Consider the following 41,926-nt stretch of genomic DNA (forward strand, 5'->3'; position numbering starts at 1 on the left):
GTACATCGGCGCCCTGCTGGTCTGGCTGTTCGCCTACCTGCAGTACGCCGGGTTCAACATCTTCAACACGGTGCTGGGCGCCCAGGCGCTGAGCACGACCATCCACGGCAGCCCGAAGCTGTGGATCGTGATCGTGACCGCGGTGGCCTTCGTCATCGCGCTCGTGGGCTACGACCTGATCCACCGCTTCGAGCGCTACCTCGCCTACGGCTTCCTGCTGATCTTCGGGATCTTCACGATCGGCGCCCTGGTGACCCTGGACTTCCCGGCCGGGGCCTTCTCCCTCGGCGGCTTCTCCTGGACGCCGTTCCTCGCGCAGTTCGGCGTGGTCGCCGGCTACCAGATCAGCTGGGCCATCTACGTGTCGGACTACTCCCGCTACCTCCCGCCGGACGTCACGGTGCGCAAGACGTTCCTGTGGACCTACTGGGGCTCGGCGCTGGGCGCGATCTGGCTGATGTGCCTGGGCACGGTGCTGGCGGCGGCGGTCTCCAGCGGCGAGGCCTTCGACACGATTACGGCCATCAACGACGCCGGGGACCGGGTGTTCACCGGCTTCGGCGCGATCGTGCTCATCTTCTCCACCCTGGGTCTCATCTCGGTCACCGCGCTGAACATGTACGGCGGGTCGCTGACGCTGATCAGCGCCATTGACTCCTTCCGCAAGGTGCGCCCGACGCTGGCCGTCCGCATCGTCACCATCGCCGTCACTGCCGGGCTGTCGCTGATCGGTGCCCTGGGCGCGTCGGAGGACTTCCTCGGCAACTTCGAGAGCTTCCTGCTCCTTGTGCTCTACCTGTTCATCCCGTGGACGGCGGTGAACCTCGTCGACTACTTCATCGTCCGGCGCGGGCACTACGCGATCGCGGAAATTTTCAACCCGCGCGGCATGTACGGCCGCTGGGGCTGGCGCGGCATCGGGTCCTACCTCGTCGGGTTCGCGGTGATGGTGCCGTTCTTCAGCACCGGGGAATTCACCGGCTTCATCGCGCAGGCGTTGGGCGGCGCGGACCTGTCGCTGTTCGTCGGCCTGCCGGTCGCCGGCGTCCTCTACTACGTGCTGGGGAAGTCGATCGACGTGGCGGCGGAGACCCGGGTGGCCGAGGCGGAGGCGGCCGAGCTGGAGGCCGCCGCCGGCCGGCACGAGGCCCTCGGCTCGTGATCGGTCTGCTCGCGCAGCAGCTGCGCGACCGGGAGGTCTCCGCGCGGGAGCTCGTCGAGCGGTCCCTGGCGCTCATCGAGGCCGGCAACGGCCGGATAAGGGCGGTTGTCGCGCTGCGCGCGGAGCGGGCCCTCGCCGAGGCGGCTGACGCCGACCGGGCGCGGGCGGCGGGGGAGACCCTCGGCCCGCTGGCCGGGCTGCCGGTCCTGGTCAAGGACCTCGAGGACGTCGCGGGCATGACGACCACCCGGGGCTCGCTGCTGCACGCCGACGACGCACCGGCCGCGGCCGACGGCCTGGTGCCCGGCCGGCTGCGCGCGGCCGGGGCGATCGTCGTGGGCAAGACCAATCTGCCCGAGGCCGCGTTCGAGGCCTACACGGCCAACCGGCTCTTCGGCGTCACCCGCAACCCGTGGGATCTCGACTGGTCGCCCGGCGGGTCCAGCGGCGGGTCGGCCGCCGCACTGTCGGCCGGGATGGTGCCGATCGCCACCGCGACCGACGGGGGCGGTTCGGCGCGCATCCCGGCGGCGTTCTGCGGGCTGGTCGGGCTGAAGCCGACCAACGGCATCGTCGGCCGGGGACTGCTGCCGTCCTGGATCGACCTGTCCACCGACGGCCCGATGGGCCACTCGGTCGCCGACGTGGCCGGCCTCCTCGACGTCATCAAGGGGCCGGTGGCCGGTGACCCGAGCGCCCTCCCGCGGTGGGAGCCGGGTCCGCTGCCCGCCCGGGTGCGGCTGCTGGCCGCCCCGCGCACCGTCGACTGGGGCCCGCTGGACCCCGACCTGCAGCGCGCCTTCGACGACGCGCTGGCCGTGCTGGACCGGGAGCTCGGGCTGCCCGTGGAACTCGTCGAGCCCGCCGCGGTGACGCCGGCGGGCAACGCCGACGAGGACTGGTTCACGATCTGCTGCACCGAGCAGGCCCACGAGGTGGGGCGTGCCCGGCTGGCGGAGCAGGCCGACCGGTTCGACCCGGTGTTCCTCGACCACATGCGCGCCGGCCTGGAGGTCTCGATCGACGAGTACCTCGCCGTCCGGCGGCGGCGCTTCGACCACACCCGCGCCCTGGATCGGCTGCTCGGGGACGACGGCGTCCTGGTCACCCCCACGCTGGCCATGACCGCGCAGCACGCGGACGGCCGGATGGTGGGTGCGGCTGAGCCCGGCACCCCGGCCGACGCGCTCAACACCTGCCTGCAGAACATCACCGGCGCCCCGGCGCTCTCCCTGCCGGCCGGCCGGCTGCCGGGCGGGCTGCCGTTCGGGGTGCAGCTCACCGGCCCCCGCTTCCGCGACGACCTGCTGCTCTCCCTGGGTGCCCGGTGGGAGCAGGTGCGGCCGTGGCCGTGGTACGCGCCGGGCTTCGAACCGCTGGCCGCTCAGCCGTGACCGGGCCGGGTGCCCGCCGGGCCCCGGCTGCCATCCCCTCACACGGGCGGGCCATCGTGGTACCCGACCGCCGCCACCGACCCCATCAGGAGGGCAACGCATGACCGACGAGCTGCCCCGCGTCACCGTCGACGGGCGCGTCGGCCCGGTCGACGCCAGCCTCGTCCCGCGCTTCGTCGGCCCGGCGACCTTCGCCCGGCTGCCGCGGCTGGACCAGGTGTCCGACGTCGACGTGGCCATCGTCGGCGTCCCGTTCGACGCCGGGGTCAGCTACCGGCCCGGCGCCCGGTTCGGCCCGGCGCACGTGCGCGAGTCCTCCCGGCTGCTGCGCCCCTACAACCCCGCGTTGGACGTGGCGCCGTTCGGGCTGCAGCAGGTCGCCGACGCCGGTGACCTCGCGGTGAACCCGTTCTCCATCGACGAGGCGGTCGCGCAGGTGGAGCGCGGCGCCGACGCGTTGCTGGAGCGCGCCGGCCGGCTGCTGACCATCGGCGGCGACCACACGATCGCCCTGCCGCTGCTGCGCTCGGTGGTGCGCCGGCACGGCCCGGTCGCCGTGGTGCACTTCGACGCGCACCTGGACACCTGGGACACCTACTTCGGCGCGGCCTACACCCACGGGACCCCGTTCCGGCGGGCGTCGGAGGAAGGCCTCATCGACCGCGAGGCGAGCATGCACGTCGGCATCCGCGGCCCGCTGTACGCGGCCAGCGACCTGTCCGACGACACCGCCCTCGGCTTTTCGGTGGTGCACGCCCGGGAACTGGAGGACCTCGGCTCGCGCGGCGTGATCGAGCGGATCCGGGCCCGGGTGCTGGACCGGCCGGTGTACGTCTCGGTCGACATCGACGTCCTGGACCCGGCGTTCGCCCCGGGCACCGGCACCCCTGAGTCCGGTGGCCTGCTCAGCCGCGAGCTGCTCGCGGTCCTGCGGGGCTTCGGCTCGATGCGGCTCGTCGGGGCCGACATCGTCGAGGTCGCGCCGGCCTACGACCACGCCGAGATCACCGGTATCGCCGCCTCGCACGTCGCCTACGAGCTGCTGTCGGCCATGGCGCTGACGGGTGGACGGCCTGCCTGACCTCCGCCATCCCGGTCGCCGCCCACGAGTCGGGCGAGGAGCGGGCCCCGTTGACCACCGCCGACGACGACCACCTGAGCATCGTGGGCGCGAGCCAGCAGGTGCCGGTGGGGCTGTGGCACCGGGCGTCGGAGCGGCCGGCGCACTGGCCGGAGGGGACGACGCTGGCCGCGCTGCACCCCGGCGGGCAGCCGTTCCCGGCGGTGACCCGGCTGCACCGCACAGCGCCGAACAACGTGTCGGTCACCGACGCGAGCGGAGCGATCCGGACCTACCGCGCCGCGGTCTTCACCGCGCAGAGTTGCATGCTGCTGTCCCGGATCTCCTGCGACGAGGACCTCTTCCCGATCGACCACTGAACGGCGATCGAGCAAATCCACTACATGGGCTCGGCGAAGCTGTTCTGCCTGGTCGACCGACCGTTCTGGAAGGACGTCGACCCGCAGACCGGCCGGCACCGGATGAGCATGACGCTGTCGGACCGGATGACCCGGGGCACGTACCTGCTCGACCGGGGCGAGGGCCGCCCGGGGCCGATCTGCCTGTCCTACACCTGGGCCGACGACTCGCTGAAGTGGCTGCCGCTGTACGGCGAGGAGCGGACGGAGGTCATGCTCGCGTCGCTGCGGGAAATCTACCCGGACGTGGACCGGTGGCTCCACATCATCGCCTCACCGGTGACGGTGTCCTGGGAGGCCGAACGCGACTTCATGGGCGCGTTCGAGGCCAACCTCCCCGGCCGCCACCGGTACCAGCGGCGGCTGTCCACCCACTTCGTGCAGGAGGACCTGCCGGAACGGTTTCACGGGCTGTTCCGGGCCGGGGACGACGTGTCCTGGACCACCGGCTGGGCCGACGGCGCGGTGCAGACGGCGCTCAATGCGGTCTGGGGGGGTGGTCCACCACCTCGGGGGTGCCAGTTACCCGGACAACCCAGGCCCGGGTGACCTGTTCGACCAGCTCGCGCCCGTGCGGCCGCCGGAGGACTGAGTAGCCGCCCCGCGCGCCGGCAGGCATCGAACCTGCGACCGAGTGCTCAGCAGCGGACGGCGACTGGCGCTGTGCCCGCCGGCGTCCTGTCGGATCGCTCACCCGCTGCTTCAAGCGTTCTGACCACAGTTGTCCGGTCACTGCCCACTGGGCCGGAGCGGCGCCGAGCCCGCCCCGGGATGAGTCGGAGGGCCACGCCGGGCTGCCTGCTGGGACCGACGGACGTCCCTCGGACGGCGTCGCCTCTCTCTCGGGGAGGGCTGACACGGGCCGTGCCCAATATTGACAATTCGCTATAGTTCCGGGGATGCCGGTCATCGACGCCGCAGGCAGCCTGGTGCGGGAGGCGCGCCGCCGCGCGGCATGACCCAGGCCCAGCTCGCTGACCGCGCTGGCATCACGCAGAGCGTAGTCATTGCCTATGAATCCAGCCGCCGGGAGCCTGCGCTGCCGTCCTGCTCGCGCTGATCGCCGCCACCGGCCATGCCCTCGAAGGGACGTTGGTGGCGGCCGACCCGGCGGTCCCGGTGCCCCTGTCGGGCCCGTTGGGGCGGCGGGTGAGTCGGCACCGCCAGCGGATCAAGGCCATCGCCGCCTCCTACGGCGCCGGCCCCGTGCGGGTCTTCGGCAGTGTCGCGCGGGGGAGCGAGCGCGCCGACAGTGACATCGACCTGCTGCTGGACCTGCCCGAGCGCAAGGGGACGACACCGGGCGAGGCCGGGCAAGCATCGGCTCCCGAAGGTGTCAGTCCGCGGGGCCGCTGGCGAGGGTAACGGTCGCCGAGTACGCCGTGCCCGCGCTGTCGGTCCAGGAGACGGCGACCTGGTCGCCGGGGTCGAGGTCGGCCAACGCGGTGGTCACGGCGTCCGCCGAGGTGACCGCCGTCCCGCCGATCGTGGCGAGCACGTCACCAGCCGTCAGCCCGGCCTCGTCGGCCGGGCCGCCGGGAACCACGCCAGCGACCGTCGAACCGCCGGTACCCCCGAGCAGCGAGACCCCGAGGAACGCCGGGTAGCCCTGGTGGACGGTCCCGTCGTCGACCCCGGCCCCGATCTGACCGGTGATCTCCAGGGCGGTCGTGATCGGCACGGCGTAGGCCTGCCCTCCGGTGCTGGACGCGGCGGTGTCCATGCCGATGACCTCACCGTCGGCGTCGAACAGGGGGCCACCGGAGTCGCCGGCCACAACGTCGGCGGCGATCTGGATCAGGCCGGTCAGCTGCTCGGCGTTGCTGCCGGTCTCGTCGGTGGCGGTGATCGACTGGTCGAGTGCGGTCACCGAGCCGGCCGCGGCGCTGGTGGAGTCCACGTCGCCGCCGGCGTTGCCGACCGCCGTGACCTCGTCGCCGATGGCCGCGGCGTCCCTGCTGACCGGCACGGTGTCCAGCCCGAACGCGTCGGTCAGCTGGAGGACGGCGACGTCGTCGGTCGGGTCGGTGCCGACGACGGTGGCGTCGTAGGTGGCCCCGGTGCTGAGGACCGTCACGGTGATGCTCGTGGCGCCTTGGACGACGTGGTTGTTGGTGAGCACCTCGCCGTCGGAGGTCAGCACCATGCCGGTGCCGGCGGCCGACGCGTTCTGGTAGCCCAGGCCGGTGGTGATGTCGACGACGCCGACCACCTGGTCCGACGTCGCCGTCGCCGCGGCGGTAACCGCGGAGCCGCTCGAGGTGGAGCCGCCGTAGGCGCCCACGCTCCCGGAGCCGTCGCCGCCCAAACGGCCACCCAAGCCGCCGAACCCGGCGCCGGGGCCGAATGCGGTCACGGCCGGCTCGGCTACCACCGACGACGCGGCAGTCGACGTGCTGCTGCCTTGGGCCGCCTGGAGGCCGAGGACGGTGCTGGCGGCGATGCCGACCATGCCGAGCGTGCCGACCGCGACGACCCGGGTGCGCCGGCGCTGCTGAGTGGGGATGGGCGCGGCTGCTGTCTCTGTCACGCCCCCAGGAGACGACGCCGATCCCAGCGCAAGCTGTGCGCTTCCTCCGAGATCGCTGCGAGCGCTGGCCGTCGTCCACAGCGGAAAGCCCCGTCCACAGATCAGCCACGACCGTGGTCCCGGGCTCGCGCGCCGAGCACCGTGGGGACATCCCGGCAGGCCGCCGGGCGCGCCGACCCGGCGTCCGACCTTCCTGAGGAGCACCGTGAACGACACCCACATCACCGTCGTTGGCAACGTCGTCGACACTCCGCGCCGCAACCGGCTGAGCACCGGCTCGGTGACCAACTTCCGGCTGGCCTCCACGGCCCGGCGCTTCGACGGCGAGGCGAAGGACTTCGTCGACGGCGCCACCCTCTGGATCGACGTCGCCTGCTGGGGCGAGCTCGGCGGCAACGTCGCGCACAGCGTCAGCAAGGGCGATCCGGTCATCGTCCAGGGCACGATCGCGACCGACAGCTGGGAGACCGACGCCGGCCGCCGCAGTGCGGCGAAGATCAAGGCCACCTCGGTGGGGCTGAACCTGGCGCGCGGGTGGGCGGAGTTCCACCGGCCGAGCCGGAACACCTCGCCGGCGGAGCTCGTCCCGCCCGAGGTCGGCGAGCCCGGCGACCCGGGGGAGTCGCCCCTCGGCGACCTGGCCAACCGGTCGACGGATTACCAGGACGACTCCGCGACGTTGCACGGCGAGAGCGCCGACGACCTCGCCGCCGCGCAGGCACTCGAGCCCGCTCGGTGACGTGAGCCTCCACGACTGGGAGGATCGGCGCTGAGAACGCAGGGGGCGGGGCTCGAGACTCGGACGCAGCCCGGCCCCGCCCCCACTCGCGACGCGACGGAAGGCTCCATACCCAGTGGCCCAGTACATCTACTCGATGGTGCATGCGCGCAAGGCGCACGGCGACAAGGTGATCCTCGACGACGTCACCCTGGCGTTCCTGCCCGGCGCCAAGATCGGCGTCGTCGGACCCAACGGCGCCGGCAAGTCGACGGTCCTCAAGATCATGGCCGGCATGGAGCATGCCTCCAACGGCGAGGCCATCCTCAGCCCCGGCTACTCCGTGGGCATGCTCCAGCAGGAGCCCCCGCTGAACGAGGACCTCGACGTGCGCGGCAATGTCGAAGAGGCGGTGAAGGACCTGCGCGCGGCGCTGAACCGCTTCGAGAAGGTCAACGAGGGGATGGGCGAGCCGGACGCTGACCTCGACGCGCTGATGGCCGAGCAGGGCGAGCTCATGGAGGTCATCGAGAACGGCGACGGCTGGGAGCTCGACAATCGCATCGAGCAGGCCATGGACGCGCTGCGCTGCCCGCCCGGCGACGTCGACGTCCGGGTCCTGTCCGGTGGTGAGCGACGCCGGGTGGCGCTGTGCAAGCTGCTGCTGGAGGCCCCCGACCTGTTGCTCCTCGACGAGCCCACCAACCACCTCGACGCCGAGAGCGTGGCGTGGCTGGAGGCGCACCTGGAGAAGTACGCCGGCACCGTCGTGGCCGTCACCCACGACCGGTACTTCCTGGACAACGTGGCCGAGTGGATCCTCGAGCTCGACCGCGGCCGGGCCTACCCCTACGAGGGCAACTACTCCACCTACCTCGAGACCAAGGCCGGCCGGCTCAAGGTCGAGGGCGCCAAGGACGCCAAGCGCGCCAAGCGCCTCAGGGACGAGCTGGAGTGGGTGCGTTCGGGCGCGAAGGCGCGGCAGGCCAAGAGCAAGGCGCGCCTCGCCCGGTACGAGGAGATGGCGGCGGAGGCCGACAAGTTCCGCAAGCTCGACTTCGAGGAGATCCAGATCCCGCCGGGCCCCCGGCTGGGCAGCATCGTCATCGAGACCAAGGACCTCACCAAGGGCTTCGGCGACCGGGTTCTGATCGATGACCTGTCCTTCACCCTGCCGCGCAACGGCATCGTCGGGGTCGTCGGCCCCAACGGCGTCGGCAAGACCACTTTGTTCAAGATGCTGGTCGGGGAGGACAAGCCCGACGACGGCGACATCAAGATCGGCGAGACGGTCAAGGTTGCCTACGTCGCCCAGGACCGCAGTGGCATCGACCCGGCCAAGTCGCTGTGGGAGGTCGTCTCCGACGGGCTGGACCACATCAAGGTCGGCAACGTGGAGATGCCCTCGCGGGCCTACGTGTCGGCGTTCGGCTTCAAGGGCCCGGACCAGCAGAAGAAGGCCGGCGTGCTCTCCGGCGGTGAGCGCAACCGGCTGAACCTGGCCCTGACGCTCAAGCAGGGCGGGAACCTGCTGCTGCTCGACGAGCCCACCAACGACCTGGACACCGAGACGCTCACCAGCCTGGAGAGCGCGCTGCTGGAGTTCCCCGGCTGTGCGGTGGTCGTCAGCCACGACCGCTGGTTCCTCGACCGGGTGGCGACGCACATCCTGGCCTACGAGGGCGACTCGAAATGGTTCTGGTTCGAGGGCAACTTCGACGACTACGAGAAGAACAAGGTCGAGCGGCTCGGCGCGGACGCAGCCCGCCCGCACCGCGCCACCTACCGCAAGCTCAGTCGCGACTGAGGAAGGACCCCCTCCTCCCCACCCCTCGCACGCTCAGGGCGGTGCCCGGGAGGGGGCCTGCGACGGCCGGCCGTGCCTCTGGGCCTCGGCCGGCCGTCGTCGTCGTCTCCGGGCCTCATCGAGTCGGCGGGAACCGGGCAACGAACGCCCGCTGCCCGGGGGGTCTCGACCGCCCGGCTCCGGTAGTGGTCGCGCACGTAGGCCACCGCGCGGTCGGCGGCCAGCCCGTCGAGCACCGCCAGGCAGGCCAGCGCGGTGCCCGTCCGGCCGTGCCCGCCCCGGCAGGCCACCTCCACCCGCTGGCTGTCGGCGCGCCCGAGCACGTCGGCCAGCGCCGCCCACAGGTCGCCGGGGTCCCATGGCAGCCGGAAATCCGGCCAGGTCACCCAGCGGCTTTCCCACGGCTGCACTGCCGGCCGGCGGCCCAGCAGGTAGACGCCGAACTCCGGCTCCGGGCCTGCCGGCAGCGGACTGCCCACGCCCCGGCCGCGCACCAGCCGTCCCGACGGGAGCGTCAGCACCCCCGCTGCAGCGGCGTCCCACGCCACGGGCGCACGGCCCGGCCGTCCGCCGGACCGGCCGGGATCCCGGCCGCTGGGCTGCCGAGTGCCGTCGATGGCGCCGCCCACCTGTCGATACTTGCATGTGGGCATGCATCGGATCCTGCTGCGCGAAGTGGTGATCGACGCGCCGCGGGACACGTTCCCCGCCACCCGCGACTTCTGGGCTGCTGCGTTGCTGGCCGACGCGCATCAGGTGCCGGCACACCCGGAGTTCACCGCGCTGCTGGAGCCCGCCGCACGGTCATGGGTCGGGCTCCAGGAGATCTGCGGCGGGCCCGCGCGGTATCACCTGGACATCGAGACCGACGACGTGGCGGCCGAGGTGGCGCGGCTGGTCGGGTTAGGCGCGGAGCAGGTGGCCGAAGGGCGGACCTGGGTCGTCCTGCGCGACCCGTCGGGTCTGCTCTTCGACGACGTCCCCGCGGAGTCGCCGTGGTTTGCGGAGCGGGCCCGCGAGGTCGGGTAGCGGCGGCCGACCGTGCGCCCGCGGTCTGCCCCGGCCGTCGGTGACCCGGCAGCGGGGCGCCGCGCGTCATGCGGCAGGGTTGGCCCGGTGAGGCACACCGTCGCCGTCCTGATGCGCTGGTCGGACATGGACGCCTACCAGCACATCAACAACGTCGCCTTTCTCGGCTACTTCGAGACGGCCCGCGTCGACCTGTTCTTCGACCACCCCACCCACGATGAGAGGACCGGCCTGCGCCGGGGCATCGTCGTGGCCTCCCACGAGGTCGCCTACAAGCGCTCGGTCGTCTACGACGCCGAGCCGCTGGAGGTGCAGATCTGGGTTTCCGGCATCCGCGCGGCCGCCTTCACCTGCCACTACGAACTGTTCGACCACGGGCGACTCGCCGTCACCGGCAGCTCCCTGCTGGTGACGGTCGACTTCGCGAACAACCGCCCGCGGCGGCTCACCCCGGAGGAGAAGACCTTCCTGGGCAAGTACCTGGACGACGCCCCCGCCTGAGCCGGCGCGGGCCTGAGCCGGCGTGGGCTTGAGCCCGAGAAGCGCCCGGCTCGAGCTCGAAAATGCCCTCGGGGGGCGTTCAGCCGAGCGTGACGACCCGGGCGATCGGCCGGTCCGCGCCCACCGGGGCACCCCACTCGGCCGCCTCCTCGTCGGACACCGCCCGGACGACGTCCCCCTCGCCGATCGCACCGCCGGCGAACACGGCGGCGTTGATTCCGCCGCGGGTGGCCAGCGCCTTGACCAGCCGGTGCCCGGTCAGCAGCTCCAGGTGCCGGCACGGCGGGCAGCGCTTCGACCCGAACAGCAGCACGTCGCCGACGGTGAAGTACCGGCCGACCAGCGCGGGCAGGTCCACCCCGCCGGTGACCACGTTGCGCCGGGTGTCGCCTGGCGTGAGGTCCACGCCCGCCGCCAGCCCGGCCGCGGCCACCTCGTCGGCGTCGATCAGCGTGACCTGCTTCTCCAGCGCCGGATAGCGCGCCCAGGTGCCCCCGCCGAGGGCGTAGCGGTCGCCGTCCAGACCAACGCCGGGCAGCGCGACGACCGAGGGCCGGCGCACCATCGGCGCGGCCGCGGACGGCGCCGTCCAGATCTCCTGCACCCAACCGGTCATCGTCGTCCTCTGCTCGGTGGGCGCGCAGGTGGCGCGTCGTCGTCGGCGCCGCGGGCGTCCAGTGCCTCGGCGGTGGTGTGCGCCATTTGAAGTACCTGCACCAGCAGCGGCACCGCGGTCGTCGTCCAGGCGCGGATGCCGCGCACCGTGCCCCCGCGGGCAGCCTGCGCCTCCCGGATCCGCTCGGCCCGCTCGGCCACCAGCGGGATGAACCGCAGCGTCATGGCGATGAGCAGGCCGATCCGGGCCGGGCGCACCCCGAACACGCGCAGCGGCGAACACAGCCACTCCACGACCGCCACCAGCTCGGTGACCCGCGTCGTCGCGGTGACCACCGCGGCGGCCAGCACCAGCGCGAGCAGCCGCAGTACGACCAGCGCCGCGCCGGCTACCCCGCCGACCACGCCCGTCACGATGGCCAGCGCGACCAACCACCACAGGACGGCGCGCACCTGGCGGCCGAGCAGCGCCGGCGGCAGCCGGGCGACCCCCAGCCCGACCAGCACGACCGCGGCGAGCACCCCACCCACGACCGGCAGCGTCGGGACGGCGAAGACGACGACGCTGACCGCCACCAGGGTCAGCAGCTTCGCTCCCGCCGGCGCCCGGTGCACGGGGCTGCCGGTCGGGACGTACAGCGCGAGCGTCATGGCCGGCCGGCCATCAACGACCTGTACGCGGCGATGGCCGCGGCCGGGGAGTCGTCGGCCACCAGCCGCCCGGTGTCGAACACCAGCACCCGGTCGAAGCCCTCGAGCAGCGGCAGGTCGTGCGTGACCACCACGACGGACTGCTCGAGCTCGGCCACCAGCAGGGCCACCCGGCGGGCATTCAGCAGGTCCAGCAGGGTCGTCGGCTCGTCCAGCACGATCCGGGCCGGGCGCATGACCAGCACGCCGGCGAGGGCCAGCAGCTGCTTCTGCCCGCCGGACAGCAGGTGCGCCGGGTGGTCGGCGTGCCCGGCCAGCCCGTACCGGGTCAGCACCTCGGCCACCCGCTCGGCCCGCTCGGCGGGCGCCACGCCCATGTTCTCCAGCCCGAAGGCGACGTCCTCGGCGACGGTGGGGTGCACGATCTGGGCATCGGGGTCCTGGAACACGAACCCGACCCGGCGGCGCACCGCCCGGGTGGCCGTCCGGGTGTCCAGGCTGTCGACGGTCACCGTCCCCTCGGTGGGAACGACCAGGCCGTTGAGCAGCCGGGCGAAGGTGCTCTTCCCCGAGCCGTTGGCACCGACGACACCGACGCGCCGCTCGGTCAGCCGCACGGTCAGGTCGGCCAGCACCGTGCGGGCGCCGTAGCTGTGGCCCACGCCGGTCAGCTCGATACCCCGGCCGGGATCAGCGGCTGTGTCCGGCGATCGCTCGGCGGGGGCCCGCCTCCTCCTCACTGGGAGGCGGCCGCCCGGCGCGGGCGCTCGATCACCGGGTAGGCGCGGCGCACCTGGACGGCGACCAGCGAGGCGACGACCGCCTTGACCGCGTCGCCGGGCAGGAACGCGAACGAGCCGGTGAACGCGGCGGCCAGCGGGATGTCGCCGTAGAGCGCGAGGAACGGGATGCCGATCGCGTAGACCACGACGATGCCGCCGACCACGTTCGCCAGCAACGCCCAGCCGAGGTTGTACCGGGACCAGCTGAGCTCGGTGATGAGCCCGACGACGAACGCGCCGATCGGCCAGCTGTAGAGGTATCCGCCCGACGGGCCGGCGAAGACGCTCAGCCCTCCGGAGCCGCTGGCCAGCAAGGGCAGACCGACGGCGACCAGCACCAGAAACAGCAGCAGCGCGAGGAAGCCCCGCCGCGCGCCGAGCACCGACCCGGCGAGCATGACCCCCAGCGTCTGAGCCGTAATCGGCACCGGACCGACCTGGATCGCCGGCACCAGTCCCAGGACGGCGGTGATCGCGGCGAACAGCGCCACGTAGGCGAGGTCTCGGGTCTTCACGGATCCGGAAGGTACCCGATCCCGGCGGCTCGGCTCAGTGGTGCAGCCCAGAGGGCGGCGTCGTCGGGCAGTCGGCCGTCGTCCACCGGTGCGCTGGCCAGCAGAACCCGGCCCTCCCGGGACCTGCACCGGAACGCCGGAAAGGTTGAGCAGGCACACCAGCCCGCCGTGACGGCGGAGGGCCAGGCACCCCCGGGCGCGGGCGCCCACTCCAACGACGGGCCGGCCAAGGCCGCCGAGCGGCGCAGCGCGAGCGCCGTCCGGTACAGCGACAGCATCGAGTCCGGGGGGCCTGCGCCGCCGCGGTCAGCGGGCCCCAGCCGGACGGCATCGGCACCCGGCAGGCGTCCCGGCCGCGCTCGGTGTGCCCGGACCGCTCCCAGATCGGGTCCCGCAGCACCTCGTCGGGCAGGTCGACGTCGGGTCGGCCGAGCTCGTCGCCGTTGTAGACGTGCGCCGCCCCGGGCAGCGCCAGATGCAGCAGCGCCGCCGCCCGGGCCCGGCGGGTGCCCCGCTCGCCGTTGCCGTAGCGGGTGACGTGCCGCAGGCGGTCGTGATTGGACGGCAGCCAGCAGGCCGGTGCGGGGATGGTCGCCACGGTGGCCGGCGAGTGCTCGATCGCCGTCCGCAGGTTGTCGCCGTCCCAGTCGGCGGTGAGCGCCTTGAAGTTGAAGGCCAGGTGCAGCTCATCGGGGCGCAGGTGCTGGGCCAGCCGGTCGTCGTCGGCCACCACACCTCGCCGACGGCCATCGTCCCCGGGTACCGGTCGAGCACGGCGCGCACCCGGCGGTGGATGGCGTGCACGCCGTCCTGGTCGAAGCGGTGGTCACCGCGGCCGTGGTCGGCGAGCAGCCCGGTGTCCTCCATGGGCACCATGTCCGGCAGCCCCTGGGGCTTGGCCATGCCGTGGGCCACGTCGATCCGGAGCCCGTCGACGCCGCGGCCCAGCCAGCACCGCAGCGTCGTCTCCAGGTCGGCGACGGCCTCCGGGTTGGTGAAGTCAAGGTCCGGTTGCTCAGGGGCGGACAGGTGCAGGTACCACTGGCCGTCGGCCATCCGCGTCGGCCCCCTCCGGGCCACGGTCGTCGTGGAAGACGTACCGGGCGCGCGCCGGGGAGCCGGGCGCGGACGCCAGCACCTCGGCGAACCAGACGTGAGCGTGCGAGCTGTGGTTGGGCACCAGGTCGACGGTCACCTTGATGCCCCGGGCGTGCGCGTCGGCCAGCAGCGCGCCGAATTCGGCCAGGTCGCCGAAGACCGGCTCCACGTCCCGCGGGTCGGCGACGTCGTAGCCGTGGTCGGCCGTCGGCGAGGGGTAGAACGGCGTGATCCACAGCGCGTCGACACCGAGGTCGGACAGGTACGGCAGCCGGTCGCGGACGCCGACCAGGTCGCCCACGCCGTCGTCTCGGGGGTGGTCGAGCAGGACGTCGCGTGCTGGCCCAGCGGGAGCTCCGGAGGTGCAGGGGGCAGTCAGGAGCCGGGGGACAAGGTCCCACCGGCCTCGTCGGGGAAACGGTTCTGCATGCTGCGGGCGGCCATCTCCAGGTAACCCCAGAGCGTGGCGTCCTGCGCGGCGGGCAGTTCGAGGGAGTCGACCGCGGCCCGCATGTGGGTCAGCCACGCGTCCCGCTCGACCTCGCCGATGGCGAACGGTGCGTGCCGCATCCGCAGGCGCGGGTGGCCGCGCTGCTCGGAGTAGGTGCGCGGGCCGCCCCAGTACTGCTCGAGGAACAGCCGCAGGCGCGACTCGGCGCCGGCCCAGTCGTCGGCCGGGTACAGCGGCCGGAGCACCGGGTCCTCCCGGACGGCGGCGTAGAAGTGCGCGACGAGCCTGCGGAACGTCGGCTCCCCGCCGATCTCGGCATAGAAGCTGCGTGCCGAGGGCAGCAACCGGCTCGTCTCGCTCATGCCCCCGATGGTCCCTCAGCGACGCAGCCGGGGGCCACGTGGGCTCCCGGGTCGTGGTGCAGAGTGCGGCGGGTGCGCTGAATTGCCACCAGCGGTCCGGCGACCGCCAGCAGGCCGATCCCGCCGGCCAGCGCGACGACCGTGCTGGGGGCCAGCGCCTCGGCCCCCAGCCCAGCCAGTAGGACGCCCAGACCCTGGACGCCGGAGAGCCCGGCCACCGCGACCCCGAAGGCCCGGCCGCGGTAGGCGCTGGGGACGGCCTGCACGAAGGCCACGTTGAGCGGGATGTTGAACGCCCCGCCGACGCCGGCCACGAAAAACAGGGCCAGCACCAGGACGAGGGCCGCCGTCCCGGTGCCCAGCCACAGCGGCACCAGGCCGGCCAGCAGCAGGCCGGTCAGGGACAGCACCGCCAGCGGCACCAGCAGCCGGTTGCGCAGCGCCGGTGGGCACAGCCGGCCCACCACCAGCCCGCCGACCGCGGTGCCGGCCGGCGCCGCCGCCAGCAGCAGCCCGGTGGCCGACGTCGTCCCGACGAGCTGGTCGCCCAGCGGCGCCGCGATGCCCTCCGGCCCGTTCACGAACGTCGCGGCCACCCACAGCAGGCCGACGATGCTCAGCAACCGGGGCGAGCCGGCGATGAAGCGCAGTCCGCTGCCGGTGTCGCGCCAGATCGACCGGGGCCCTCCTTCGTCGTCCTCCAGCGCCGGAGCCGGCCGGCGCTGCAACCCACGGCTGAGCCACACGGCGGAGACCGCGAACGTGGCGGCGTCGAGCAACAGCGCCACTGACGGGGAGAAGGCGGCCAGCAGCGCCCCACCCAGCAGGAAGCCGACCAGCTGGGAGAACTGCGAGGTGATGCCGGTCAGCGACGTGGCCACCGCGTAGCGGTCGCCCTCCAGGACGTCGGCCATGAGCGCGGACCGGGCCGCCTCGAACGGTGGCGCACAGACCGAGACCAGCAACAGCAGGCCGAGCAACACCGGCAGGGGCGTCCCGGGGACCGCCATGCCCGCGACCAGGACCGCCCGGACCACGTCGCTGGCGATCAGCACCCGGTGCCGGGGCAGCCGGTCGGCCAGCGCGGCCAGCACCGGGCCGCCCACCAGCCACGGCAGGAAGCTGATCGCAAAGGTCACCGCGGACAGCAGCGCGGAGTCGGTGCGCTGGTACACGAGGATCGTCAGGGCGACCCGGGCCAGCTCGTCGCCGATCGTCGACAACAGGTAGGAGCCGAACAGCGGCCGGAACTCGCGGACGGCGAAGACCTGGCCGAACGTGGCCGGCCGCTCGCCGCCGGCGGTGGCGCCGCGGCCGGGACGGCGGCTCAGCGCGGACCCACGTCGCTGGTGGCCGAGCCCTGTCCGCTGACCGACGGTGCGCTGCTCATGACGGTGAGTCTGGCAGGTCGGTCCGTCACGTCCGATGACCGGGAGCCGTGTCGGTTCCGGTTTGCCCCGCGGGGGCGTCTCTGCAGTGGGCGTGGTGCCGAATCCGCACCGGCGGCGTCCGGGACGGCCTCAGTCGGTCCGCAGCCCGGTGTGCGCGGCGAGGAAGGCGAGCTGGTCGGCGGCCAGTTCGACGGTGCGGCTGACAGCCCGGGCGCCGTGGCCCACCGACAGCTCGCGGCGCAGCACGACCGGCCGCGTCGAGCTCGTCGCCGCCTGCAGCGCGGCGGCCAGCTTGCGGGCGTGCAGCGGGTCGACCCGGGTGTCGGACTCGAACGTCGTGAACAGCACCGCGGGGTAGGCGGTGCCCTCGACCACCCGGTGGTAGGGCGAGTAGCCCAGCAGCCAGCCCAGCTCGACCGGGTCGGCGGCGGTGCCGTACTCGTCGTTCCAGGTGCGGCCCAGCCCGAACAGCTCGTAGCGGACCATGTCCAGCAGCGGTGCGCTGCACACGACCGCCGACACCAGGTCGGGGCGCTGGGTCAGCATCGCCCCGGCCAGCAGCCCACCGTTGGACCCGCCCATCACGGCCAGCTGCTCCGGCGTGGTCCAGCCCTCGGTCACCAGGTGCTCCCCGGCGACGGCGAAGTCGTCGAAGACGTTCTGCTTGCGCTCCCGCATGCCTGCGCGGTGCCAGTCCTCGCCGTGCTCGGAGCCGCCGCGCAGGTTCGCCACGACCCACACGCCCCCGGCCGCCACCCAGGACAGCGCCTGCGCGCTGTAGGCGGGGGTCAGGGAGACGTTGAAGCCGCCGTAGCCGTACAGCACGGTGGGCCGCGGGGCCTCCGGGGCGCCGGCCCCGGAGAGGATGAACAGGTGCACGGGCGTGCCGTCGGCCGACGTCGCGTGGGTCTCCACCACCTGGATCGCCGGCACCTCTCCGGCCACCGGCGCCTGCTCCCACACGGTCAGCGACGCCGGGGCAGCAGCGTCCCAGCGGAACACCGACGGGGGTGTCGCGTAGTCGGTGTAGCCGACCCACGCGGTGCTGCCGCCCTCCGGCGGCGCGCTCACCCCGGCGACGCTGCCCGGCCGCAGGTCGGTGACCTCGGCCAGCGGTGAGGGTGGGGAAGCGACCGGGTCCGCGGCCCACACGGAGAGCCGGTCGGTGGCGTCGGTGGCGTGCACGGCGAGCACCTGGAGGTCGCCGTCCGGGCCGTCGACGAGGGCGAGGTCGGCGAACACGCCGTCCGGCTGCTCCGGGATCACCTCGTGCCACGCCGACGGCGGCCAGGTGGCCGGGTCGGCCGGGTCGGCGACGGCCAGCCGGCTGCGCGGGGCGTCCCGGTCGGAGTGCAGCCACAGCCGGCCGTCGCGGGCGACCCACGCCGACGTCTGGGCGTCCACGCCCACCTGCAGCTCGCGCAGCGCGCCGTCCCCGGCCAGATCGGCGAGCCACACGTCGTCCCGCGGGGCGGTGCCGATGGCGGCAGAGACGACCAGCCAGCGCCCGTCGGCACTGGTCCGCGCCCCGAAGTAGGTGGCCGGGTCGCTGCCCTCGCCGTGCACGAGGACGTCGGTGTCCGGGTCGGCGCCGACCCGGTGGCGCCACACCCGGCGGTGGAACTGCTCCTCGCCGGCCGGGACCAGCCCGGGCGCCAGGCGGCGCACGTAGAACAGCTCCTCGCCGCCGGGCAGCCAGGCGACGGGGGAGTAGCGGCAGCGATCGACCGGGCCGTCGAGCAGCTCGCCGGTCGCGACATCCAGCACGAACAGCCGGGACTCCTCGTCCCCGCCGGTGGAGACCTGGTATGCCAGGCGGTAGCCCTCCCAGGACGGCGACCAGGCGTCCAGCGTCGTGGTGCCGGCCGGGTCCAGGGCCATGGGATCGACCAGCACGCGCACGGTCCCGTCGGGCTCGGTCACCCGCAGCACCGCGTGCTCCTGGCCGGGGTCGCGGCGGGTGGAGAAGGCGCGCCCGGCCCGCCACACCGGGATGCCTACCGCACCGGCGTGCACCAGCGCGGCCATCCGCTCGGCAAAGGCAGCCCGGCCGGGGAGTGCGCCGAGCACCTCGGTGGCAAGCTCGTCCTGGGCCGTCGCCCAGGCGGTGGTCCGCGGGTCGGCGACGTCCTCCAGCCAGCGGTAGGGGTCGGCAACGGCGTTGCCGTGCAGGTCCTCGACCAGGTCCAGGCGGGTGGCGTCGGGGTATCGCACGCGCCGACGGTAGCCGGGCCGACGAATTCGCCGTGCCGGAGGACGGATCCGCAGTGCAGGATGGGGGAGCCCGTGGGTCCTCGCAGCACCCGGCGGCCCGGGGCACTCGGAGGTGTCCCGTGTCGATCACCGCACTCGGGTCGTCCGCGGCCGGCCATCGGGGCCCCGCCCACGACTCGCATTTCGGGCCGCGCGCGCCTGCCCCGGCAGCCGCGACCACCGGCGCCACGCTGTTGCTCAACGCCACCTACGAGCCGCTGTGCGTCGTCTCCAGCCGCCGGGCGATCGTGCTCGTGCTCGCCGCCAAGGCCGAGGCGGTCGACGTCACCGACGACGAGGTGCACGCCGAGCGACTGACCCTGGCCGTGCCGATCGTGGTGCGGCTGACCCGTTACGTCCGGGTGCCCTACCCCGTGCAGGTGCCGCTGTCCCGGCGGGCGGTGTTCACCCGTGACGGGCAGACCTGCGTCTACTGCGGCGGGTCGGCAACCAGCATCGACCACGTCGTGCCGCGCAGCCGCGGGGGCACGCACACCTGGGACAACGTGGTCGCTGCGTGCCGCCGGTGCAACCACGCCAAGGCCGACCGGTACCTCGCCGAGCTCGGCTGGTCGCTGCCTCGGCCGCCCGGGGCGCCCAGCGGAGCCGCCTGGCGGCTGCTCGGGCACCGCACCGTCGACCCGCGCTGGCGCACGTGGCTGGGCATGCCGGACTCGGTCAGCGCGTGAAGAAGGACCCTCGTGCCCCCCGGAAAGGACCCCGTCCCCCTCACCCCTCGCAGGCTCGGGGCGAGCCTCGGGACGGGCCATCCGAGTTCGCGGCGGGGCCCTGCACGAGGGCCGTTCCATCGCCCGGCACCTGTGGGCGCTCGGTGAGCCGCTGCACGCCGTCACCTCCTTCGCCGACGAGGTGCGCACCGCTGCCGAGGCTGTCGGCCCGCCCGGCTTCTGGGCCGGCTACTTCGCCATGCGCGCCGCGCCCCTCGGGCCGGTCGGGCCCGCGGTGGTGACGGCCACCTTCGCGTCCTTCGCACCGGTCTTCGTGGCCCGCCGGGTTCCTGCGGTCTGGAACTCGGTCGCCCCGGCCGCGCGCTCAGCGCCCGGCTGGCCGGGGTGGACGCCGCGGTCGCCCGCGCCCTGCCCGGGTGGCGGGAATCCGCCGAGGCGTCGGAGGCCGCGGACCTCGCCCGCCGGGCCGCCGAGGCGGTCGACGTCCCGGGGCGGCCGCTGGCGGCGGCCAACGCCGGGCTGCCCTGGCCCGACGCCCCGCATCTGGTGCTCTGGCAGGCGCTCACCACCCTCCGCGAGCACCGCGGGGACGGCCACCTCGCGGCGCTACTGCAGCACGAGTTGCTGGTCCCTGGACGACTGGGGGACGGGGTCCTTCCCGGGGGCACGAGGGTCTTTGCTCAGGTGACGCGGGCGCGCTCGGTCGGATAGGCCTCGTGCGCGCCCTCGGCGAGCACGGCCCGGAACCGGTCCATCGCGTCCCAGACATCGACGAAGCGGGTGTACAGCGGCGCCGGGCCGAAGCGGACCCGGTTCGGCGTCCGGAAGTCCGGGACGACGCCCCGGTCGACCAGCGCCTGGGTCAGCTGCCAGGCCGCGGGGTGCACCAGGCTGACGTGCGAGCCGCGCCGGGTTGCGTCCCGGGGCGAGGCGACGGTCACGCCGTGCTCGGCCAGGTCGGCGTCGGCCAGCGCGATGAGCAGCCCGGTCAGCGCCTGGCCCTTGGCGGCCAGCCGGTCGATGCCGGCCTCCGCGCTCAGCCGGGCACCGACCTCCACCGCCGCCATCGCGAGCACCGGGGGAGTGCCGACGGCGAAGCGGTCTACACCGTCGGCCGGGTCGTAGGCCGGCCCCATGGCGAACTGGTCGCGCTGGCCGAACCAGCCCCAGATCGGCTGGCGCAGTTGGTCCTGCAGTTCGCGGCGGACGTAGAGGAAGGCCGGCGCGCCCGGCCCACCGTTGAGGTACTTGTACGTGCAGCCGACGGCGAGGTCCGCGCCCGCCGCGGTCAGGTCGGCGGGCACCGCACCGGCGCCGTGGCTGAGGTCCCAGAGCACCAGCGCACCGGCCTCGCGGGCCAGCGCGGTGACCGCCGCGATGTCGACCAGCGCGCCGGACCGGTAGGCCACCTGGGACAGGACGACGACCGCGACCCGGTCGTCCAGCGCTGCCGCCAGCGTGCCCAGGTCCAGGCCGGCGTCGATGTCCGCGTCCACCTCGCGCACCGTCATCCCGCGCTGGGCGGCCACCCCGGCGACGACGTAGCGGTCGGTGGGGAAGTCGTCGGCGCAGCAGACCAACACGTCCCGGCCGGGGTGCGCGTCGGCCGCAGCGACGAGCAACTTGTAGAGGTCCACCGAGGTCGAGTCGCCCACCAGGACCTCGCCGGGCCGGGCGCCGAGCACCCCGGCGGCCAGCACGTCCCCGATCCGCCGGGACTGCTCCACCCAGTCGCGCCAGGAGCCGACCAGCCCGCGGCCCCACTCCTGCTCCACGACCCGGGCCAGCGCCGCCGGGGTCTCCCGGGGCAACCGGCCCAGCGAGTTCCCGTCGAGGTAGAGCAGCCGGCCGTAGGTCCCACTCTCCGTGTCACCGTCCTCGGTGCCGGTGAAGCGGGCCCGGAAGCCGGCCAGCGGGTCGGTGTCGTCCAGGGCGGCGGCCGCGGCGCGGGAGAGGTTCACGGCTCCTGTCTACCGCCCCGCCCGGTGCTGCCCGGACGGGGCGGTGGACGGAACGCGTGTGCGCCGAGTGCCGGGCAGCTCAGCTGTCGCCGGGCGCGGCCTCGTCGTCGGGGATGGTCATGTCCGGTTCCTCCGCCGACGAGGGATCGTCGCCCTGGTCGAAGTAGTAGCCGTTCACCTCGGAGCCGAAGAAGGCGTAGGTCGTCTCGGTGGCCTGCCCTTTGAAGGTGAAGTCCAGCGACGGCACCGAGACCCAGAACCTGGCCGCGACGGTGGCCGGCCGACCCTCGATGAGGAACTGCTTGCCGTCGTCGCGCAGGGTCTGCTGGCCGCCGGCCGGGGTCCAGGTCACGCGGAAGCTCTCCCGCGCGGGGTACGTCGGCCGCGCATCGGGAACTTCGGCTCGTCGATCACTGCGAGGCGGCCGACGTCGAGCCGGGCGCGCTGATCGCGGACGTGCAGGTCGTCGCCGGCGATCGGGGCCATCCGGTAAAACCCGGACGGCGCCATCGGCACGTGGAGTCGTGGACCTTGCTCTCGGGAGCGGACCGCTCCTCGTAGAGAGCCAGCCATATGTGGGTGAACGTGCCCAGCTGCGGCTCGCCGCTGGCGGGGATGAAGGTGCCGTCCAAGTAGCCGTAATCGGTGCCCTGGCCGATGTACGGGGTCTTTCCGTCGCCGGTGGTGCCCTCGCCGGTGAACAGCGCCCGCCCGACCTGGCCTTTGGAGTGGTAGATGTGCGAGAGCTCCGTCGGCGGTCCGTCGGGCATCGGGATCTGGTTGTAGTGCAGGTTCTTGTCCAGCCAGGGGATCGGGTAGGGCTGGAAGTCGTCGGTGGCCCCAGCGGCCAGGGCCGGGCGTGCCGACCTCAGGACAGCGCCGGCTCCGCCGACCACGGCCGCGGCGGCACCCATTGTGAAGCAGTGCCGCCTGGTGCCCGCGCCGTACTCACCCGTGGTTGCCATGTGATCTCCGTCCGACCGACCGACATTGCGCCGGAATGGTTCCGGGCAGACCGTTGTCGGCAACCCGGCCGCGCGTGATGCCGCTATTTCCAACCGGGCGCCGTCGCACCCGCGCGAGCGCGCCGGTCGGGCCGTCGTGGCGGTCCGGGATCGCCACGCCGCCGGGAGTGACGTCCCGCCGACGGTTCGGGGATGCACGCCCGGAAGGTCGTCCGCAGCCGGACGGGGCCGGCCGCATCCGCCGGCGACCGCGCACGGACGTCACCAGCCGGGCGGTGCCTGCAGCGTGGTCGTCCTGGCGTCGCGGGCGTGACTCCCCGCCGGCCACGCCCTAGCGTCGCCGTCCGTGACCACACCACCCGCCTGCCCGGCCACCCAGTTGCACGACCTCACCGCGCTCGAGCAGGCCGCCGCCGTCCAGGCGAGGAAGGTCAGCCCGACCGAGCTGGTCGAGCACTCCCTGGCCCGGATCGAGGCGCTGGACGCCGGCATCGGCGCGTTCATCACCGTCACCCCCGAGCGGGCGCTGGCCGCCGCTGCCGACGCCGACCGGGCCGTGCTTGCCGGCGGCCGGCTGCCCCCGCTGCACGGGGTGCCGACCGCGATCAAGGACCTGAACAACACCGCCGGGGTGCGGACGACGTTCGGGTCCGCGGTGCTCGCCGACTTCGTGCCCGACGTGGACGACGCCGTCGTCACCGCCCTGGCCGCCGCCGGGACCATCAGCCTGGGCAAGACCAACACCCCCGAGTTCGGCTTCCCCTGCTACACCGACAACGACGTGGCCGGACCCACCCGCTGCCCCTGGGACACCACCCGGCTGGCCGGTGGTTCCAGCGGCGGCGCGGCCGCCGCGGTGGCCGCCGGGATGCTGCCGTTCGCGCAGGGGTCTGACGGCGGCGGGTCGATCCGCATCCCGGCCGGCATCAACGGGCTGTTCGGGATCAAGCCCAGCCGTGGCCGCGTCAGCAACGGGCCGTACAACTCCGAGGTCACCGCGCTCGGGGTACAGGGGCCTCTGGCCCGCACCGTCCGGGACGCCGCGGCGATGCTGGACGCGATGGCCGGGCCGGTGATCGGCGACCCCTTCTGGGCGCCGCCGCTGCCGCGTGGAGAGACGTTCCTCGGCGCGGCCGACCGGCCCGTCGGCCGGCTGCGCGTGGGGCGCTACCTGGACTCCGGCATGCCCGGTGCGGACCTGGACCCGGAGGTGCGGGCCGCGTTCGAGGACGCCTCGACGCTGCTGGCCTCCCTGGGACACGAGGTGGAGGACCTGCCCGGCCCGCCGCTTACCGACGGCGTGTTCCCCGCGTTCGAGGTGGTGTGGGCGCTGTCGGGGACGACGCTACCGGTCCCCGACGCCGCCGCCGGCCGGCTGCGGCCGCTGACCCGGTTCCTGCGCGACCGCGGCCTGGCACTGAGCGCGAAGGACGCCATGGAGGCGATGTTCACGCTGCGGCTCTTTGCCCGCCGGTTCATCCAGGCCACCAGCCGCTACGACGTCCTGCTGGCACCGGTCTGCACGCTGCCGCCGCGTCCGCTCGGGTGGTTCGGCGCCGACGGTGACGGCGCGGCGGACTTCGAGCGACAGAAGCGCTATGCCGCCTTCCCCGCCGTCTACAACGTCACCGGACAGCCGGCGGTGAGCGTGCCCCTGTGGTGGACGGCCGGCGGGCTGCCGATCGGCACCATGCTGGTGGGCCGCCCGGCCGACGAGGCGACCCTGATCGCGCTGGCGGCCCAGCTGGAGCAGGCCCGGCCGTGGGCGCACCGGCACCCGGCGATGTGGTGAGGACGCCGCCGGCACGCTCGGCGGACGTCGCCGGGGCTTGCCGGGCCGGTGGTCGGGGCTCCCGGTAGATTGCCGCCATGCCCGTGATCGAGACCGTGCTCATCTACGGCGTCATCCCGCTGGCGGTCTTCCTCGTCTTCGCGGTGTTGACGCTCCTCCCCGGCCGCGGCCGGGACAAGACCAACTACCGTCCCGGGCAGCCCTGGGAGCACGAGGCGGTCTGGTACGAGCCGCACCCGGCCGCCGGTGGGCACGGTGACGTCGAGGTCGACCACGGGCGACCCGGCCTGGGCGCGACGGCCGCCGCGCTGGCCATTGGCGAACACCCGCACGAGCCCGGCTCCGCCGATGACCTCGGGCCACGGCGCACCGCCGCCGGCGGCGCCCGCGGGACCTGGTGACCGGCCGATGATCGTTTCCCTCTCCGTTCCGATGCCCTCCGGAGGCACCCGCTGATGGCACAGGAGCTCGACAGCTACGTGGATGGCCAGCACGACACGCGGGAGCCGATCGTCGAGGAGCCGGCCCCCCAGCCGTTCAGCTACCTCGACCTGGCCCGGCTGGACGAGGCGCTGACCATGTCCTCCCGGGAGACCGGACTGTGGATCACCCTCTACGTGGGTGACCTCGGCTCGGACACCCGCGGCACCGCGGAGTCCCTGCACGCCGGCTCCGGCAACGACCCGTCGCACAGCGTGCTGGTCGCGGTGTCGCCCGGGCAACGCGTGCTGGAAATCGTCACCGGCTCCGCCGCCGCCCGCCGGCTGCCCGACCGGGCGTGCGCCCTCGCGGTGCTGTCGATGACCGGGCGGTTCGGCTCCGGTGACCTCGTCGGCGCGATCGTCAACGGGCTCCGGCAGCTCTCCGACGCCGCCGGGCACCCCTCCGCCCACCGGCACTGATGTTCCCGCCCGGGTCCGCCGGGCGCAGACACGAGGGCCCCGCACCCCACTCGGGTGCGGGGCCCGTGCGTGCCTGGCCGCCGGCGGGGACGCATCGTCCCTGACTCGGCCAGAAGTGGAGGTGGAGTGGCCGCTGCCGCGCCAACGCTCGCGGTGGCGCCGGACGGCGGGCGCTGATGCACCGGCCGATCGCCCCGAACTGGTTGGTGGCGCTCACCGTTCGCCGCCCGCTGGCGCCGATCCCACGAAGGCCCCGTGGCGCAGCAGCGTCGCGGGGCCCTCGTCGGCTGTCGACCGGTCAGCCGGCGGCGGCGTCCTTCTCCCGGGCCCGCAGCGCCCGTGCCACGCCATCGCGGCCCTCGGACACCAGCCGGCGCAGCGGCGCTGGCGCGCTTCCGTCGGCGAGCCAGGCGTCGGCCGCCTCGACCGTGCGTGCCTCGACGATCTTCGGGAACAGGTACTCGACGGCGTTCTTGGCGATCTCGCCGGGCCGTCGCTGCCACATGTCACCGATCTCGGCGAAGTAGCGGTCCACGTAGGGAGCCGTGAGCTCGGTCTGCGCCGGGTGCCAGAAGCCGGCGACCATTGCCTCGTGCACGGCGTTCGGGATCGACTCGTCGGTGAAGGCCCGCTGCCAGGTGTCGGCCTTGGACTCGGCCGTCGGCCGCAGTGCCCGCGCCGTGGCCGCACGCCGGGCGCCGGTCGCGGTGGCGTCCCGCTCGGCCTCGGCGTCGATCTCGGCGTCGCCGGCGGCACCGAGGGCGACCAGTCCGTTGAGGAAGGACCAGCGGGCGTCGGCGTCGACGGTGAGGCCCTCGACCTGCAGCGACCCGTCGAGCAGCCCGCGCAGCGCGGCGACGTGCTCGTCGGTCCGGGCGGCGGCGGCCAGCGTGCGGGACCACTGCAGCTGGGCGTCGCTGTCCGGCTCGGCGGTGTGCAGCGCGGCGAGTGCCTTGTCGGCCAGATGCGTCCAGCCGGTGGGTGCCCACGCCGGGTCGGCGTAGGAGGCCAGCGCGGTCTGGACCCGGGCCAGCAGTGACTGGACGACGCTGATCTCGGTCTCTGCGTCGACCCCGGCCAGCACCAGTTGCACCCACTCGCGGGCGGCCAGCTCGCCGTCGCGGGTCATGTCCCAGGCCGCCGACCAGCACAGCGCGCGGGGGAGGGAGTCGGGCAGGTCGCCGATGCTGCTGCGCAGCGTGGCCAGCGACCGGTCGTCCAGCCGCAGCTTGGCGTAGGTCAGGTCGTCGTCGTTGACCAGCACCAGGTCGGCCGCCGGGTGGCCGATGAGCTCCTTGACCTCGGTCTGCGGGCCGTCGACGTCCAGCTCGACCCGGTGGGTGCGGGTGAGCCCGTCGGGACCGGCGTTGTACAGCCCCACCGCCAGCCGGTGGCAGCGCAGCACGGGGTGCTCGCGGACCGCGGTCTGCAGGATGGCGAAGTCGGAGTAGCGGCCGGACTCGTCAAGCTCGTAGACCGGGCGCAGCGTGTTGACCTGGCTGGTCTGCAGCCACTGCGCCGACCACTCCGACAGGTCGCGGCCAGAGGCCTCCGACAGCTCGCTGAGCAGGTCGGCGAGGGTGGTGTTGCCGTACTCGTGCTTGCGGAAGTACCGCCGCACGCCGGCCAGGAACTCGTCCCGGCCCACGTAGGCCACCAGCTGCTTCAGCACCGAGGCGCCCTTGGCGTAGGTAATCCCGTCGAAGTTCACCTCGACGGCGGCGACGTCGACCATGTCGGCGGCGATCGGGTGGGTCGAGGGGAGCTGGTCCTGCGCGTAGGCCCAGCTCTTCTCGGTGTTGGCGAACGTCGTCCAGGCCGTCGTGTACTCGGTGGCCTCGGACTGGCACAGCGTGGAGATGTAGGTGGCGAAGGACTCGTTGAGCCAGAGGTCATCCCACCAGCGCATGGTCACCAGGTCGCCGAACCACATGTGCGCCAGCTCGTGCAGCACCGTCTCCGCGCGCCGCTCGTAGCGCGCCCGGCTGGTCTTGGACCGGAAGACGTAGTCCTCCAGGATCGTCACCGCGCCGGCGTTCTCCATCGCCCCGGCGTTGAACTCGGGCACGAAGAGCTGGTCGTACTTGTCGAACGGGTAGGGGTAGTCGAACACCCGGTGGTAGAAGTCGAAGCCGGCCTTGGTGACCGAGAACAGTTCGTCGGGGTCGAGGTGCTTGGCCAGCGACGCCCGGCAGTACAGGCCCAGCGGGATGCCGTCGTGCAGGTCGGTGACCTTGGCGTATGGGCCGGCGACGAGGGCCACCAGGTAGGTGGAGATGCGCTTGGTGGGGGCGAAGTGCGCCAGCTGCGAGCCGGCCTCCCCGGCCTCCAGCGTGCGGTCACCGGTGTTGCTGATGACCTGCCAGTCGAACGGCGCCGTGACGTGCAGGGTGAAGGTGCCCTTGAGGTCGGGCTGGTCGAAGCAGGCGAACATCCGCTTGGCCTCGGCCGGCTCGAAGTGCGAGTACAGGTAGACCTGCTCGTCCTCCGGGTCGACGAAGCGGTGCAGGCCCTCGCCGGAGCGGGAGTACCGGCAGTCGGCGTCGACGACGAGCTCGTTGGTGGCGGCCAGGCCCGGCAGCGCCAGCCCGTGCTCCTCGGTGTACTCACTCACGTCGAGCTCGACGCCGTTGAGCGTGGCGGAGCGGACGCGGTCGGCCACCAGGTCGACGAAGGTGTCGGCGCCGGGGGTGCGCGCATCGAAGCGGATGGTGGTGACGGAGCGGAAGGTCTCCTCGCCGGGGTGCCCCTGACCGTCGGTCACGTCCAGGAACAGGTCGTAGCTGGAGACCGACAGCAGCGCGGCGCGGGCTGCGGCATCGTCACGGGTCAGGTTGGGAACGGCCACGGCGCGAGCTTTCCATGACCCTCCGACGGCCCTGCCCGGTGTACCGCGCAGCCGCCGGGGGAATGCCCCGGGCGGTCCCGGCCTTGGTGGCCGGCAGAGCCTGCTGCCGACGCCCGGAAGGGCGGCGCGGCGGACCCACGACACGAGAACGTCCCACCGACGAGGAGCACCCACCCATGACCGATGCAGTGAAGAGCGCGCCCACGAAGGCCCGCGTCGACTTCTGGTTCGACCCGCTGTGCCCCTGGGCCTGGCTGACCAGCCGCTGGGTGCTCGAGGCGGCGAAGGTGCGCGACATCGACCTGCACTGGCACGTCATGTCGCTGGCCGTGCTCAACCGGGGCCGCGACCTGTCGCCGGACTACCAGAAGACGATGGCCAAGGCCATCGGCCCGGTCCGGGTTGCCATCGCGGCGGCCCAGCAGCACGGCGAGGGTGTCCTCGGCGACCTCTACACCGCGATGGGCACCCTCGTGCACCTCGACAAGCTGGACGTCGAGGACGTCGTCGCACCCGCTCTCGAGCGGGTCGGCCTGCCGGCGGAGCTGGCGCAGGCCGCCGGGTCGACCGAGTACGACGAGGCGCTGGAGAAGAGTCACCACGAGGGCATCGACCCGGTCGGCGACGACGTCGGCACCCCGATCATGCACATCGACGGCGTCGCCTTCTTCGGCCCGGTGATCAGCAAGGTCCCCACCGGTGAGGACGCCGGCAAGGCCTTCGACGGCGCCGTCCTGCTGGCCAACCTGCCCGACTTCTGGGAGCTCAAGCGCACCCGCACCGCCGGCCCGGACATGTCCTCGGTGCCCGCCGACGCGCTGGAGCTCACCGGCACCCGCTGACGTCTCACCTGAGGGCAGAAATGGCCATTTCCGCCCTCAGGTGTCTGGTGCAGCATGCTCACGCGAGTGCCGCACCCCGTCCGTCAGCGGATCTTCATCACCGGCGCCAGCACCGGCCTCGGCCGCGGCATGGCGCGGGAGTTCGCCGCGCGCGGCCGGGACCTGGCGCTCATCGCCCGGCGGCTCGACCGCCTGGAGGTGTTGCGCGAGGAACTCCTGGCCCAGCACCCGGGCATCCGGGTGGTCCTCCGCGAGCTGGACGTCGACGACCCGGACGCCGTCGCCTCTGGCTGACTGTCGACCTGGCGACCGGTGTGCGCGCGCTGACCGCCGCCGTCGAGCGGGAGCCGGTGCGGGCCTACGTGCCCGAGTGGCCGTGGCGCCCGGTCGCCGGCCTGCTCCGGGTGCTGCCCCTGCCGCTGGTGCGCAGGCTGTCCTAGACCCTCGACCGGCGCGTCCGCCCGGGTCCGCGCGTCGAACACCGGTGCGGCGCCCGGATCGGTGAGCCAGCGCGCCAGCTGGGCCAGCTCGCTCTGCTGAACGGCGACGTACCCCGCGGTGACCACAGCCCCGTGGCCGGGTACCACCGGCCCCCGCGCCATCGCCAGCAGGGCGTCGAGGGTGTCCGGCCACTCCAGCGGGAACGCGTCCCCCATCGCCGGGGGAGCGCCCTCCTCGACCAGGTCGCCGGCGAAGAGGATGTCATCCACCGCGACGACCAGGTCGCCATCGGTGTGCCCGCGGCCCAGGTGGCGCAGCGTCACGGCGCGCCCGCCGATGTCCAGCTCCGCGACGTCGTCGACCAGGCGGTCGGGCGGGTCGATCGGCGCGGCCGCCATCAGGCCGGCCTCCACCTCGTCGGCCGCCAGCAGCCCGGCCACCACGGCGGCGCGCTGCAGGTCCCCGGTGGCCGCCAGCTCGTCCGCGCAGCGCCGGGAGCCCCACACGTCGGCGGGGCGGAAGGCGGCGTTGCCGAAGCAGTGGTCGAGGTGCGCATGGGTGTTCACCACGGCCCACGGATAGGGCGTGACCGTCCGCACGGCCTCGGCCAGGGCGCGGCCCTCGGCCAAGTGCGAGCGGGTGTCGACGACGAGGCACCGGCCGTCCCCGGCCACGAGCCCGCAGTTGAGGTCCAGCGCGGCGTGCCGGCGGACGAACACCCGGTCGCCCACCTCGGTCCAGCCGGCCGCCACGGTGATCACCGGTGCGCCGCCGGAGGCGTCCGGCTCTTTACCGGAAGTGTGATCACCAGCAGATCCGCATCGGCCGGCCGCGGGAGTCCGTCGTCCCGTCCCCGACGCACTCCGCGGTGCCTGCGGCCAGCCGCTGCGCCGACCAGGCGGCCGCGCAGGCGTCCAGCGCGTCGACCACGGGAACCCCGGCGGGGGCGTCGGCCAGCGCATCGAGCACGTCCATCTCGCGCTGCAGGGCCCGCAGCCGCTGGGCCAGGCCGCGGGCGGTGGCCTTAGGAGCGTCCACCCGGGGATCGAGGGCGCGGAAGGCCAGCTCCGGGTGCACCTCGACGAGCCGTTCGGCGCCGGGGGAGTCCAGAGCGTCGTCCAGGGCGCGGATCGAGGGCACCAGATTCCAGGCCTGCTTCGACAGCGCCTTTCCCGACGCCTCGCGGGAGACAGCGCAGGCCCCGCGGTAGTCCTCCAGGGCCAGCACCGAGCGCAGCGGCGCCGGGAAGACCGAGCTGCCCGCCCGGCCCAGCCGGCGCCGCGCACGGACGTCACACATCCGGGCGCCGTCCTCGGACAGGCCGATCGGCATGTCGATGCCGACCACCTCGATGCCAGGAACAGCGAGCGCCGCGGCCACGTCGGGTAGCACGAGCAGCCGCACCGACGGGCCGGTCAGGACGGCGCCGACCCAGGCCCCGCGCCAGCCGTCCACGCCCAGCACCGCCATCAGACCAGCCTGCCACCCGGGCTGAGAGGATCGGCCCATGCGCGTCTTCCTCGGCACCGACCACGCCGGCCTGGAACTGAAGTCCCACCTGCTGCAGGTGCTCGCCGACGCCGGCCACGAGCCGGTCGACTGCGGGGCTTTCGAGTACGACGCCCAGGACGACTACCCGCCGTTCTGCTTCGCGGTCGGCGAACGGGTGGTGACCGAGCCCGGCACGCTCGGCGTGGTCATCGGCGGCTCCGGCAACGGCGAACAGATGGCCGCCAACAAGGTGCCCGGCGTCCGGGCCGCGCTGGTCTGGAACACCGAGACCGCCGAACTGGCTCGGCAGCACAACGACGCCAACGTGGCGTCCGTCGGCGGCCGCCAGCACACGGTCGAGGAGGCCACCCGGCTCGTGCTCACGTTCCTCGCCACGCCGTTCAGCGGCGAGGAGCGGCACGTCCGCCGGATCGGGCTGATGGCCGAGTACGAGCAGGAGCGGCACCGCCCGGCCGGCGGCCTGCCGACCACCACCCCTTGAGGGCCGGCCCGGACGGGGACCACGTCCGCCGGCCGCCCGCCGCGGTCCGGAACCTGCTGGCCCAGGTGCCCGCGTCCGCACCGGTGCCCGCCATGGGCGCCGACACGGGCGCCGTGGTCGCGCACGTGGGCAGCCGCCTGGCCTGCTACGCCCACGACTTGGTCGCCGGGCCGCACGACGTCAGCGACGGCGAGGTCCTCCGCCGGTCCGGCGCCGACCTCGCCACCCTGTCCGCCGGCCTGACGGCGTGGGGCGAGGTGCTGGCCCGCGTGGTCGACGCGTCCCCGCCCGCCGAGCGGGGCTGGCACTGCGACGGCCGCCCGGACGCCGCCGGTTTCCGCCCTGGGATGCGCGGAGCTGCTGCTGCACGGCGACGACGTGGGCCGCCGGGCTCGGGCTTGCCTTCGACCCGCCGGCCGACCTGGCGGTCGCCGTCCTCACCCGGCTGTTCCCCGACGTGCCGGCGGGAGGACCCGTGGGCCTCGCTGCGCTGGGCCACCGGCCGCGGCGAGCTCTCCGGTCGGCCGCGCCGGACGAGCTGGCGGTACGCCGCGGCGCCGACCGGCGAGCGGGGTCAGAACTCGTCCGGGCACCACGGGGTCACCGGCCAGGCGAAGGCCGTGGAGGCCGCGGTCACCGCACCGGGGCTGACCTCGGTGACTCGGCCGGCGGCCTGCAGGGTGGCCAGGGAGACTCCGCCGAGGTAGGCGGCGGACAGCGCCTCGACGTCCAGCACCAGGTCCGGGTCGCGGTCGGTGCGGTCACAGTAGGCGCCGGCCGGATGGCCCCAGACGTGCCAGCGCCCGTCGTTCCAGTCACAGAACCGATCGCGCACCTCGATCACCAGGTCGATCCGCGCCGGGTACCGCCGGGCAGACAGTGCCCGGCCGACGTCGACCAGCCGGACCCACAGCGCGTCGACCGGCGCCGCGTGCAGGGCCCGCTGGTCGGCGAGCAGGTGCCGCAGCGGGTCGTCGGCCGAGGCCATCGGCGCCCGGACCGTCCGGACCAGGTCGATCGCGAGCAGGAATCGCCACAGCGCCGCGTAGGCCGTCGGCGTCAGCGCCCGTACCTCCTCGACGGTGAGCGTGCCGTCGGGCTCGCTGGTGTCGGTCCACGCCGATGTCACCCGGTAGCTGGCGTAGCCGGTCACGGTTCCGTCGGCCCCGGTGTGCAGCAGGAGTTGGCGGGCAGTCGCGCCGTTGCGCTGCTCGGGGTCGTCGCGCAGCCTGCGGTCCCACCACCGGTCGTCGCGGGCGAGGTTGCCGGGCACGAACCGGCGGACCTGGTCGTGGACGCCGGTCGCGCCGGCGCGGAACTCCTCGAGGTCGACGAGTCGGACAGTGCCGGTGCCGCAGTCGACGTCCGGGCGCAGCCGCAGCCGCTCCGTGGGGCCGTGCCACCCACCCCGCCAGGTCGCGGACGCGTAGCCGAACCGGCCGTAGATGGAGGACTCGGCGGCCCACAGGGCGGCGACCGGCTCCCGCTCCTGCTCGTGCAGTTCGGTGAGCTGACGCCGCATGATCGCGGTGAGCACGCCCTGCCGGCGGTGGGTGGGAGAGACGGTGATCCAGGTGACGCCCGCGGTGGGCACGACGGCACCCGGCACGCTCATCTCCAGGCTGTAGATGCCGGCGGTCGCGGCCACCCGCTCGCCGTCGAACAGGCAGAGCGTGCGGTCCAGATCGGCCACCGCCGACGGCTCGTCGAGGTAGGGACCGGTCGCCTCCTCGCCGAAGACGGCGGACATGGCCCGGAAGAACCGGGGCCACTCCGCCGCGGTGACGGGGCGCAGCGAGTGGGGACAGTCGGGCACGGGAGGTGTCTACCGGGTGGGGACGACGGTCCGCCAACGAGTTCGTGACGCGCACCGGTACGTTCTGTCGGTGGGCGATGCCACCATCCCGGCATGACGGAGCAGCGGCCGATCGGCTGGTGGGTGAAGCACCTCGACCAGCTCCTCGAAGAGGTCGTCGACCATAGCCTGGCCGCCGAGGGGCTCACCCGCCGGCACTGGCAGGCGCTGCACGCCCTGTCGTCCGGGGTCATGGACGAGCCCTGTCTGCGCGACGTGCTGGCGCCCTTCGGCGGCCCGGTGGACGTCGGCTCGGTGGTCGCCGACATCGAGGCCCGTGGCTGGGTGACCCGCAGGAGGGTGGCCGGCTCGGGCACAGCGACGCGGGCCGCGCCGCGGACGAGCGGCTGTCCGGCCAGATCGCGCAGCTGCGCCGCTCGGTCACCCACGGCTTCAGCGCCGAGGACTACGAGCGCACGGTGGCTGCCCTCGAGCGGATGGCGGCCAACGTCAAGCGCGCCCTCGCCGAGCCGGAGGGCTGACCATGGCCACCACCCCTGACGACGTGCGGGCGGTGGCGCTCGCCCTGCCGGAGGCGACCGAGCGCCCCGCGTGGGACATGGCCTGCCTGCGGGTGCGCGACAAGGTATTCGCGTCGATGCCGCCGGGGGAGGGGTGGGTCGCCATCCGGCTCGCGCCGGGCGAGAACGCCGAGCTGGCGGCCGAGCGGCCGGCCGTCTTCTCCGTTCCGCACCACTACCGGAATTCCGCGATGGTGGTGGTCGATCTCTCCGCGGTCGAACGGGGGGAGCTCGCCGAGCTGCTCACCGAGGCGTGGCGGCAGCGCGCGCCGGCCCGGCTGCGCGCCGCCTTCGATGTCGGGGAGTTCACGGCTGGGAGCTGACCCCGTCGTCCGCGAGGGTCCGGTCGCCGCACGTCACCTGGTGTGCCAGCTCGATCAGGTCGGGCCCGGCGTCGGCGAGGGTCCGGCTGACGCTGTTCGTCGCTCGCGGCCCGTCCAGCTCGACGGCCGTGTAGATGATCATCGTGCAGTCCACCAGCAGTCCGGCCAGGTCGTGGTCCCGTCGCCGTCCACGTCGGTGCACGCCACGCTGCCGAAGCCCGTGAAGCTGAGGTCGAAGGCGTACTGCTGGCCCTGGGCGTTCTGCACCGGCACCAGCGAGCAGGAGCTGACCGCGTACAGCAGCACCTACCGGCCGTCGCCGGCCAGCGCGATGACCTCGCCGGTGCCGGTCACGTCGGCGACCAGCACCGAACGAGAGACGACGACTCCCCGGCCGTCGCGCTCGGGTCGTTCCCGGGGGTGCTGCCGGCCGCCGACGCCGTCCCGGCGGCCGCATCGTCGCCCGGGCCGGAAGAGCAGCCGGCCAGCAGGAGCGGTACGAGAGCGACGGCGGTCAGGGCGAGCCGGGAGGAACGTATGATCACCACCGTCGTCCGACACGTTGCCCGAAGCAACCCTGGTTCGTCGGCTGCGGAGGGCGAAGGCCTGCGGCGCGGTGTCCAGCACCACACCTGCCGCTGAGCCGGGTTACCGTCGCCAGGACCGCTGCCACGCCACACGCTCCCGCGCCGGGACCAGCTCCCCGTCGCCCGCCCGTCTCGGGGGAAGAAGTTCATGGGTTGTGCCTCGCGGTTTGCCGCAGGTCTCACCGTTCTGCTCGTGCTCGCCGGCTGCACCGGCCCGGCGGAGCCCCCGGCGGCGTCGGCCGAGGACGCCGCGGCCCGGCCGGCCGAGCCGGTGACGGCGACACCGGGTGCCCCGCGCACGTTGATCGCCGATGCCGACCCGGTGGCGGCGGCCGTGTCGACGAGCCGGGCGCTGTTCGCCAGTTCGCCGGTCGTCGTGGTCGCCGACAGCGCCGACCCGGCGGCGCAGCTGTTGGGCGCCTCCGCCGCGGTGGGGCTGGGCGTCCCCTTGCTGCTCGGCGTCTCGTCGCTGCCGGGTTCCGGCGGCGAGCCGGACGATGTGCTGAGCCCCGAGCTCGACCGGCTGGGCGTTTCCAGCGTGTTGGCCGTCGGTGCCGGGGCAGCCGACGCGGTCCCGGGGAACGACCCGACGCGCACGGTGGTGGCTGTCGCCACGACTGCACCCGCGGTCGAGGCGGCCACCGGGCTGACCTTCTCCACGGCCGACCCGGTGCCCGCCGACGGCTCGGTCGCCGCGGTGGCGGCTCTCGACCCGGGGCAGCCGGCCGCACTGACGCCGGCCGCCGCCACCAGCCCGGCCGACGTCTCGAGCGGGGCATCGGCGACGGCATCGGCGCGCCCGTCGTCGTCCCCCACAAGCTCGGCGGACGGCGAACTTCCCGAGGTCGCGCGCCCGGCGCCCCTGGACGACGTGCTGGTGCTGGCCAGCGGTGGTTCCGAGTCCCTGGCCGGTGTGGCGACGGCTCGGGCGGCGGGTGCCGACGTCCTCCTGACCGGCGGGACCACCGATCCGCGGGCTTCGCCCGACGTGGTGACCGCGCTCGGCGCGGGTCCGGCCGCGGTGGTCGTGCTGGGCTCGGACTTCGGTGTCGAGGCGGGACTGGACTGGAAGCTGGACACCGCGGCCACCGGCACCCAGTTGCCCGGGGGCGGCCAGCTGCTGTTCCCGCAACACATGCTGGTCGCGCTCTACGGCACACCCGGGACCGGCGCGCTCGGGATCCTCGGTGAGCAGGACTTGCCGGGAGCCGTTCAGCGCGCGCAGGCCCTGGCCGCCCCGTACCGCGATCTGGTCGACGCCACCGTCGTCCCCACGTTCGAGATCATCGCCACCGTCGCCTCGGGCAGTGCCGGCGGGGACGGCAACTACTCCAACGAGATCGATCCCGGAACGCTGCGCCCCTGGGTCGAGGCGGCCGGCGCGGCCGGGATGTACGTGGTGCTCGACCTGCAACCCGGGCGGACGGACTTCCTCACCCAGGCCGAGCAGTACCGGTCACTGCTCGAGCTGCCCCACGTCGGCCTGGCCCTGGACCCGGAGTGGCGGCTGCAGCCGGGCCAGCAGCCCCTGCAGCAGATCGGCCAGGTCGGGGTCGACGAGGTCAACCAGGTCGTCACCTGGCTGGCCGATCTCACCCGCGAGCGCGCCCTGCCGCAGAAGCTGCTCGTCCTGCACCAGTTCCAGGTGCGGATGATCATCGACCGGGAGCGGTTGGACACTTCCCGCGACGAGCTGGCGATCATGGTGCACGCCGACGGTCAGGGCGGGCAGCCGGCCAAGCAGGGCACCTGGCAGGTACTGCACAAGAACGCGCCGGCTCCGCTGTACTGGGGCTGGAAGAACTTCATCGACGAGGACATCCCGATGCTCACCCCGGAGCAGACGATCGAGCAGGTCCTGCCGACGCCGGAGCTGGTCACTTACCAGTAGCGCCCGAGTCGGGCAGGATCAGCCGGGACCGACGACCCCGGGAAGGAACCGTCCATGACGGATGTGATCGCCGAACCCGCCGGTCCGGGCGTGACCGCTGAGCTCGAGCCCCGGCTGGCCGAGCACCGGCGTGAGCTCACCGGCTACTGCTACCGAATGCTCGGCTCGGCGTTCGACGCGGAGGACGCCGTCCAGGACACCATGGTCCGGGCGTGGCGGTCGCTGGATCGGCTGGAGGGCAGCGGGGCGCTGCGCTCGTGGCTGTACCGGATCGCCACGAACGTGTGCCTGGACGCCCTCGACGGGCGCAAGCGCCGGGCATTGCCGGTCGACCTGTCGGTCGAGCCCTCCGCCCCGGTGGAGGCGTCGCTGTCCCGGGTGCTGCCCGACGGTGCGTGGGTGGAGCCGGCGCTGGACCGGCAGGTGCTGCCCAGCGGCGGCGACCCGGCCGACGTCGCCGTCCAGCGGGAGTCGGTGCGGCTGGCCTTCGTCGCGGCGCTGCAGCACCTCCCGCCCCGCCAGCGTGCCGTGCTGATCCTCCGCGACGTGCTGCGCTGGAAGGCCGATGAGGTCGCCGCCCTGCTGGGGACGACGACGGCCGCGGTGAACAGCGCGCTGCAGCGGGCCCGGGCCACGCTGAGCGGGATGCAGGCAGCCGACGTGCGGCCGGCGTCGGACCTGCGCGAGGAGCACGCCGACCTGCTGGCCCGCTACCTGGACGCCTTCGAGCGGTACGACATCGACGCCTTCGTCGCGTTGCTGGCCGAGGATGCCGTCCAGGACATGCCCCCCTTCGCCATGTGGCTGCGGAGCGCCGTCGACATCGGTACGTGGATGCTGGGCCCCGGGATCGAGTGCCGCGGCTCCCGACTGCTGCCGGTGTCGCTCAACGGCAACCCGGGCTTCGCCCAGTGGCGGGCCAGCGGACCCGACGGCGGCTACCGGCCGTGGGCGCTGCAGGCGCTGGAGATCTGCGGCGGGCGCATCGTGCGGATCACCTCGTTCCTGGACACCCGGCTGTTCCTGTTGTTCGGGCTGCCCGACACGCCGCCGGACCGATGAGTTCCGGCGCCACGGGCGGTCCCACCTGACATGACCGAGACCACGACCCCCACCGTGCTGAGCGAGTCCGCCACCTTCAGCGGCTTCTCCGTCGACGACCTGGAGCGGGCCCGCGCCTTCTACGAGGGGGTCCTGGGCCTGCGCACCTCCGCCGAGTCGATGGGCGGGATCCTTCGACTGCATCTCGGCGGCGGCCGGGACGTGCTCGTCTACGAGAAGGGGCCGGCGCACTCCCCGGCCACGTACACGGTGCTCAACTTCCCGGTGCCCGACGTCGACGCGGCGGTGGCCGATCTCGCCGGGCGGGGCGTGGAGTTCCTCCACTACGACGAGCCGCCCACCGACGCCACCGGTGTGATGCGCGCGGGCGGGCCGCTCATCGCCTGGTTTTCCGACCCGGCCGGCAACGTCTTCTCGGTGATCGAGGAGGCCGGCTGACGGCGACGCCGCATCCGGACCGGCCGGTGGCGCCGGTCCGTGGAGACCCGTGGCCCTGGTTCGTGACCCTGCTCGCGACCTCGGGGAAGCCCGGCGGCGCGGAGGTGCTGACCGGCGCCGTGCTGCCGTTGACCGGCTCGATCCTGGGGCTCGTCGCCGCGTTCGGCATCGCCGTTCCACTGGTGGCCGGGTGGTCGCTAATCCCGGCCCTGCTGGTCCCGGCGGTGGTGGGTGTGGTCGCCGTCCTCGTCGTGTCGTCGCTGTCGAACGCGGTGACCGGCTGGGGGCCGGTCGCGGACTCCGGGGACGCGGTGCTGCGGACGGAGTCCCCATGGTTCGCCTCCGGCGTGTTGTGGCTGCTGGTGGCGCTCTGGCTCTTCACGCGCAGGGCACGTGCCCGGCATACCCCTGAACCGTCCGCCCGGTGATCGAACCGGGCTGAGGTCGTCCGGGTCCGGGTCGACGCTTGATGGACGAGCGAGGTCCTCGCTGCTGCTACAGGATCTGTAGTCCCAGCAGCGACGAGGAGACCCGTGAGCACTCAGCGGACCAGCACGTCCTCTCCGACGGACCAGGGACCGCGGTACCGGCACCCCCTCTACAGCGCAGTCATCGGCCTGACGACTCTGGGTGTGCTGCTGCAGGGCCTGTGGGCCGGCCTCTTCGTGCACGAGGGGCAGGACTACCAGCAGAATTGGGTGGACGTGCACGCGCTGGACGGCGAGGTGACCATCGTGCTGGCCGCCCTGGCCACCGTCGCGGCCTTCGTCTTCCTCCGGCACCGGAAAGACCTGCTGATCGGCAGCGCGGTGCTGACCGTGCTGCTCGTGGTGGAGGCCTACATCGGTGGGCGCATCGGGGGGACGTCTGGGTTGACCGCCGTCCACTTCCCGCTGGCCATGGCCCTCATGGGCCTGGCGGTGTGGCTTCCCTTGCGAGCCACGCACCGCGGCTGACGGCGACCGCGGCCGCGGCGAACGTCGGCAAGGGCGGCGTGGAGCGGGTGACCGGGATCGAACCGACATGGCCAGCGTGGAAGGCTGGCTGCTGCTCAGAAATACCCCCTGGTCAGCGGCCTGATCGGAGCTCATCAGGGCTGCGCGTGACCTCTACATGACCTAGCGGTTCTCCGCAGCTGCGCGCGCACTCCCGTTCTGGGCAGCGTGGATTGGGACCACAGAACCGGTGAGCATCGCGTCGAGCGCCCGTGCGATCTCACCATCCCGCTCGTCCGCGGCGTGCTGGTAGATGAGGGCGGCAGCGGGGGAAGAGTGCCCCATCCGGCGCATCAGCTCCTTGGTCGTGGCCCCGGTCGCCGCCGCCAGCGTCGCTCCGGTGTGGCGGAGCTCGTGCGGTCGGACCGGCGGAAGACCCACCGCCTCGACGGCCCGCCGGAACGTCTGACCCCAGTTGCTGCGCGCCAGGTAGTGGTCCGATTCGGTGGCGAAGACGAGCGCCTCGGGCGCGTCTGGGACGAACCGGGCGAGATGGGTGGTGAGCGCGTCGGCGACCACGGCCGGCAGTGTGACGATGCGGCGGCCGGCGTCGGTCTTGGGTTCGCCGATCAGCCAGCGGCCGCCGACGTAACGCACTGAGCGCTCTACCCGTAGACGAGCTCCATCGTCGAGGATGTCGGACCGGCGTAGGGCAGTGGCCTCACCGAAACGCAGCCCGCCGAAGGCCAGGACGAGCACCAGTGCCCCGTACCGGTTGGGCACCGCGGCGGCGAGCGCCTGCACCTCCGCGCGGTCGGTTGCGCCGACCGACGGGCGGGTGCGCTGTGGACGCGTATCAGCCGACCCTGCTTGAAGGCGGGTTTCCCGTCACCAGGCGACCCCCGGGTGATGCGTAGGCCGGTGCAGGGGTCCCAGCCCGGCGTGGGCACGGTGTAGCCGGAGACCGCTACCGGCCCCGCTTCGCCCGGATTCAGCGTCCACCCGAAGTGCCGGCGACATCACCCCCGGTTCCAACAGCGCCTACACAAGCCCTGTCCCGCCCGCTGGGGCAGCTCTCACCAGGCGATGGGAGGGGGTGATGGCTCAGGGGGCATGTTCCCCGGAGGTTGTTCGCCGGATCCAGTCGGCGAGGGCTTGGTGGCTGTCGGAGGCGTCGGCGCGTCGGGTGACAAGCCCTACCTCGACGGTAGGAAGGTCACGGTCCAAGGGCAGGGAGTGCAGGGTGGGATGGGTGACGGCGCCAGCGTAGTCGGGGCGGAAGACGCCAAGTACTCCCAGCCCTGCGGCGGCGGCAAGTACGCGAGCTTGCATGCCGTCGATCTCCAGCGCGCTGTCCTCGGCGGTGAGCCCGACTTCGCGCAGGACCTTTTCGTAGTGGACCCATTCGACCTCGTCGAGGGGAGCGGTGATCAGGCCGGCCTCTGCGACCTCGGGGACAGTCACCGTCTCCCGACGTGCGAGGGAGTGGTCGCTGCCGACCAGGAGGGTGAAACGCGCCGTGTGCAGAGGCTCGTAGCGCAGGGAGGCCGGAACCTGCCACCCGATCACGTAGGCGAGGTCGAGGCGGTGGTCGGCGACGGCCTCGGCGAGCCCGAGACTGTGCCCGAACCGCAGAGACAGCCCGGTCTGCGGATTGGCCTTCAGGTACGGGGCAATGAGGGCGGTGAAGAAGTAGTCCTGCTCGAACGCGATGCTGGCCCCGAGGGTGAGGTGCTCCCCGTGGCCGCGACGGATGCTGCGCATCAGTCGTTGCTCGTCGTGCAGCATTCGCCGGGCCGATCGGTACACCTGCTCGCCGGCGTCGGTCAGGCGCACGGCGCGGTGTTCGTAGCGCACCAGCGGCTTTTCCAGGTGCCGCTCGAGGCTGTGGACGTGGAAGGACACCGTGCCCTGGCTCAAGCCCAGATGCTCGGCCGCCGCCGAGAAACCCTTGTGTTCGACGACGGCGACGAAGACCCGCAGCTTGAACAGGTCCAGACCCACCAGCGCATCCTCCCGCTCGGCGGCCGTTGCGGCCGGGGGGTCAGGCGAGCACGGTCTGCTCGTAGCCGGCGTTGGCGGAGTGGGTGAGGTCGAGCAGGTCCCATTCCTGCATCCAGCCCCGGGTGCGCTGGAACATCTCGCGGGTGTAGGGCTGGGGGACGATCCGCTCGCCGGGCCCGAACCGGCGGACGTCGACGAACTCGAGGAGGTCGGCGGGCATCTCCCGGGCCCAGTGCCCAGCGTAGCGGTGCAGCTCCAGGTCGATCTCCTGCTGGGCGCGCAGCAGTGCCCGGAAGTACCGCTCGACGTCGTCGGTGTCGACCTGGGGGGAGAGCATGAAGCCCATCACGAAGGTGGTGTCGACGAGCTTGTGGAACCCCCACTGCTCGAGCAGGTAGGCCGGTGCTCCCCAGACGTTGACCGCCGAGGCGCGGCCGTCGAGGAGCTGCCGGACCCGGTCGAAGGGCCGCCCGATGAAGCTGAGGGTGACGTCTTCGCGGTCCAGGAAGCCCTCCAGAGCCTGCAGTGCGGAGTAGTGGCTGCCGGAGTGGTATCCGACGCCGACCTCCACGCCCGCCAGGTCCCGCGGTTCGTTCAGGCCGGAGTCGGCGGCGACGTAGATGCCCGACGGGCAGACGGAGTAGGCCTTGCCGTACATCTTCCCGTGTTGGGCGCTAGCCGCGGCGTTCACCGCCCAATGGCAGGCGCAGGACACGTCGGCGGAGCGACCGGCCGCCATGTCTTCGAAGGCCCCGCTGCGTACCGACAGCGGAGTCGCGCTTGCGGAGCTGACCTTGATCACAACCGGTCGTAGCAATTGATCTTGGTGCAGGATGTCGGCGACCTACCGACAGGAGCCCACCGGGTGCCCGCACGCCAGCAGTTGACCGCCACCGACCGGGAGGAGATCTCCCGGGGGATCGCCGAGCAGGTCCAGGGCAAGACCATCGCTGCGCGGATCGGCCGGTGCCCCAGCGTCGTGTCCCGCGACATCCGCCGTCACGGCGGCCGCCTGCTGTACCGGGCCACGCTCGCGGGGACGACCGCGGCGGGCTCCCGGCGGCGGCTGAAGACCCGCAAGCTCGACGCCAACCCGGTCCTGGCCGAGCGGGTCAAGAGCAAGCTGCGGACGGGCTGCT

Annotated in this window: 49 protein-coding genes and 3 pseudogenes (1 of these 52 cut by a window edge); 27 read left to right on the forward strand and 25 right to left on the reverse strand. The window is 73.4% G+C overall.

The window, feature by feature from the left end; translation table 11 throughout:
* From BLW04_RS10600 to BLW04_RS10625, 7 genes are all read left to right on the forward strand, one after another.
* Window positions 1–1,162, forward strand: the 3' portion of a protein-coding gene (locus tag BLW04_RS10600; protein WP_091539960.1) for a purine-cytosine permease family protein. It extends 305 nt beyond the left edge of the window; the window shows 1,162 of its 1,467 coding nt (coding positions 306–1,467); its start codon lies beyond the left edge, outside the window; its stop codon occupies window positions 1,160–1,162.
* Window positions 1,159–2,556: an amidase gene (locus BLW04_RS10605; RefSeq protein ID WP_091539964.1), complete on the forward strand. Its 1,398-nt coding sequence runs from the start codon at window positions 1,159–1,161 to the stop codon at window positions 2,554–2,556. Before BLW04_RS10600 ends, BLW04_RS10605 begins: the two co-directional genes overlap by 4 nt.
* Before the next feature lie 100 nt (window positions 2,557–2,656).
* Window positions 2,657–3,637 carry an agmatinase gene (gene speB / locus BLW04_RS10610; protein ID WP_091539966.1) on the forward strand — a complete coding sequence of 327 codons (981 nt, stop codon included), beginning with the start codon at window positions 2,657–2,659 and terminating at the stop codon, window positions 3,635–3,637.
* 50 nt (window positions 3,638–3,687) lie between these two features.
* The gene (locus tag BLW04_RS27520) at window positions 3,688–3,996 is read left to right on the forward strand and encodes a hypothetical protein (protein ID WP_217630979.1); all 309 of its coding nucleotides are present in this window, start codon (window positions 3,688–3,690) and stop codon (window positions 3,994–3,996) included.
* A gap of 24 nt (window positions 3,997–4,020) precedes the next feature.
* The gene (locus BLW04_RS27525) at window positions 4,021–4,584 is read left to right on the forward strand and encodes a flavin monoamine oxidase family protein (protein ID WP_217630980.1); all 564 of its coding nucleotides are present in this window, start codon (window positions 4,021–4,023) and stop codon (window positions 4,582–4,584) included.
* Window positions 4,585–4,990: 406 nt separating this feature from the next.
* Window positions 4,991–5,095 (forward strand): helix-turn-helix domain-containing protein, encoded by a 105-nt coding sequence (locus BLW04_RS29610; RefSeq protein ID WP_091539969.1) that lies wholly within the window; start codon window positions 4,991–4,993, stop codon window positions 5,093–5,095.
* A gap of 35 nt (window positions 5,096–5,130) precedes the next feature.
* Entirely contained in the window at window positions 5,131–5,400 is a 270-nt protein-coding gene (locus BLW04_RS10625) for a nucleotidyltransferase domain-containing protein (protein WP_175483996.1), read from the forward strand.
* Here the strand turns inward: BLW04_RS10625 and BLW04_RS10630 are convergent.
* Entirely contained in the window at window positions 5,372–6,565 is a 1,194-nt protein-coding gene (locus tag BLW04_RS10630) for a S1C family serine protease (protein WP_175483997.1), read from the reverse strand. The two genes, BLW04_RS10625 and BLW04_RS10630, sit on opposite strands and share 29 nt — an antisense overlap.
* Window positions 6,566–6,770: 205 nt before the next feature.
* Between BLW04_RS10630 and BLW04_RS10635 the strand changes: the two genes are divergently transcribed.
* Both BLW04_RS10635 and ettA read left to right on the forward strand, forming a co-directional pair.
* Window positions 6,771–7,304, forward strand: a complete 534-nt coding sequence (locus BLW04_RS10635) for a single-stranded DNA-binding protein (RefSeq protein ID WP_091540128.1) — start codon at window positions 6,771–6,773, stop codon at window positions 7,302–7,304.
* A gap of 115 nt (window positions 7,305–7,419) precedes the next feature.
* Entirely contained in the window at window positions 7,420–9,090 is a 1,671-nt protein-coding gene (gene ettA, locus BLW04_RS10640) for an energy-dependent translational throttle protein EttA (protein WP_091539976.1), read from the forward strand.
* Here ettA and BLW04_RS25865 read toward each other — a convergent pair.
* A complete protein-coding gene (locus BLW04_RS25865) occupies window positions 9,066–9,743 on the reverse strand; it encodes a protein-tyrosine phosphatase family protein (protein ID WP_139306805.1) in 678 nt (225 codons plus the stop codon). The genes ettA and BLW04_RS25865 overlap by 25 nt on opposite strands.
* On the opposite strand from BLW04_RS25865, the gene BLW04_RS10650 reads away from it, so the two are divergent.
* Both BLW04_RS10650 and BLW04_RS10655 read left to right on the forward strand, forming a co-directional pair.
* On the forward strand, window positions 9,742–10,119 hold the full coding sequence (locus BLW04_RS10650; RefSeq protein ID WP_139306806.1) for a VOC family protein: 378 nt from the start codon (window positions 9,742–9,744) through the stop codon (window positions 10,117–10,119). The genes BLW04_RS25865 and BLW04_RS10650 overlap by 2 nt on opposite strands.
* An 87-nt stretch (window positions 10,120–10,206) precedes the next feature.
* Complete coding sequence (locus tag BLW04_RS10655) at window positions 10,207–10,620, forward strand: acyl-CoA thioesterase (RefSeq protein WP_091539981.1); 414 nt, start codon at window positions 10,207–10,209, stop codon at window positions 10,618–10,620.
* A gap of 79 nt (window positions 10,621–10,699) precedes the next feature.
* On the opposite strand, the gene BLW04_RS10660 is transcribed toward BLW04_RS10655, so the two are convergent.
* The 10 genes and pseudogenes from BLW04_RS10660 to BLW04_RS10695 all read right to left on the reverse strand — a co-directional run bounded on the left by BLW04_RS10660 (window position 10,700) and on the right by BLW04_RS10695 (window position 18,699).
* Window positions 10,700–11,236, reverse strand: coding sequence for an MOSC domain-containing protein (locus BLW04_RS10660; protein ID WP_091539984.1), 537 nt, complete (start codon window positions 11,234–11,236; stop codon window positions 10,700–10,702).
* Window positions 11,233–11,886, reverse strand: coding sequence for an energy-coupling factor transporter transmembrane component T (locus BLW04_RS10665; RefSeq protein WP_091539986.1), 654 nt, complete (start codon window positions 11,884–11,886; stop codon window positions 11,233–11,235). Before BLW04_RS10665 ends, BLW04_RS10660 begins: the two co-directional genes overlap by 4 nt.
* Window positions 11,883–12,548: an energy-coupling factor ABC transporter ATP-binding protein gene (locus BLW04_RS10670; protein WP_254781291.1), complete on the reverse strand. Its 666-nt coding sequence runs from the start codon at window positions 12,546–12,548 to the stop codon at window positions 11,883–11,885. Before BLW04_RS10670 ends, BLW04_RS10665 begins: the two co-directional genes overlap by 4 nt.
* A 74-nt stretch (window positions 12,549–12,622) precedes the next feature.
* A complete protein-coding gene (locus tag BLW04_RS10675; protein WP_091539989.1) occupies window positions 12,623–13,183 on the reverse strand; it encodes a biotin transporter BioY in 561 nt (186 codons plus the stop codon).
* Between the two features lie 34 nt (window positions 13,184–13,217).
* On the reverse strand, window positions 13,218–13,913 hold the full coding sequence (locus tag BLW04_RS28320; protein ID WP_254781294.1) for an alpha-amylase family glycosyl hydrolase: 696 nt from the start codon (window positions 13,911–13,913) through the stop codon (window positions 13,218–13,220).
* A 56-nt stretch (window positions 13,914–13,969) separates the two neighbouring features.
* Window positions 13,970–14,239 (reverse strand): annotated as a pseudogene (locus BLW04_RS28325) (alpha-amylase family glycosyl hydrolase); the annotation flags it as partial.
* Window positions 14,199–14,582 (reverse strand): alpha-amylase family glycosyl hydrolase, encoded by a 384-nt coding sequence (locus BLW04_RS28330; protein ID WP_254781297.1) that lies wholly within the window; start codon window positions 14,580–14,582, stop codon window positions 14,199–14,201. The pseudogene BLW04_RS28325 and the gene BLW04_RS28330, both read right to left, overlap by 41 nt.
* 74 nt (window positions 14,583–14,656) lie before the next feature.
* Complete coding sequence (locus BLW04_RS10685; protein ID WP_091539992.1) at window positions 14,657–15,094, reverse strand: globin; 438 nt, start codon at window positions 15,092–15,094, stop codon at window positions 14,657–14,659.
* On the reverse strand, window positions 15,091–16,425 hold the full coding sequence (locus tag BLW04_RS10690) for an MFS transporter (RefSeq protein ID WP_139306807.1): 1,335 nt from the start codon (window positions 16,423–16,425) through the stop codon (window positions 15,091–15,093). The genes BLW04_RS10685 and BLW04_RS10690 overlap by 4 nt, the downstream gene beginning before the upstream one ends.
* A gap of 189 nt (window positions 16,426–16,614) precedes the next feature.
* A complete protein-coding gene (locus BLW04_RS10695) occupies window positions 16,615–18,699 on the reverse strand; it encodes a prolyl oligopeptidase family serine peptidase (protein ID WP_091540007.1) in 2,085 nt (694 codons plus the stop codon).
* Window positions 18,700–18,929: 230 nt separating this feature from the next.
* Here BLW04_RS10695 and BLW04_RS10700 point away from each other — a divergent pair, with 230 nt between their 5' ends.
* Window positions 18,930–19,427 carry an HNH endonuclease gene (locus tag BLW04_RS10700; RefSeq protein WP_091540137.1) on the forward strand — a complete coding sequence of 166 codons (498 nt, stop codon included), beginning with the start codon at window positions 18,930–18,932 and terminating at the stop codon, window positions 19,425–19,427.
* Between the two features lie 181 nt (window positions 19,428–19,608).
* Window positions 19,609–20,138: pseudogene (locus tag BLW04_RS29615) on the forward strand (hypothetical protein).
* On the opposite strand, the gene kynU reads toward BLW04_RS29615, so the two are convergent.
* The 3 genes from kynU to BLW04_RS10720 form a co-directional block, all read right to left on the reverse strand.
* Window positions 20,108–21,388 (reverse strand): kynureninase, encoded by a 1,281-nt coding sequence (gene kynU / locus BLW04_RS10710; RefSeq protein WP_091540011.1) that lies wholly within the window; start codon window positions 21,386–21,388, stop codon window positions 20,108–20,110. The pseudogene BLW04_RS29615 and the gene kynU sit on opposite strands and share 31 nt — an antisense overlap.
* Window positions 21,389–21,467: 79 nt before the next feature.
* On the reverse strand, window positions 21,468–21,740 hold the full coding sequence (locus tag BLW04_RS10715) for a hypothetical protein (RefSeq protein WP_091540014.1): 273 nt from the start codon (window positions 21,738–21,740) through the stop codon (window positions 21,468–21,470).
* Between the two features lie 58 nt (window positions 21,741–21,798).
* Window positions 21,799–22,353 (reverse strand): hypothetical protein, encoded by a 555-nt coding sequence (locus tag BLW04_RS10720; protein ID WP_139306808.1) that lies wholly within the window; start codon window positions 22,351–22,353, stop codon window positions 21,799–21,801.
* Window positions 22,354–22,699: 346 nt separating this feature from the next.
* Here BLW04_RS10720 and BLW04_RS10725 point away from each other — a divergent pair, with 346 nt between their 5' ends.
* The 3 genes from BLW04_RS10725 to BLW04_RS10735 all read left to right on the forward strand — a co-directional run bounded on the left by BLW04_RS10725 (window position 22,700) and on the right by BLW04_RS10735 (window position 25,047).
* A complete protein-coding gene (locus BLW04_RS10725; RefSeq protein WP_091540020.1) occupies window positions 22,700–24,145 on the forward strand; it encodes an amidase in 1,446 nt (481 codons plus the stop codon).
* 77 nt (window positions 24,146–24,222) lie between these two features.
* On the forward strand, window positions 24,223–24,546 hold the full coding sequence (locus BLW04_RS10730) for an aa3-type cytochrome oxidase subunit CtaJ (RefSeq protein ID WP_091540024.1): 324 nt from the start codon (window positions 24,223–24,225) through the stop codon (window positions 24,544–24,546).
* 54 nt (window positions 24,547–24,600) lie between these two features.
* Complete coding sequence (locus tag BLW04_RS10735) at window positions 24,601–25,047, forward strand: DUF5130 family protein (RefSeq protein ID WP_091540027.1); 447 nt, start codon at window positions 24,601–24,603, stop codon at window positions 25,045–25,047.
* Between the two features lie 298 nt (window positions 25,048–25,345).
* Here the strand turns inward: BLW04_RS10735 and pepN are convergent, their stop codons facing one another.
* Window positions 25,346–27,895 carry an aminopeptidase N gene (pepN, locus tag BLW04_RS10740; RefSeq protein ID WP_091540032.1) on the reverse strand — a complete coding sequence of 850 codons (2,550 nt, stop codon included), beginning with the start codon at window positions 27,893–27,895 and terminating at the stop codon, window positions 25,346–25,348.
* Window positions 27,896–28,071: 176 nt separating this feature from the next.
* On the opposite strand from pepN, the gene BLW04_RS10745 reads away from it, so the two are divergent.
* Together BLW04_RS10745 and BLW04_RS28340 are read left to right on the forward strand one after the other, a co-directional pair.
* Window positions 28,072–28,737, forward strand: coding sequence for a mycothiol-dependent nitroreductase Rv2466c family protein (locus BLW04_RS10745; protein ID WP_091540035.1), 666 nt, complete (start codon window positions 28,072–28,074; stop codon window positions 28,735–28,737).
* 129 nt (window positions 28,738–28,866) lie between these two features.
* On the forward strand, window positions 28,867–29,031 hold the full coding sequence (locus BLW04_RS28340; protein WP_254781318.1) for a hypothetical protein: 165 nt from the start codon (window positions 28,867–28,869) through the stop codon (window positions 29,029–29,031).
* A 299-nt stretch (window positions 29,032–29,330) separates the two neighbouring features.
* Here the strand turns inward: BLW04_RS28340 and BLW04_RS10755 are convergent.
* Both BLW04_RS10755 and BLW04_RS10760 read right to left on the reverse strand, forming a co-directional pair.
* A pseudogene (locus tag BLW04_RS10755) lies at window positions 29,331–29,939 on the reverse strand (MBL fold metallo-hydrolase); the annotation flags it as partial.
* A 43-nt stretch (window positions 29,940–29,982) separates the two neighbouring features.
* Window positions 29,983–30,648: a DUF429 domain-containing protein gene (locus BLW04_RS10760; protein WP_091540038.1), complete on the reverse strand. Its 666-nt coding sequence runs from the start codon at window positions 30,646–30,648 to the stop codon at window positions 29,983–29,985.
* 37 nt (window positions 30,649–30,685) lie between these two features.
* On the opposite strand from BLW04_RS10760, the gene BLW04_RS10765 reads away from it, so the two are divergent.
* Window positions 30,686–31,171 (forward strand): ribose-5-phosphate isomerase, encoded by a 486-nt coding sequence (locus BLW04_RS10765; protein ID WP_091540041.1) that lies wholly within the window; start codon window positions 30,686–30,688, stop codon window positions 31,169–31,171.
* A 574-nt stretch (window positions 31,172–31,745) separates the two neighbouring features.
* On the opposite strand, the gene BLW04_RS10770 is transcribed toward BLW04_RS10765, so the two are convergent.
* On the reverse strand, window positions 31,746–32,987 hold the full coding sequence (locus BLW04_RS10770; protein WP_091540045.1) for a GNAT family N-acetyltransferase: 1,242 nt from the start codon (window positions 32,985–32,987) through the stop codon (window positions 31,746–31,748).
* Window positions 32,988–33,080: 93 nt separating this feature from the next.
* Here BLW04_RS10770 and BLW04_RS10775 point away from each other — a divergent pair, with 93 nt between their 5' ends.
* Together BLW04_RS10775 and BLW04_RS10780 are read left to right on the forward strand one after the other, a co-directional pair.
* Window positions 33,081–33,527, forward strand: coding sequence for a hypothetical protein (locus tag BLW04_RS10775; RefSeq protein WP_091540049.1), 447 nt, complete (start codon window positions 33,081–33,083; stop codon window positions 33,525–33,527).
* Window positions 33,511–33,870 (forward strand): MmcQ/YjbR family DNA-binding protein, encoded by a 360-nt coding sequence (locus BLW04_RS10780; RefSeq protein ID WP_091540053.1) that lies wholly within the window; start codon window positions 33,511–33,513, stop codon window positions 33,868–33,870. The genes BLW04_RS10775 and BLW04_RS10780 overlap by 17 nt, the downstream gene beginning before the upstream one ends.
* Here BLW04_RS10780 and BLW04_RS26650 read toward each other — a convergent pair.
* From BLW04_RS26650 to BLW04_RS10785, 3 genes are read right to left on the reverse strand one after another with little or no spacing between them, the layout of a single operon-like run.
* On the reverse strand, window positions 33,854–34,012 hold the full coding sequence (locus BLW04_RS26650; protein ID WP_175483998.1) for a hypothetical protein: 159 nt from the start codon (window positions 34,010–34,012) through the stop codon (window positions 33,854–33,856). The genes BLW04_RS10780 and BLW04_RS26650 overlap by 17 nt on opposite strands.
* On the reverse strand, window positions 34,009–34,176 hold the full coding sequence (locus BLW04_RS26655) for a hypothetical protein (RefSeq protein WP_175483999.1): 168 nt from the start codon (window positions 34,174–34,176) through the stop codon (window positions 34,009–34,011). Before BLW04_RS26655 ends, BLW04_RS26650 begins: the two co-directional genes overlap by 4 nt.
* Entirely contained in the window at window positions 34,177–34,497 is a 321-nt protein-coding gene (locus tag BLW04_RS10785; RefSeq protein WP_139306809.1) for a hypothetical protein, read from the reverse strand.
* Between the two features lie 153 nt (window positions 34,498–34,650).
* Between BLW04_RS10785 and BLW04_RS10790 the strand changes: the two genes are divergently transcribed.
* From BLW04_RS10790 to BLW04_RS10810, 5 genes are all read left to right on the forward strand, one after another.
* Window positions 34,651–36,348 (forward strand): hypothetical protein, encoded by a 1,698-nt coding sequence (locus BLW04_RS10790; protein ID WP_254781311.1) that lies wholly within the window; start codon window positions 34,651–34,653, stop codon window positions 36,346–36,348.
* Window positions 36,349–36,402: 54 nt separating this feature from the next.
* Entirely contained in the window at window positions 36,403–37,410 is a 1,008-nt protein-coding gene (locus BLW04_RS10795) for a sigma-70 family RNA polymerase sigma factor (RefSeq protein WP_091540071.1), read from the forward strand.
* A gap of 30 nt (window positions 37,411–37,440) precedes the next feature.
* The gene (locus BLW04_RS10800; RefSeq protein WP_091540076.1) at window positions 37,441–37,848 is read left to right on the forward strand and encodes a VOC family protein; all 408 of its coding nucleotides are present in this window, start codon (window positions 37,441–37,443) and stop codon (window positions 37,846–37,848) included.
* A 62-nt stretch (window positions 37,849–37,910) separates the two neighbouring features.
* Window positions 37,911–38,276 carry a hypothetical protein gene (locus BLW04_RS10805; protein WP_139306810.1) on the forward strand — a complete coding sequence of 122 codons (366 nt, stop codon included), beginning with the start codon at window positions 37,911–37,913 and terminating at the stop codon, window positions 38,274–38,276.
* 105 nt (window positions 38,277–38,381) lie between these two features.
* On the forward strand, window positions 38,382–38,804 hold the full coding sequence (locus BLW04_RS10810) for a hypothetical protein (RefSeq protein ID WP_091540081.1): 423 nt from the start codon (window positions 38,382–38,384) through the stop codon (window positions 38,802–38,804).
* Between the two features lie 162 nt (window positions 38,805–38,966).
* Here the strand turns inward: BLW04_RS10810 and BLW04_RS10815 are convergent, their stop codons facing one another.
* The 3 genes from BLW04_RS10815 to BLW04_RS10825 all read right to left on the reverse strand — a co-directional run bounded on the left by BLW04_RS10815 (window position 38,967) and on the right by BLW04_RS10825 (window position 41,478).
* Window positions 38,967–39,587, reverse strand: coding sequence for a site-specific integrase (locus BLW04_RS10815; protein WP_091540084.1), 621 nt, complete (start codon window positions 39,585–39,587; stop codon window positions 38,967–38,969).
* A gap of 300 nt (window positions 39,588–39,887) precedes the next feature.
* On the reverse strand, window positions 39,888–40,787 hold the full coding sequence (locus tag BLW04_RS10820; RefSeq protein WP_091540088.1) for a LysR family transcriptional regulator: 900 nt from the start codon (window positions 40,785–40,787) through the stop codon (window positions 39,888–39,890).
* 40 nt (window positions 40,788–40,827) lie between these two features.
* The gene (locus tag BLW04_RS10825) at window positions 40,828–41,478 is read right to left on the reverse strand and encodes an ABC transporter substrate-binding protein (RefSeq protein WP_139306811.1); all 651 of its coding nucleotides are present in this window, start codon (window positions 41,476–41,478) and stop codon (window positions 40,828–40,830) included.
* A gap of 174 nt (window positions 41,479–41,652) precedes the next feature.
* On the opposite strand from BLW04_RS10825, the gene BLW04_RS10830 reads away from it, so the two are divergent.
* Window positions 41,653–41,926 (forward strand): helix-turn-helix domain-containing protein (locus BLW04_RS10830; RefSeq protein WP_175484000.1); only part of this gene is annotated, 274 nt, incomplete at its 3' end.

Source organism: Modestobacter sp. DSM 44400, from assembly GCF_900107175.1.
Lineage (GTDB): Bacteria > Actinomycetota > Actinomycetes > Mycobacteriales > Geodermatophilaceae > Modestobacter.

What these genes read in the sequence shown, in the direction of transcription:
- BLW04_RS10745 (WP_091540035.1), top strand. Translation starts at nt 28,072, where the DNA reads ATGACCGATGCAGTGAAGAGCGCGCCCACGAAGGCCCGCGTCGACTTC.
- BLW04_RS10735 (WP_091540027.1), top strand. Translation starts at nt 24,601, where the DNA reads ATGGCACAGGAGCTCGACAGCTACGTGGATGGCCAGCACGACACGCGG.
- BLW04_RS29610 (WP_091539969.1), top strand. Translation starts at nt 4,991, where the DNA reads ATGACCCAGGCCCAGCTCGCTGACCGCGCTGGCATCACGCAGAGCGTA.
- BLW04_RS10650 (WP_139306806.1), top strand. Translation starts at nt 9,742, where the DNA reads ATGCATCGGATCCTGCTGCGCGAAGTGGTGATCGACGCGCCGCGGGAC.
- BLW04_RS10760 (WP_091540038.1), bottom strand. Translation starts at nt 30,648, where the DNA reads ATGGCGGTGCTGGGCGTGGACGGCTGGCGCGGGGCCTGGGTCGGCGCC.
- BLW04_RS10795 (WP_091540071.1), top strand. Translation starts at nt 36,403, where the DNA reads ATGACGGATGTGATCGCCGAACCCGCCGGTCCGGGCGTGACCGCTGAG.
- BLW04_RS10775 (WP_091540049.1), top strand. Translation starts at nt 33,081, where the DNA reads ATGACGGAGCAGCGGCCGATCGGCTGGTGGGTGAAGCACCTCGACCAG.
- BLW04_RS10720 (WP_139306808.1), bottom strand. Translation starts at nt 22,353, where the DNA reads ATGGCAACCACGGGTGAGTACGGCGCGGGCACCAGGCGGCACTGCTTC.
- BLW04_RS10780 (WP_091540053.1), top strand. Translation starts at nt 33,511, where the DNA reads ATGGCCACCACCCCTGACGACGTGCGGGCGGTGGCGCTCGCCCTGCCG.
- BLW04_RS25865 (WP_139306805.1), bottom strand. Translation starts at nt 9,743, where the DNA reads ATGCCCACATGCAAGTATCGACAGGTGGGCGGCGCCATCGACGGCACT.
- BLW04_RS10660 (WP_091539984.1), bottom strand. Translation starts at nt 11,236, where the DNA reads ATGACCGGTTGGGTGCAGGAGATCTGGACGGCGCCGTCCGCGGCCGCG.
- BLW04_RS10730 (WP_091540024.1), top strand. Translation starts at nt 24,223, where the DNA reads ATGCCCGTGATCGAGACCGTGCTCATCTACGGCGTCATCCCGCTGGCG.
- BLW04_RS26650 (WP_175483998.1), bottom strand. Translation starts at nt 34,012, where the DNA reads ATGATCATCTACACGGCCGTCGAGCTGGACGGGCCGCGAGCGACGAAC.
- BLW04_RS27525 (WP_217630980.1), top strand. Translation starts at nt 4,021, where the DNA reads ATGGGCTCGGCGAAGCTGTTCTGCCTGGTCGACCGACCGTTCTGGAAG.
- BLW04_RS28340 (WP_254781318.1), top strand. Translation starts at nt 28,867, where the DNA reads ATGGCGCGGGAGTTCGCCGCGCGCGGCCGGGACCTGGCGCTCATCGCC.
- BLW04_RS10665 (WP_091539986.1), bottom strand. Translation starts at nt 11,886, where the DNA reads ATGACGCTCGCGCTGTACGTCCCGACCGGCAGCCCCGTGCACCGGGCG.
- BLW04_RS10685 (WP_091539992.1), bottom strand. Translation starts at nt 15,094, where the DNA reads ATGAGCGAGACGAGCCGGTTGCTGCCCTCGGCACGCAGCTTCTATGCC.
- BLW04_RS10765 (WP_091540041.1), top strand. Translation starts at nt 30,686, where the DNA reads ATGCGCGTCTTCCTCGGCACCGACCACGCCGGCCTGGAACTGAAGTCC.
- BLW04_RS10800 (WP_091540076.1), top strand. Translation starts at nt 37,441, where the DNA reads ATGACCGAGACCACGACCCCCACCGTGCTGAGCGAGTCCGCCACCTTC.
- speB (WP_091539966.1), top strand. Translation starts at nt 2,657, where the DNA reads ATGACCGACGAGCTGCCCCGCGTCACCGTCGACGGGCGCGTCGGCCCG.